Below are 57,671 nucleotides of genomic sequence, written 5' to 3'. Positions count from 1 at the left end.
TTGCTCAACAAACTCATCTTTATTAGGCACTTCTGCAGTTGCAGCCTTACCTTCAAGACAAGCATCAGCCATCGCTGCAGTGTAAAGCTTGATCGCACGAATCGCATCATCGTTACCAGGGATAACGTAGTCAATACCTTCAGGGTTGCTGTTAGTATCAACAACACCAATCACTGGTATACCTAGCTTGTTAGCTTCCTGAATAGCAATGCGCTCATGATCAACATCAACTACAAACAACGCATCAGGCAAACCGCCCATATCTTTAATACCACCGATAGATAGCTCTAGCTTAGCCATCATACGAGTGCGCATTAACGCTTCTTTCTTAGTTAGCTTTTCAAAAGTACCGTCTGTAGCCTGAACACTTAGCTCACGGTAACGACGGATAGAAGCACGGATGGTTTTGTAGTTAGTCAACATACCACCCAACCAACGGTGGCTTACAAAAGGCTGGCCTGCACGCTCGGCCTGCTCTTTGATGCTCTTACCAGCTGAACGCTTGGTACCAACAAAAAGAATTTGTTTTTTCTGAGAAGCCATTTGCTTAACAACGTCTAGGGCTTCATTAAACTTAGGCACAGTGTGCTCTAGGTTAATAATATGAATCTTGTTACGCGCACCAAAGATGAATTGACCCATCTTAGGATTCCAGTAACGAGTTTGGTGACCAAAGTGGACACCTGCAGATAGCATATCGCGCATGCTTACTTGTGGCATAGGATTTACCTTTTAATACATTAGGGTTATTACGTCCGCCTAGCCCTAGAACCCAACCCACATGGGGCACCCAGATTCAGATACAGATAGGCGTGTGATTTAGCCCGAAACATTCGGGGCGCGCTTTATACCACAAAAAACCCAAAAAACCAAAACTCAAGCCAAAGTCATTGCCATCCACCTAACTATAATCGCGGCGCCCACCATCAGGCATATGCTTAAAGCGCTTAATCACCCACCAGTAACGAAGGAGCTGGGGCTCAATCATATCGCCGATCGCCTCATTCACCTTATTAGTATCCGCCTGCAAGTCACCACTGGGGTAATTCTCAAACGCAGGAAAAACTCGACCGCGATAGGTGGAGCCATCTCGATATATGGTAAAAGGCAATACCAGCGCCTTGCCCGAAGAAGCTAAGCGCGGAAGAATCGCTGGGGTACTGGCGGGGACCCCCATAATAGGCGCAAACAAAGAGGCGCTATTACTCACCTCGATATCCGCTGGATACCAAACCATGCCTTTATTTCTAAGCGCACGCATAACACCACGCTGATCAGTCGACGACAGTAGACGGGTGCACAAACGATGGCGGCGCCCCTCCAAAAAGGCATTGACCACGGGGTCTGAATCACGATAAGTGGCAACAACTTCACGCCCCTCGGTACCAAAATACTGGAGAAATATACCGGTCATATCAATGGCGCCCATATGGATAAGCAAAACAATAATACCCTTATCCTGAGCGAGCGCCGCCTGCCAGTGCTCCTCTCCATCCAAACGATAACGCCCCTCTACAAACTTTGCAGGGTCGTTAAACCAAAAGAAGAAGGTTTCCATAAAGGAAATACCCAGCTCAAGACAACACTCTTTTACGGCCGCTTTATAATAAGCATCATCTTTACCCGGCTGAACCAAGCGCAAATTAACCTCAGTAGTTCGACGCGTTTTCTTACTCAAAAGATAAATCAAGCGCCCTACTGCACGCCCCATAGGAAAAACTGTCGAATTAGGCAAGCGCGCCAGCAACCAGAAAAAAGCCAATAAAATAGCCAAAGCCCAATACTTAGGGTGCCAACAACGCTTATTAAATAGAAACATGAGAGTGCTTATCTGCTTAGAACAAGCCTGCCATTTTTAGGCAAAGCCCCATGCCAGTCAATGAGCCCAAGTAACAACAAGGCGGCAAGAATACGATATGAAAGCAAGGTGTACGCCTTCGCATCGGCAAATGCTTACTTATGGTTTAGAATGGCGACATTTATAGGGCTGCACAATCTACCTACGCGGCCAAGATGCATAACTGAGCACAAAGAGAGATTCATGGCTGTCATTATCAAGACCCCAGAAGAGATAGAGCACATGCGTATTGCCGGCCGTATGGCCGCCGAAGTGCTGGAAATGATTGAAGAACACGTAAAGCCTGGCGTCACAACTGCGGAGCTAGACCGCATTTGTCATAACTATATCGTTAATACCCTTAATGCGATTCCCGCACCGCTTAACTACAAAGGCTTTCCTAAGTCTATCTGTACTTCGGTCAATCAGGTGGTGTGTCACGGCATTCCATCTGAAAAGAAGACGCTTAAAGACGGCGACATCATTAATATTGATATCACCGTAATCTATAAAGGCTACCACGGTGACACCAGTAAAATGTTTTACGTCGGCAAAGTCGCGCCCCATGCGGCTCGCCTTTGCAAAGTCACCCAAGAAGCCATGTACAAGGCCATTGCTCTAGTTAAACCAGGAGCCACACTCGGCGACATCGGCCACGCCACACAAAGCCACGCTGAAGCCAATCACTACAGCATCGTACGTGAGTACTGTGGCCACGGCATTGGTAAAGGATTCCATGAAGACCCTCAAGTATTGCATTATGGGCGTAAAGGGACAGGCCTAGAGCTTAAAGAAGGCATGTGCTTTACCATCGAGCCTATGGTTAATGCAGGCAAGCGTCACACCAAGCTTAAAGGCGACCAGTGGACAGTTGAAACTAAAGATGGCCGTCTTTCTGCCCAGTTCGAACACACCCTCGCGGTAACAAAAGACGGAGTCGAAGTGCTTACTGCCCGCAAAGAGGAAAACTTCTAATGCATGTGGATCAGATCCCAGAATACACATGCCAGCCGTTAAGTTTTAATCAAAAACTTTTTCGCCAAAACCTCAAAGAGCAAGCGTTAATCAAAACCTTTAAAGATGCTATTTGCGGTATGAACGCTCACTTTGATATGCGCTTTAAAGAAGGTGACAGCATACGCATCCTGATTGAAGAGCGCGCCACTTTTATTGACATCATTCTGCACTATGCATGGCTCAGCCAAGACTGGGATAACGATGCCTGCTTAATCGCCGTAGGTGGTTACGGCCGCGGCGAACTACACCCCCACAGTGATATAGACCTTCTTATCCTATTTGATAACAACGTGGGCGATAAATACAACGAACAACTGCAAGCATTCGTTACCATGCTCTGGGACATAGGCCTAGAAATAGGCTCTAGCGTGCGCACCTTAAGTGAGTGCCTAACGATCGCTCGTGAAGACATTACCGTAGCCACAAACTTACAAGAATCCCGCCCTTTAGCGGGCAATAGCTCTCTCTGCCTCAAACTGCAAGAAGCCACAGGCCCAAAACATATGTGGCCGATGAAGGAGTTTTTTGCCGCAAAATGGGACGAGCAGATTCAGCGCCATCAAAAACATAACAACACCGAGTGCAACCTAGAGCCCAACATTAAAAATGCCCCAGGCGGTTTGCGTGACCTACAAATGATCAAGTGGGTTGCTAAACGCTACTTCGGTGTTCGTACTTTACGGCAACTGGAAGGCCAAGATTTTTTCACCGAACGTGAATTTGCCATGCTGCGTGGTGCAGAAGAGTTTCTGTGGGCGGTTCGCTTTGGTCTGCACATGGTCAGCGGCCGCGCCGAAGAACGCCTGCTGTTTGAATATCAGCGCGAACTCGCCGCATTATTTGGCTATAAAGATAGTGACAGCAACCTAGCTGTTGAACGCTTTATGCATAAATATTATCGCGTGGTGATTTCTCTTCGCGAGCTCAACGATGTGCTACTTGCCTATCTCGATGAGAAAATTAATGATCGAGATGGAAAACACGAGATCATAGCAATCAATGAGCGCTTTCAGCTACACGACAACTATATCGAAGTTGTGCAGCCACAAGTGTTTGACCAAAACCCAAGTGCTTTATTAGAAATATTTGTATTAATGGGTAAAGACCCTTCCATTAGCGGTATTCGTGGATCAACTATCCGATTGATTCGAGAGAAGCGCATTTTAATTGACGACGCCTTCCGAAAAGACGCCGCTAATCGCGCAATGTTTTTAGCAATATTTTCAATAGATTATGGTCTTGTTACCCAGCTCGGAAGAATGAAGCGCTACGGTGTTCTCGGGCGCTATTTACCTGCCTTTGGAAAAATCACAGGGCAAATGCAGCACGACTTATTTCATCGCTACACCGTTGATGCACACACCTTATTACTTATTAGAAATATTCGACGCTTTACCCAAAAAGAAGAGGAAAAACTTTTTCCTATTGCCGCACATATTATGCGTCATATTGCACGACCAGAGCTTCTTTATATTACCGGCTTATTTCATGATATTGCCAAAGGCCGTGGCGGTGACCACAGCGAGCTAGGTGCGGTTGATGCCACTGAATTCTGCCAAGAGCATGGGCTTTCAGGTAAAGAAACTCGCTTAGTTGCTTGGCTGGTAGAAAAACATCTATTGATGAGTCATATCTCACAGAAAAAGGACATCAGCGACCCCGATGTTATTCGAGACTTTGCACTCTTAGTTGGCGACCAGCGCCGGCTTGACTTCCTCTATGTATTAACTGTTGCCGATATGTGCGCAACCAACCCTGAGGTCTGGAACAACTGGCGAGCAAGCTTGATGCGGCAGCTCTATCTAGAGACTAAGCGTGCACTGAGACGAGGTTTAGAAAACACCGTCGACAAACAAGAGATTATTGAGGAGACTCAAAACCTAGCGCTTGCACGCCTCGCAGATAAAGACATTAGTCGTGCACAAGCTCACGAGCTATGGCGAGACATGGGCGACGAATATTTTATTCGCGAAAGCCATATTGATATCGCCAACCAAACTGAAGCATGGAGCACACACAACAGTCCAAAACCACTTATTTTGGTGAGCGAAACAACCAACGGTCAACTTGCAGGCGCAACTCAAATTTTTATTTGGGCTAAAGACGCTCGCCATGTCTTTATTGCCGCGACAACCTGCCTTGCACAACTTGGTTTAAATATTCAAGATGCCAAAATTTACCAAAGTGCCAATGGCTATACCCTTGATACTTTTTACGTATTAAATGAAAACTTTGACCCTCTTGGTGATGACCCAGAACTAAGCAAAAAAATTCACGACGCCTTGCAAGAGGAATTAGCCTTAGTTGGTGAATATTCCGACATTGTTAAACGTAGAACACCACGCGCGCTTAAACAATTTCCAACACCGACTCGCACGAGTTTAAGCAATGATATTGTCAGCGGCTACACCGTGCTTGAAGTCATCAGCCCCGACCGTCCAGGTTTCTTGGCCACAATTGCACAAGCCTTTATGGAGGAAGAAATCATCGTTCACAACGCTCGCATCTCTACTTTAGGCGAACGAGTTGAGGATATCTTTTTTATTACCGATGTAGCCGGTAATCCGCTAAGTGATGTTGCTCTTTGTGAAGAACTGCAAGATAAAATCTGCCGCCGCCTAGATCGCCAAATCAAAAAAGAACAAGCCCATTAAGATGAATCCAAATTTAGATCTACTCCAGCCCTACCCTTTTGAAAAGCTAAATCAATTAAAGGCAGGCATTACACCAACGCAACAGGGTGAACACATTGCCTTAAGTATTGGCGAACCCAAACACCAACCGCCGCAGTTTGTTTTAGATACATTGGCGAATGAGCTGGGCCGAGTTAGTAACTACGCTGCCACTAAAGGACTTGCAGAACTTCGATCAAGCATAAGCTCTTGGGCCAGCCAGCGCTTCCATTTACAAGGCATGGATAGCGAGCGACAGGTGCTTCCTGTCAATGGTACACGTGAAGCCATTTTTGCTTTTACTCAAGCCTGCATTGATGGCAGTAAAGCCAATGCAAAAGTATTGATGCCAAACCCTTTTTACCAGATCTATGAGGGTGCCGCATTTTTAGCAGGAGCCGAGCCTGTCTTTTTAAATTGCTTAAAAGAAAACGATTTTATCCCCGACTTTGAACAAGTCAGTGAAGAGCAGTGGCAAAACTGCCAACTATTATTTTTGTGCAGCCCAGGAAATCCAACAGGCGCCGTACTCAGCAGCGAGCAACTTCAAAAGCTGATCGCACTGGCGGATGAATACGACTTTATTATCGCCAGTGACGAATGCTATTCCGAACTTTATTTTGATGAAGACAAGGCCCCCACAGGACTACTACAAGCTTGTAGCGAACTAGGTCGGCACGACTTTAATCGCTGCATGGTTTTTCATAGCTTAAGCAAGCGCTCCAACCTTCCCGGTTTACGTTCTGGTTTTATCGCAGGTGATGCCGAGCTAATTTCAAAGTTCTTACTTTATAGAACCTACCACGGCTGTGCGATGCCTGTGCAAACACAACTTGCAAGTGTGGTCGCTTGGCAAGACGAAGAGCACGTTAAAGCAAATCGCCAGCTCTATCGCCAAAAATTTGATGCAGTGGGCAGCATTCTAAATGGCGTACTCGATTTTCAATTACCCGAAGCCAGTTTCTACCTCTGGCCGCGTACACCGATCGATGAGCAAGTGTTTGCTAAAGAGCTATTTGCCCAACAAAACCTCACGGTTTTACCTGGCTCTTATTTAGGCCGACATGCAAACGGACAAAACCCAGGCTCACAGCGTGTACGAATGGCTTTGGTTGCAACGCTAGAAGAGTGCATAGAAGGTGCAGAGCGCATCAAACATTTTGTACAAGGCCTGTAATGACAGAGCAGCGCAATCTTTTAAAGGCCGAGCGTGTCGCTTTTATACTCGACAAACTTGAGCAGTTATATCCAGAAACACCCGTACCACTCGACCATAAGGATACTTACACTCTGCTTGTGGCGGTATTACTTTCTGCCCAGTGCACCGATGAGCGCGTTAATCAGATCACACCGCTATTGTGGCAGCTGGCAGACAACGCTCACGATATGGCTATGCAGGACCTAGAGCGTATTCGTGAAATTATCCGCCCCTGTGGCTTAAGCCCACAAAAAAGTAAAGCGATTAAAGGGCTATCTGAAATACTTGTCGAGAAATACAACGGCGAGGTACCAGCCTCGATGGAAGCCTTGGAAGAGTTGCCCGGTGTCGGCCATAAAACCGCTGGCGTGGTGATGGCGCAAGCTTTTGGCGAACCCAATTTTCCTATCGATACCCATATTCACCGTCTAGCACAGCGCTGGGGCTTAAGTAATGGCAAAAGCGTTGCACAAACCGAAAAAGACCTTAAAAGACTCTTCCCCAAAGACAAGTGGAACAAATTACATCTGCAGATTATTTTCTACGGCCGTGAATATTGCTCCGCACGTGGCTGTAACGGCACCATCTGTGAAATATGTCACACCTGTTACCCAAATAGAAAAAAACCTAAAAAAACACTAAAACCCTAGCGCCAAATAACAACTCAAACAGCCACTCTAGGTTTAAAACTTACAGTTTCAGCGGCGTTAATTTCCCTTCTTGGAATTAGCGTCTAGGCTCCGTTGATCCGTATCAAGCTAGCGCCAGTTTGAACAGCATCCGAGGTCGAGTTTCGATATTCTATGTGTGAAGACTGAAGCACTGACTAGCTCACTTTTTTTAACATGTTTTTAGCATATATCTGCTAAGGTAACTTCGCTAAGGACAGTTGAGCTCAAAGCAATACTCAGCTTCTCTCACTTAAAAAGATGGAATAGGCACTTATGATTGACGAACTTTTTGACCTCAAGGGCAAAGTTGCCCTTGTGACTGGTGGTACTCACGGTATCGGTATGGCTTGCGGTATGCTTCTTGGTAAAGCTGGCGCTAAAGTTGTTATCAACGACATCTTTGAAGACAAACTTGAAGCCTCTAAAGAAGAGTACGCTAAAGAAGGCATCGACGTTTACACCCTAACGTTTAACGTTGCCAAAGAAGAAGAAGTGGATGCGGGCATCTCTCAAATCGAAAAAGAAGTTGGCCCAATTGATATCCTTGTAAACAATGCCGGTATCATCAAGCGCGTACCTATTTTAGATATGCCTACGGAAGAGTTCCGTGAAGTTATTGATATCGACTTGGTTGCACCTTTTATCGTTGCCAAGCGTGTTGCACCAAGCATGATCGAGCGCCGTCAGGGCAAGATCATCAATATGTGTTCAATGATGAGCGTTTACGGTCGTCAAAATGTAAGTGCTTACGCATCTGCTAAAGGTGGTCTAAAGCTTCTTACTCAAAACATGTGTTGTGAGTGGGCTAAATACGGCTTGCAAGTGAATGGTATTGGCCCTGGTTATATCGCGACTGCACAAACTGCACCTATCCGCGTAAACGGCCATCCGTTCAACAACCTTGTTATGACTCGTACTCCTGCTAACCGCTGGGGCGAGCCAGAAGATGTAGGTAAAGCGGCATTGTTCTTAGCCTCTAAAGCTGCAGACTTCGTTAACGGCCAAGTACTTTATGTCGATGGTGGCATCATTGCTAACTTCGGTTACGTTGAAGGTGAAAACACCAACGTTGAATAAACGTTACTGTTGATAAGCCTAAAAGCCACCTACGGGTGGCTTTTTTGTTTCTACATGCGGTTAAGCAAGCTACTTAAGAGCAGCTAGACTAATAACAAGCTCTTGAACATTGCGTGCTTTATGGCTCAACCCCACCCACCATTACCTTATTTTACACTCGTTTTAATAGCGTGTTTTTTTGCTTGCTGTCACTCCTACGCAGCGACTAATAAGGATATTGAAAAACCCGTACGCAAGATCCAAATAGCCATCCAGCTTAGCTATAACTCAGAAAGAGCGCTGTTCTCATCCCTTATCGAGCGCTTTAACCAAAAGCAGCCCCACAGCCAAGCGATAGCCCGATACTATCGAGGGGATATCAGTAACAAAGTGCATAAATGGATAAACCAAAAGCAAGGGCCTGATGTCATTTATTGGTACAGTGGCAAGCATATTGAGCGGCTAGCTGCACGCGATCAGCTCAAGGACCTCAGCGCAGTATGGCAACAATATCAACTTCATAAACTATTCGATCACGCTCATGTTTCTGCGGTGAGCTATCAAGACAAACCTTATGCGGTGCCTGTATCGTATTACAGCTGGGCCTTCTATTATCGGGCTTCAAGCTTCGAGCAGTTCCAACTAAAGCCCATTGATAGCTGGCAAAATCTGATCGACAACTGCAAGAGAATGCAGCAACAAGGGCGCCACCTTATCGCCATGGGCAATAAATCCAGCTGGCCCTTATTGGCCTGGTTCGATTACTTAGATTTGCGTATTAACGGTGCCGATTTCCACAAACAATTACTCAGCGGTCAGGCTAGCTGGCAGGGGCCCGAAACAAAAAAAATACTACAACGCTGGCTCGAACTCATTAACGCAGGCTGCTTCAATTTAAAGGAGCACCGTAACTACAAAGTCAGCAGTACCCTACCTTTTCTCTACCACCGACGTGCAGCAATGATCCTAGCCGGCGGTTACGTTGTCGGCAATCTAACTCCGGCATTAAAATACGACTTCCGCATTAGTGCCTTTCCAACTATAGAAAGTACGCAGCCGACTTACAGCATTGCACCTATCGACTCCTTTGTTGTACCAAGTTACGCCACGCTTGACTCCGAGCTAGCAGAGCTTCTGCAGTACTTAGCTGAAATCGATTTTCAACTGCACCTAAACGAACCCTCCTCGCGCTTGCCTGCAAACCGCTATGCTCGCCTAGAACTCAACAACCCCCTACAAAGCGAAGCCATTGTGATGTTAGAGAACTCGGGCAGCATGCAATTTTTCAGTCGGGAAAGCCATCCCGAGCTCGCTTTAATCATCGCCGATGCCCTACGAGACTTCCTCGATCATAGAAACATCGAAAAATGCCAACAGGCAATGCAAGCGGGCTTCGACAAGTTTAAGCAGCAACAACCTTATTATGGCCTGCCTGGAGAACTGCCCCCGCTGCACGAAGCACAGTAATTTGCTATGCTTGCGGCCTTTTTACACGGGCCTCTCTATGAATACGCTTTACGGCATCCCTAATTGCGACACAGTCAAAAAAGCACGAAACTGGTTAGAGCAGCAAGGCATTGAATACCGCTTTCACGACCTGCGCAAAGACGGCATCAGCCAAAACGACATTCAGGTTTGGTTAGAGGCCTTGGGCCCAAGTACCTTAGTTAATAAACGCAGCACAACCTGGAAGCAACTTAGCGAACAAGAAAAGCTAGCTGCTATGAGCGATAAGGCTGCGCATTTATTAGAAACGCACCCCACCCTAATTAAGCGCCCTGTGCTATCTAGTACAGCGGGTTTGCATGTCGGCTTTAAAGCCGACACTTACAACACAATTTTTAGCTAAGAGGAATTTCTATGTACGCACTCGGTTTTGGTGTCGGCACCCACAATAGTCAAGGCGAATGGCTTGAAGTTTTCTATGCTCAGCCTTTACTTACTCCTTCAGCGACCATAGTTGAGGTCCTTACCAGTGAACTGGCCTATAAAGACGGCAACCAAGCTATCGCGATTGACACAGCTAAGGCTCAAGCTTTGGCCACAGCCTTAAATAGTGCAGGTGAAAGCGCCTTGGCAAGCCAATTAGAAAGCATGGCTAGCAGCACTCGCCCGCTTGTTGTGTGTGCACTTGAAAGTGACGCAGCACCAAGTTCTGTAGCAGAAGTGTATTTGAAGCTTCAGCTATTAAGCCACCGTCTTGTCCTGCCTCACGGCACCAAGCTCGACGGTATGTTTGGTCTATTGCCTAACGTAGCGTGGACCAACGAAGGTGCCATCGCGATTGATGAACTACCTACTCGCCAGCTACAAGCACGTATCGAAGGCCGTACTTTAAGTGTCGACTGCGTTGATAAATTCCCGAAAATGACCGACTACGTTGTACCAACGGGTACGCGTTTGGCCGACACCTCACGTATTCGCCTTGGTGCACACATTGGTGAAGGCACCACGGTTATGCATGAAGGTTTTGTTAACTTCAACGCCGGTACCTTAGGCACCTCTATGGTCGAAGGCCGTATTTCGGCAGGGGTTGTTGTTGGTAAAGGCTCCGACCTAGGCGGTGGCTGTTCAACCATGGGCACCTTAAGCGGCGGCGGCAACATTGTTATTTCTGTTGGCGAAGAGAGCCTTATCGGTGCCAACGCAGGCATCGGTATTCCTCTCGGCGACCGCTGTATCGTAGAAAGCGGCCTCTATGTGACTGCCGGAACTAAGATTGCTCTGCTCGACGATCAGCGCAATGTCGTTGAGCACGTTAAAGGCCGTGATCTGGCCGGCAAGCATGACTTACTGTTCCGTCGTAACTCGATGACCGGCACCGTTGAATGTCTAAGCAATAAGAGCGCAATTGCTCTGAACGATGAGCTTCATAGTAATAACTAAGCTGACATCGGCACAACTCAGCAATGTGTGAAACTGCCAACATGAAGTGGGAGGGAGACTCTCTCCCACTCCATACTTAGCCCTGAGCTGCGTTAATATCACAGCTCACCTTAATCAAAAGTAATAAGTATTCATGAGTGAATTAAGCCCTACCCTAGAGCTCGCCAGTGAGCTAATCCGCCGCCAGAGTGTTACCCCCGAAGATGAAGGTTGTCAGGCATTGATGTGTGAGCGCCTTGAGGCCATCGGTTTTAAGGTTGAACATTTGCGCTTCGATGACGTTGATAACTTCTGGGCCGTACGCGGGGATGGGGGGCCAATTTTTGCATTTGCTGGGCATACCGATGTAGTGCCAACCGGTGACGAGAGCGAGTGGAAACACAAGCCCTTTGATCCTGTTATTGACGACGGCATACTCTACGGTCGCGGTGCGGCCGACATGAAAGGCAGCCTTGCAGCGATGGTCACAGCCTGTGAGGAGTTTGTTGCCAAACACCCCAATCACAATGGTCGCATTGCCTTTTTGATTACCAGCGATGAGGAAGGGGTTGCGATTAATGGCACCGTTAAAGTTGTTGATTGGCTTGAAACGCAAAATGAAAAAATCACCTGGTGCTTAGTCGGTGAGCCCTCATCGACTAATGAAGTGGGTGATGTGATTAAAAATGGCCGTCGTGGCTCCCTTGGCTGCTGGATGACTGTTAAAGGCAAGCAAGGTCATGTTGCCTACCCTCACTTGGCCGCCAACCCTATTCATAAGCTTGCACCGGCACTGGCTGAAATGGCGGCTGAAACCTGGGATGAAGGCAATGACTTTTTCCCAGCGACCAGTTTTCAGGTCAGTAATATGAACAGCGGCACCGGTGCCACCAATGTGATTCCGGGTACAGTCGACCTAATTTTTAACTTTCGTTTTTCTACCGAGTTAACAGAAGCCCAACTGCGCGAACGCAGCGAAGCAATATTTGATAAACACGGTCTCGATTACGACTGCAAGTGGATCCTAAGCGGGCACCCATTCTTAACCGCTGAAGGTAAACTGGTTGAAGCTGCGGTAACAGCGATTAAAAACCAGTGTGGTATCGAGACCGAACTGAGCACCGCAGGCGGTACTTCCGATGGCCGTTTTATTGCGCCGACAGGGGCTCAAGTACTTGAGCTAGGCCCAGTCAACGCAACGATTCATCAAGTGAATGAATGTGTGAAAGCTGAAGATTTGGATAAACTCAGCTTAACTTACACACAGATTCTCGAGGAACTGTTGGCATGAGTGAGTTCACCCATCTTAATGAGCGCGGCGAAGCACACATGGTCGACATCAGCGACAAGGCACCCAGTAAGCGCATTGCCGTCGCGACCAGCACCATAGAACTTGGCAATGAGGCCTTTACTCTATTGATGGAAGGCAAGCATAAAAAAGGCGACGTCTTTGCTGTTGCTCGCATTGCAGGAATTCAAGCGGCCAAACGCTGCAGCGACCTGATTCCTTTATGCCATCCACTTATGCTTAGCAAGGTCAGTGTCGATTTCGAAAAAGACGCAGAAACACAAACAATTACCGCCATTGCTCGCTGTGAGCTTGAAGGTAAAACAGGGGTTGAAATGGAAGCCCTTACAGCCGCCTCTGTTGCAACTTTAACCATCTACGATATGTGCAAAGCTGTCGACAAAGGTATGCGCATTGTTGCCACAGAGCTGCAAGAAAAACACGGCGGTAAAAGCGGCCAGTGGTTGCGTAAATAACCAAGCCTTCACCCCCAAGGACACGTATGAATATCACTATTTTGTACTTTGCCAAACTTGCTGAAAAATTTGGTACAGGCGAAGAAAAGTTAAGCTTAGATACGGACAGCCTCAATGTGAGCGAGCTGGTTGCTCTATTAAGTGAGCGTGGTGATATCTGGCAAGAGCTGCTTAACGACAAAGGCACACGCTGCGCCGTCGATCAAAGCATTGCCCAAACAGAGCAAAGCATATATAGCGGCGCAGAAGTCGCCTTTTTTCCACCTGTTACTGGCGGCTAAAAAGACCCTATGATTCAAGTTCAACGCGAAGACTTTAACCTTCAAAGCGAATATCAAAAGCTGCAACAAAGTAATGTGACTGGCGCTGTGACTATGTTTTGCGGCTTAGTCCGTGACTTTCGCAGCGCCAACGGAAAAAGTGAGCTTTTTGAGTTACAGCACTACCCCGGCATGACCGAGAAGGTACTCGAGAGAATTGAAGCTCAAGCGCATAAACGCTGGGAACTACTCGATAGCCGTATCATCCACCGTGTAGGCCCACTTGCCGTTGACGAACAAATTGTCTTTATTGGCGTCAGCAGTAAACATCGCGCCGATGCCTTTGCTGCGTGTGAGTTTTTAATCGACTTATTAAAAACAGAAGCGCCATTCTGGAAAAAAGAAGGTGGGCAGTGGGTAGAAGCGCGTGACTCTGATGCCCAACGTGCCACTCGCTGGATGAGCGATGAATAGAGCTGACAACAACAGCTCAACAGGTATTCAGCGTCTTAAACAGTTGCTGATCAAGCACTATACAGCACCTCAAATAGCTATTTTCAAAAGTTGGCGTGACGGTTTTATTTATTTTTCCGTTGGCATGATCTGTATTTACATGGCCAACACCTATGTACAAAACCCTCTGTATCAAGAACTTGTCGCCCTGCTCGGTCTTCTCTTAGCTGGCTTAGGTTTTATTATCGCTATGCGTGCTTACTTGCACTTATTAATAAGCCGCCTCTTACGGTTTTTTCGCCGTTAAATTCACCGCCCTAATTTGCCAGCACATTAAGTTCGGAACCTTGTTGAAGATTGCTGATCTATAGTTATGTAACTGGTGAGATAAAAGGGAGCCGTTATGAACATTAAAGATCTTGTGAACTTGTGGCAAAATAGCGCAAAAGGACAGTTCACCGAAGAAAGCTATACCGTTAATTTAACAATAGAAGACGCAGCAAAAGTATCGGCGCTTATGGAGATGTATCCACGCCGCAATAAAGACCAGCTTATTAGTGAGCTCCTTTCAGCAGCCTTATCTGAACTCGAGGGAAGCTTCCCCTATGTCGCAGGTAAAGAAGTGGCAATGTTAGATGAGCTTGGCGACCCGATCTATAAAGACACCGGTCCAACGCCTGCATTTCATGCTCTAACCCAAAAACACCTACAACAAGCCGCCAATAATTAAACGGCCTTGTGTGACTTGGCGTGCTGCCACAAGGCGTCAAGTTCATCATCGCTGCACGATGAAAAAGACTGCCCCGATATCAGCATCAGCTCTTCCATGGCTTTAATCCGAGCTTCAAATTTATGGTTCGAAACACGTAAGCTCTGTTCTGCATTTAAATCAAGTTTACGAGCAAGATTGACGACACTAAACAACACATCACCAAGCTCATCTTGAATAGCTTCAGGCTCTCGAGCGCCAGCTAATTCAGACTCCAACTCTTGCAACTCTACGTAAATATTCTTTAACGCGGCTTGCTCCGTGCGAAAATCCATGCCTGCTTTGGCAACACGCTTTTGCAGTTTTTGTGCACGAGGTAATGACGGTAAAGCTTTAGGCACGTCATCTAGCAGTGCTTGCTGGCCTTTTTGCGCACGCTCTTGCTCTTTAATTTGATCCCAACGTTCGCTAATGATCTTTGCTTCTTTATCATCACCTGGGCGGCGCTCACTGCTTAAGGTGCCATTGGGAAATACATGCGGGTGACGGCGAATCAATTTCTGCGTGAGTACATCAACAACGGCATTAAAGTTAAAATGCTTTTGTTCGCTAGCAAGCTGGCTATAAAAAATCACTTGAAATAAAAGGTCGCCAAGCTCTTCTTTTAAATGGGCAATATCGTCACGCTCGATCGCATCAACGACCTCGTAGGCCTCTTCTAAGGTACTTGCTGTTATAGAACGAAAATCCTGCTCTAAATCCCAAGGGCAACCGGTCTGTGGCTTACGCAGACGCTGCATCAAGTAGACAAGGTCATTAATATCGTAACTCACGCTAATCCTTTCGCCGTACAGACCAAACATTGGGTAGCTGGCTGACTTTAGCCAAGATACGAGACAAGCCCTGTAAATCACTCACCTCAATAGTAAGAATCATATCCACGGTATGCTTTTTCTTATTTGAAAAAGTCTGCATCGCACTGACATTAATGCGTTCTCTATCGAGTAAAGTAGTAATGTCTCGCAACAAACCATGACGGTCAAAGGCCTCTATTTCAATAAGAGCCGAATAAGTTTCTTTAGGCGCTTCAGCCCAATCCACAGCAATGACTCTTTCGGGCTCTTCTTGTAAGTGGCGTAATAAATTTGAGCAGTCTTGCCGATGAATAGAAACACCACGGCCCAAGGTGATATAACCTGAAATACGCTCTCCCGGCACAGGTTTACAACACTGAGCAATATAAGACAGTAAATTACCCACACCGTCGATATAGATATCGGCACCACTGTTAGTGTCACTCGCCTTACCAACAATGCTGACAACAGGCTCTTGCTGCTTATCTCGATTGAGCATGCGATGCGCCGCATCAATCACTTTCTCAACACCAAGATCAGCCACGCCTACAGCCGCGTATAAATCATCTAAGCCTTTTAAGTTGAGAGATTTAGCAAGCGCATCAAAATCAAAATTTTCTAGCGCTAAACGCTTAAATTCATGATCTAACAAGGAGCGGCCATCAGCAATATTCTGATCGCGGTCTTGCTGCTTAAACCAATGCTGTAAACGGTTTCTAGCCTTTGATGTGGTGATATAACCTAGATGGCTATTGAGCCAATCTCGGCTTGGGTTTTCACGATTTGCCGTTAGGATTTCAACTTGGTCAGCCGTATTTAAGCTGTGATTAAGCGGTACTATACGGCCATTTACTTTGGCTCCACGACAGCGTAAACCCACATCGGTATGAATGCGAAATGCAAAGTCGACCGCCGTCGCCCTGGGAGGTAAATCAATCACATGCCCCTCAGGAGTAAAAACATAAATTCGGTCTTGTTCAATGCCTTTGGGCAACTGATCTTCCCAAGCAACGCCAATATCGCTCTCTTGCCATTCAATAACTTGGCGCAACCACGCTATCTTTTGCTCATAGCCTGCTTCACTGTCTTCGTCGTCGGTCTTTTTATAGCGCCAATGAGAGCAAACCCCGTATTCCGCCTCATCGTGCATAGTATGGGTGCGGATTTGAATCTCTAGAACTCGGTTTTCTGGGCCGTGTACAGCCGTGTGCAAGGAGCGATATCCGTTGTCTTTAGTGTTGGCAATGTAGTCGTCCATCTCATGAGGGATATGCCTCCATAAGGCATGCACGATACCTAGAGCACCGTAACAATCACGCTCCGTATTCACCAACACTCGAACAGCGCGAATGTCATAAATCTCAGCAAAGCTGACATTCTTGCGCTTCATTTTTCGCCAAATGCTATAAATGTGCTTTGGCCTACCCGAGACATCAGCTTCAATGCCGTCTTCAGCCAACTTACTTCTTATAAGCTCGACCACACGCTCGATATAGCCTTCGCGATCTAAGCGCTTTTCGTCGAGCAGTTTAGCGATGTATTTATAATCAAAAGGCTGCAAGTAACGAAAAGCAAGGTCTTCTAACTCCCACTTTATCTGTCCAATACCTAAGCGGTGAGCTAAAGGCGCATAAATATCACTGACTTCTCGCGCAACTTTTTTCCGGCGCTCAGCATCAGCATTCTTAACCGAGCGCATGGCACAGGTTCGCTCAACTAACTTGATTAAAGCGATACGAACATCATCAACAATAGCGACTAACAATTTTCTAAGCTTATCTGCCTGCTCATCTCTATCACGGCCAAAGACCTGGTCTTGAGAATGGCTAGATAAGCCCGTGATCGCAGCCATTCGGCGCACGCCATTAATCAGGGTAATAACGCCTTCACCAAACTGCTCTAAGACCAGTTGCTCATCAACTTTTGCCTCACGCACACTTCGATAGAGAATGGAAGCCACCATGGCTTCACCATCAAGGTGCATATCGGCCAATAACTCAGCCATGTGTAAACCGGCTAAAAAGGAGGTGTTGCCTTCTCCCCAACTGGTTTCAGGGTCACCCTCGTTGACCTCACAGGCTTTGGCAAACTCACAGGCTTTAACAAGTAATGGCGCATCTTTTTCCGGCTGCACGGAACCGGCAATCACAAGCTGCTCTTGCACCCAACTATGAATATCAATGTCGTCAGCAGACTGAAGGCTATTTTGTTTTACTTTAACCATATTTTTATTATTCCCTGTCCTTTATAGGGCGAGGCTTAGTATCAATTAAAAAGCCCAGACGAAAGGTAGCGATCACCTCGGTCACATACAATAGCGACAATCACCGCATTCGAAACTTGCTGAGCAACACTCAAGGCAGTAGCAACCGCGGCCCCAGAACTCACACCACAAAAGATACCTTCTTTACGAGCCAGATCACGCATTGTTTGCTCTGCTAGGTGCTGACTGACAAGACTGACCTCATCGATATGTTCATCACTGAAGATGTCTGGCATATAGGCTTCTGGCCAGCGCCGAATACCCGGAATACTTGCTCCCTCATCAGGCTGTAAGCCAATAATGCGTATATTTGGGTTTTGCTCTTTTAAATAACGTGAACAACCGACAATAGTGCCTGTTGTCCCCATAGAGCTAACAAAATGAGTGATGCGACCTTCACTTTGCTGCCAAATTTCAGGCCCTGTCCCTTCATAATGAGCAAGAGGGTTGTCACTATTGCCAAATTGGTTCAATACTCGACCTTTACCTTCAGCTTGCATTTGCAAAGCTAGGTCTCGGGCCCCTTCCATACCCTCTTCTTTACTAACAAGGATAAGTTCAGCACCATAGGCTTTCATCGAAGCTTTTCGCTCCTCGGTAGCATTGTCAGGCATGATAAGCGTCATCGCATAGCCTTTAACCGCTGCAGCCATCGCTAACGCAATACCGGTATTGCCACTGGTGGCCTCAATCAAACTATCACCGGGTGTAATATCACCACGAGACTCAGCGCGTGCAATCATCGACATTGCAGGCCGGTCTTTAACTGAACCTGCGGGGTTATTCCCCTCAAGCTTCAAGAGCACATCATTGTTTTCCGTACCCGGCAAGCGCTGTAAACGCACTAAGGGCGTATTACCAACACAGTCTTCAATGCTTACAAAAGAGCTAGACACGGCCAAACCTCTAATTAAAGTCGAGTATTTTAGCCTTAGGCCCAAGCTCAAGCCAGCTCTATAGGTCTAAAACTGGCTCAAGCAGTAAAAGCGCGCTAAATTAGCGCTTTGCAGTGAGATTTCGGAGTAATAGTTATGGCCCAAACCCGCGAGGCCACCCTAGACCAGCCCTTATGGCAGTTAAGCAGTACCGCCATCGGCATGGTATTGGTTATTAGCTTTGGTATTGCCAGCCTGTTCTTCTTACTCCACCAGCAACGCTTAGACACCATGTTAGCGCGCAGCGTACAGCTTAATGACCTATTGCTGAGCCCCACCCAGCAAGCGCCCAAAAATGATGCCGAGCTAATTGCCAACCTAGAACAAAAAGCGCATACCTTATTAACCATTGATGATTTCCTATCATTAACCTTGGTTGATGCACGGGGGAAAAAACTTTTTGAGCGCGGACTCCCAATCCACGGCAAAGACATTGGTCTTCGCTATCGAACAGAAAGCTCATGGCAACATGATGAGCAACTACACCTAAGTAGACCTTGGTACCTAATGAAGGGCCAAAACACATGGCTTATCACCACGATAGACAAAACGTCGTTATCACTGCTAAACCTACAATACCTTTTTGCCACCAGCTTAATTGGCCTTGGTGTTATCTTGTTTTCCATCCTATTTTGGAGAAAATTAAATAGAGATATTTTTTCTCCTCTCACCCGTCTGTCGGATGAGTTATTTCAGAAAAACAGAAGCCGAGAAATATCACCGTTAGCTCTGTCCAATAGCGGCATATTTGCCCCACTTTTACACCAACTTAATGCCAATATCACAATCCAAATTGAAAAAGAAATGGAACTGCGCAAAAGCGTTGAAAACGCTGGCGCAGAGCTAAGAGAGACTCTCGAAACGGTTGAAGTACAAAATATTGATTTAGATATCGCTAGAAAAAATGCGGTTGAAATGAATCGGCTCAAATCCGAATTCCTAAAGAAAACCAGCCAAGATTTACGTACACCACTAAGTGGCATACTAGGATTTTCAGAGCTACTACAAAAGACGGCGCTTACTCCGGAACAAAAAGATTATATAAATACCATCGACGAAAGCACCAAAGGCATGCTGACGATTGTCAGTGATATTCATGATTTCTCGCGACTTGAAAGCGGAAAACTTCAGGTTGAAAGTAAAGTAGTTGATCTACGCCACAATATTGAAGAGACCCTGCAACTACAAGCACCATTCTCCTTAGAGCGAGAGATAAAACTCTATAGCCACATTGATCAACGTATTCCCACTAATGTGCTGAGTGACCCCTTGCGTATTCAGCAAGTGCTATCTAATTTAGTTAGTAATGCAATTAAATTTGAACACGCAAGTTATGTAGAAATTGTTGCAGAGCTGCAAAAGCAACACGCGTCTAAAATAGACATCAATATCTACGTTAATACCGATGGTGAATTGCCTGAAGAGTTAAGCCGATGGAGCACCAGCCCTAGCGCGAGTAGTCATGACCCTCGATTTTATTCTGGTGCACGTATAGGTCTCTCTATTGCAAAAGGTATCGCGGAACACATGCAAGGGAAGATCCATATTAATGAGCAAGCAGAGCATAGCGGCTTCCGCTTTGCCCTCAGTTTAAAACTCGATGGTACCGCAGTAAGCCCCAATAAAATAGCAGCGCCTGGTTATCAAGTTCATGCCTTGGTATTTACCACTGGAGATCGAGCCTACAAAGAACTTACATCTAGGCTTACCGAACTAGGTATTAATAATCGACGAGCAAACGTATTTGCCGATATCCTCACACAAGCAAAACGCTTGCGTGATGAAGCCCTCAAGCACGCGCGCTACATCCCTCTGGCCGTGATAGAAGCACAAACATCCTTAAGAGCCTTAGATAAAATTTTACTTGCTCAAACGGTAAAGAACTTAAGAGATGAATTAGAAATACCAACCGTTGTCATGTCACCAATGGGACAACACGAAAACGTACAAAAAATTCTAGGTGACTGTGACGCCTTTATCGCTCAACATCCACTGCAAACCGCTCGCCTTCGCCGAGGTTTATTAGACCAACTCGGCATCGTAAGTACCAACAATGAAAAAGGCTTTAGTAAAACGGCGTCTGCAAACCAGATGAAGATCTTAGTCGTCGATGATACGCCTGCGAATACAAAAGTTGCATGTGCACTCTTAGAAAGCTTTAACGCAGAAGTTGAAGTAGCTGTAGATGGGAAAAGCGCCATCGATCGCTGTTTATCCCAGTGTTATGACTTAGTATTTATGGATATCCAGCTACCCGACTTAGATGGCTTTGAAACCACCATGCGTATCCGTCGCGATGAAAACAGCGATCGACGAACTCCGATTGTTGCACTAACCGCTCACGATATAAGAGAAGAGCGCAGCAAGTTGTTACTAGCAGGCATGGACGACTTCATTAGCAAACCACTAACAGAGAAATCCATAGGCCTTGTGATCGATCGCTGGGTCATTAGTAATAAAAACAAACGCATCAATGAAAAACCTAAGACGACTAAACATAGTACTCAAAATAAAAAAACTGTCGCCACTATAGACAAAACAACAAGCAGCCCCGTCAACATTGGTGAGAGCTTAGAGCTAACTAAAAATGACGCCCAACTGGCTTTTGACATGATTAAGATGCTCATAGAAAGCATCCAACAAGAGCAGCCTCTTATGGAAAAAGCCTCCAGAGAAGGCCGCTACGATGAGCTTTACGAACTAGTACACAGACTGCATGGTGCCTGTTGTTATTGTGGTGTACCCGAACTTAAAGCCGCCGTTAAATGTGTTGATACCCAGCTAAAACAAACTGAACTGTGTGATGCAAACGACCTAAAAAAGATGTACCAAAAAATGAAGGAGCTTGTTAGCTGGTCGTCTGAACATGATTTGGAAGTGCTTTTTTCACTGGAATAAACAAAATTATTCAGCAACAGCTATAAAGCAAAGCCAGTAAAAACAGGTGCCACTACGTACTCAGTTAAACAAATAACTCACGAGCTTTTAGCGGTTCCGAGCCGATTAGCATTGGCAGGGCTAAGCGACTTAAACGCTTTGCCGCTGATAGGCTACGTGAACTCCATTGCTGCTCGGCAATGGCATGTAAGACCTCGCCATGGAATAGCGTAGGGTTGGTACTGTTTTGCTCATGTAAAGCGCAAGGTATAAAGCCGAAGCCAAGCCGAAAAGTATAAAACGCTGTACAGCTATTAATGACTTTGCTGCCATTAGCGCAACTCAGTAGCTCTACAGCGAAACCCAGCTCCCTTAATAGGCTGAACTCAAAACGCCGAAGTAAAACCTGCAGCAGTGCTGCATCAGCATGAGAGCCTTCTAATTTTTTTATTGTTTCTTCATAGGCTTCGAATATTGATTGCACAGCTTGGCCGACAGGTAAGGCTCTAGCGAGCAATTCATTAAGGTACAAGGCGCAAAACAGAGCATGGCCCTGCAGCCTAGGTGTCGAATCTTGAATCTCGGCCGCTCGTAAATTTTTAAGACCCTGAGTTTTTCCACTCACATGACATAAAAAGGGAATAAAAGGCTCTAAAGCAGGCCAACGCTTACTAGGCCTAGCAACAGCGTCAAGGCAGCCTTCATCGTATGAAAAGAGTCGTACAAGCTTTTTGCTATCGGTATAAGGCTTTAGGTGCAGAACATAAGCACGCTGAAGATTTGCCCCAGCCATGCTTAATCGTCAAAACCTAGACTTCTAAGTGCGCGATCATCATCAGACCAACCCGTTTTAACTTTCACCCAAATATTCAGCATAACTTGGCAGTCAATAAGGTTTTCAATGTCTCTGCGAGCATCAATACCCACCTGCTTAATACGACTGCCTTTTTCACCAATAACAATGCGCTTCTGACCTTCACGCTCAACAAGTATCACAGCACTAATGGTTACCAAACCACTTTTTTCTTCAAATTGCTCAATTTCAACCGTGCTTTGATAAGGCAGTTCCGCGCCGGTTAAACGAATGACTTTTTCTCGTACAATTTCAGCGGCTAAGAAACGCAAACTGCGATCAGTAACCTGATCTTCTGGATAAATTAATTCTTCTGACTCGGGAACAAATGATTTCAGTACATCTAACAAGGCTGATAAATTTTCATCACGCAAAGCAGAAATAGGCATGATTTCCGCCTTGGGAAGCAATTCATTGAGCCTCTGCACATGGGGCAAAAGTTTGGCACTATCACTAAGCTGATCAATCTTATTAATTGCCAATATCAGTGGAATAGGAGTATTTTGTAGCTGTTTTGCTACAGCTTCATCCTCAGCGGTAAAAGTATCTTTATCAACAACAAAAACAATAACATCAACATCAACCAGGGCCGAACCTGCTGTTCTATTCATATAGCGATTAATGGCGCTATCTTGCCCTTGGTGCATGCCTGGCGTATCAACAAAAATGAGCTGACTATCATCATCGCTACGAATACCAACAATATTATGTCTTGTTGTCTGGCGTTTTTTAGACGTGATACTGATCTTTTGTTCTAGTAAATGATTTAGTAAGGTCGACTTACCAACATTCGGACGCCCTACAATCGAGACGTAGCCGGCTCTTAATTTAGTTTCCACTCACTTCCTCATCAAAGTATTGCAGTGCTAATTCGGCTGCTTTTTTTTCTGCTTGGCGCTTACTACTGGCAATAGCGCAAAACACCTGCTCAACATTCACTAAACGGCACTCAACTTCATACATACGAGCATGGTTCTCTCCGCTTTCGTTAAGCACTCGGTAAGCGGGCAAGGCCAATGACTTTTCTTGCATAAGTTCCTGCAAACAAGTTTTAGGATCTTTTCCTGCTTTTTTAAGATCAAGCCCCGCTAGACGGCTTTCATACCACTCAAGCACCTTGTTCTGGCAACAGAACATATCTTGGTCCAAGTAAATGGCCCCGATAAGTGCTTCAACCGTATCTGCAAGAATAGAGTCGCGCCGAAAGCCGCCACTTTTCATCTCGCCAGTGCCTAATAACACAACATCACCTAACTGCTTTTCTCTAGCAATTTCGGCAAGGGTTTCCCCCTTAACAAGGTGAGCGCGAAGCCGGCTTAAATCCCCCTCTTTGGCATCGGGGAACTGATGAAAGAGCGCTTCGGCGATGGTGAGATTTAATAAAGAATCACCTAGAAACTCAAGGCGCTCATTATTTTTAGGGCCAACACTGCGGTGGGAAAGCGCAAGCTCTAGCAAGCGCTTATCTTTGAACTCGTAAGCTAGGCGCTTCTCGAGCAGATAAATATCAGTCTTGCTTAAGGGGGTTGCCTTCTTCATCAATTAAGTATTCACAACATGCTTGAGGATTAGATGAATCGATTTGGTTTTTAAAACTCATCACCACATCAATATTTAAAAAAATGGGCACCCTAGTTTCATAGATATGATTCACTAAGGTCTTGTCCTTACTGCGTACAATTTCCATATCTTTAGGGCTGTGATCTCTGACACCGTTAATGCTAAAAAATGAGGCTAATTGCGCACGGATTTTATCCTTACTCATTTCATGAATATTAGGGTTATTACTTAACATCGAGTTCATGGCCGAACGCACGCCCATATTATCAAGGTAGGCTGGCCCCATTTTGAAAACCAAGGTTAAGAAAAAGCCGACCAAAGCGACAACTAAAATAAGCCCTGACGTGCTCATACCACGTTGATAAATAAACATATTCTCTCCTTCACACTAACTTGCAGGCCAGCTATACAAGCCTACTTTGACTAAGAGTATAGCGAAGCAACTAAAGTGTGGATCAGCCTTAGATAGCACCCGCTCGACCAAAGCTTGGCAAGCTAAAGAAACTATCCCAGTGCATCCACTTAGCAACAGCTTTACCTACGATTAGATCTTCAGATACATACAACCACTCACGGCTATCACGTGAATTATCGCGGTTGTCTCCCATCATAAAATACTGGCCAGCAGGCACCGTCCAACTACCCTCTCGACTCAAGCTGCCCGGTATACTGCACTTACGAGCCTCAAAGCTCTTATCTCCAATTTGCTCTTGATAGATCAAATTAGTAGCTCGAGCGTTAAAGCACCATTCACCAGGCTTACTGTACTCTTCTCGAAGCAAGGTTTCTGGCACAAGCTCACCATTAATAAACAAACGATTATTTGTATAACGAATATGATCGCCAGGTAAGCCTATAACACGCTTAATAAAATAGCGCTTATCACCTGGGTGTAAAAACACCATTACGTCACCGCGCTTAGGGTCATTGATATCAATCACTTTAGTGCGAATGACAGGTAAACGAATACCATAGCTGTACTTGTTAACAACAATAAAGTCACCCACTTCAAGTACGGGTAACATAGACTCAGATGGAATTTGAAAAGGCTCAAATAAGAATGAGCGCACCACAAATACAAGAGCTAAGACAGGGAAAAATGACTTACTGTACTCAATAAGCAGAGGATCTTTAGAAGCAGCTTCTACAGCTGTGGTATAGGCTTGACCGTCTTTCTTTTCGGCTTTGGTCAAGGCACTAAATTGCGCCTCGACATCAGCTAAGGCTTGCAAACGCGGCTTGCGAAAAAGAAAAAAATCGACCAAACAACCAATACCTGAAGCAAAGGTTGCAAGAAATAAAATCAGAGGCAGATTGATGTCCATATATTAAGGTGCCTTTAGCTATCTGTTTTAAGCACAGCAAGAAAAGCATCTTGTGGTATTTCTACCTTGCCTACTTGCTTCATACGTTTTTTACCTGCTTTTTGCTTCTCTAGCAGCTTTTTCTTACGGCTTACGTCGCCACCATAACACTTGGCGGTTACGTTCTTACGCAGGGCTTTTACTGTTGAACGAGCTACAATTTGGCCACCAATAGCGGCTTGAATTGCTACATCAAACATCTGCCTAGGAATAAGTTCTTTCATTTTTTCAACTAGGGCGCGACCTTTATAGTGAGCGTTATCACGGTGAACAATAACGGCCAGAGCATCAACTCGTTCAGAGTTAATCAAGATATCAAGACGCACCAGCTTGGCAGCTTGGAATCGAGCAAAGCTGTAATCGAGAGAGGCAAAACCACGACTCACCGATTTGAGCCTATCAAAAAAGTCCATCACCACTTCGTTCATTGGCAACTCATAATGAACGGCAACCTGACCACCAATATACTGCATATCGACTTGCACACCACGGCGCTCAACACACAAAGTAATTACTGAGCCAAGATAGTCTTGAGGAACCAGAATATTAACATCGGCAACCGGCTCACGCATTTCTTGGATAGAACCAAGCTCAGGTAGTTTAGAAGGGTTATCAACATAAACCTCTTCACCATCATTGGTTAGCACTTGGAAAACAACCGTTGGCGCAGTAGTAATAAGATCGAGATCATACTCTCGCTCCAAGCGCTCTTGGATGATCTCCATGTGCAACATGCCAAGGAAACCACAACGAAAACCAAAGCCTAAGGCATCCGAACTTTCAGGCTCATAAAATAAAGAGGCATCGTTTAGGGTGAGTTTTTGCAAAGCATCACGAAAACCTTCGTAGTCATCCGAACTGACCGGGAAGAGCCCCGCATAAACTTGAGGTTTAACTTTCTGAAAACCAGGCAGCGCTTCTACATCAGGGTTAGCAGCATGCACCAAAGTATCACCGACAGGCGCGCCGTGAATATCTTTAATACCGGCAACAACAAAACCAACCTCACCTGCTCGCAAGACTCCAGTATCTTCACGCTTTGGCGTAAAAACACCAACAATATCAACGACATGAGCCTTGCCAATGGACTTAGATACGATTTTCTCGCCCTTTTTCAACTCGCCCTGAGTAACACGCACTAATGACACAACACCTAAGTAATTATCAAACCAAGAATCGATAATTAATGCTTGCATAGGGGCGTCATAATCACCTTCAGGTGAAGGGATTTCAGCAACGAGACGCTCTAGAACATCCTCGATACCTAAACCCGTTTTGGCACTACAAGTCACGGCATCCATGGCATCAATGCCAATGATTTCTTCGATCTCTTGGCTCACACGCTCAGGTTCAGCCTGTGGTAAATCGATCTTGTTAAGTACAGGAATGACCTCAAGGTCTTGCTCAATAGCAGTATAACAATTCGCCACCGATTGCGCCTCAACGCCCTGTGCAGCATCGACAACAAGCAAAGCACCTTCACAAGCAGCCAGTGAGCGGCTTACCTCATAACTAAAATCAACATGCCCTGGGGTATCAATAAAGTTCAGCTGATAGGCCTTGCCATCACGAGCTTTATACTCAAGCGTGACGCTCTGAGCCTTAATGGTAATACCACGTTCACGCTCAATATCCATAGAGTCGAGCACTTGAGCTTCCATCTCGCGCGCAGTTAAACCACCACAGTATTGAATGAAACGATCAGCAAGTGTCGACTTACCGTGATCGATGTGGGCAATGATGGAAAAGTTACGTATATGACTGAGATCTGACACTACTAAGTTCTACTTGAATTGGGCAAAAATAAGGATATAGCTGACACCACATGGTGCGCCTGAATGCCGCGAAGTCTACATGATTTAAGGGGGGCAAGCTATCGAAGCTGCAGACAACTGAGACTAAAGCACAACCGGATGAAAAAGAGGGTTGGATCTATTGCGGCGCGCATGGGCCCGAACCAGTAATCCACCAACGGCTAAGCCAAACAAAGCACCAACAAGACTCAGCCACTCAGAAGCAAAAACAAACTGAAACACACCGGCCCCGAAAAGCAGCGCAAGCAAGGGAACAAGGTAAGCCAACAAGGTTGCCGTTAATAAAGCATGCTCAGCAATACCTATATCTACCTGTTCTCCGACACGGAAAATACGTGTCGGCGGCTCAGAAAAATACGCCTTGACCGAGGTCATATTGGGCATTAACGCTTCACCCAGAAGCTTCTGCCCACAACCACTGCGAGCCGAGCATTGGGCGCAAGCACTCTGTTGCAGTGTCTCAACCCATAAACCATCATCTTCGACCGCCAGCACACGGCCATTTTCGGTTAGCACAATAGCCCTTAGCGCTGAGCCTCAGCTTGAGACTGCTGCAGCATACGATGTAACTGAGCGCGAAGCTCCGGGTTTTGCATTAGGTATTCATGAAGCGCTGCGCGAGTTTGAATTTGGATGTGATCCGCAGGTAATTCAGAGCCATAAGATACAGCCCCGTAGGCAGGCGAACCATAAGCAGGTGAACCATACGATGTGGTGTCTGCGCCAGCGCTTACTGTACGAGCTTGTAGAGGAGGTAATTCAAAACCACTAGGCACAGCCGCACCATTGGAATTCACCGCACCGGAAGCCAAAGCGGCAGAAGCTTCCTGCTCACTACCTTGCCAATAGTTACTACCAAATAAAAATGCAAAAGTAACACATGCAGCAACTGCAACTTTACCAGCCCATTGCTGCCAACGCGATTGTGGAGCGACAACAACCGGGGCCTCATCATGTTTAATGGCATCTCGTACACCATCTAACAACGAGCGCTCAGTAAAGCACTCCTGTTTTTGTAGAGTTTGACGGATCACACCGTAGCGCTGCCATGTATTGACAACCTCATCATCGACCTCTGCGCCTTTTAATATACGACGCAAGTCTAATTCACTGTGTTCATCATCCAGCAAGGCCGAGAGGGACTCCCTGACAGATTCATGGGGGCTATTGTGTGTATCGCTCATACATAGACCTATATACTCTACAAGCTAATTCGCTTACAGCCACATTCTCTGCAGACGTTGCAGCAACAGGGGCTTCGGTTAACGACCTGGCGTATTTAATCAAGCCAGTTATCTCTTAAAGGGTCAGACTAAGAATTTTTCCTAGAGTTCCCTAAAATTCACATTTAATTCACATATTCAGCAATATGTTTTTCTATAGCATCTCGAGCCCTGAAGATACGTGAACGAACGGTACCAACAGGACAGCTCATTACGTCTGCAATTTCTTCGTAACTCAAGCCATCAAGCTCACGTAAACTCACCGCTGCTCTCAATTCCTCTGGCAGCGCTTTAATTGCCGTAAACACAGCCTGCTCAAGCTGATCCCTAGCGATTTGTTGCTCTGGAGAGGCGTTATCATGTAAGACATCGCCCCCCGAATACGCCTCAGCCTCGCCAGCGTCAACATCACTTGCAGGGGGGCGGCGCCCACGACTAACCAAGTAATTTTTTGCTGTGTTAATCGCAATACGATAGATCCAAGTATAAAAGGCGCTATCCCCACGAAAATTTCCAATCGCACGATAGGCTTTAATAAACGCTTCTTGCGCGACGTCATGCGCTTCCGATGCATCGGAAACATAACGTCCCACAATACTCAAAACTTTGTGCTGATATTTAAGTACCAATAAGTCAAAGGCTCGCTTATCGCCCTGTTGAACTTTGGCGACGAGGTCTTTATCAGATGCTTGTACAGCTTGCGCTGTCATTGACCGCTCCATGCCCAGAGAGTAAAAGGCCGCATTGTGCCAGTTGTGAGACACGAAAGGAATGCGTGAAACACAATAGGACTTAAGACCCATTTATTATCATGCAATTTTTGACGCCAAACAGGCTACAAAGTTCAAATATAGCGGCCATAGGAGCAAAGGCTTACGTGACAGGCTATAATCGCGACTTTGTTCTTCTATACCAAGGAAACCGTCTTGAACTTTGATGTACTTGTTATTGGCAGTGGTGCCGCAGGCTTAAGTTTAGCGCTCAGCTTGCCCAAACACCTTTCTATTGCGGTTCTAAGTAAGGGCGAGATCAAAGAAGGCTCCACTTGGTACGCTCAAGGCGGTATTGCCGCCGTACTTGATGATCAAGACAGTATCGAAGCTCATGTTGAAGATACTCTGGCTGCAGGCGGCGGGCTTTGCCACCGTGACGCCGTTGAGTTTACAGTCAAAAATAGTAAAGCCGCTATTGAGTGGCTTATCGACCTCGGTGTTGATTTTACCAAAGAAGAACAAGGCTACCACCTAACTAGAGAAGGTGGGCACAGTCACCGCCGTATTATCCACAGCGCTGACGCCACAGGTAAAGCCGTACACCGCTCTTTAGGTAGCGCCGCTTTGGCAGCAGAGAACATAAGTATCTTTGCTAACCATGTCGCACTCGATCTTTGCAAAGAAGCAAGCGCTGACACACAACGCTACCGCTGTAGTGGCGCCTATGTCTTTAACAGAGAAAAAGATTGTGTAGAGCGCTTTAGCGCTAAGACCGTCGTGCTTGCAACCGGTGGAGCCAGCAAAGTTTACCTTTATACCTCCAATCCCGACGGCGCCAGCGGTGATGGCATCGCAATGGCTTGGCGAGCAGGGTGTCGAGTAGCCAATATGGAATTTAATCAGTTCCACCCTACCTGCCTTTACCACCCCAAAGCCAAATCCTACCTTGTTACAGAAGCTTTGCGCGGCGAAGGTGCAAAGTTACGCCTGCCAGATGGCAGTCGTTTTATGCATAACTTCCATGAGCTTGCCGAGCTGGCTCCTCGCGATGTTGTCGCTCGAGCCATCGACCACGAGATGAAGCGTCTTGGAAGCGACTGCGTTTACCTAGATATCAGCCACAAACCTCGTGAGTTTCTTGAGCAGCACTTTCCAACAGCCATGAAGCGCTGTGCTCAATTTGGTATTGATATCGCCAACGAAGGCATCCCTGTCGTACCTGCGGCACACTACACCTGCGGCGGAATCATGGTTGATGACCAAGGCCGCACCGACCTAGACGGCCTTTACGCGATTGGTGAGTGCTCATTTACAGGCTTGCACGGGGCCAATCGTATGGCCAGCAACTCCCTGCTTGAATGCATTGTCTATGCACATTCTGCCGCACTGGATATCACCAGCTGCATTGATGAGCTTCCCGAGCCGCAAGAAGCCGCGCCCTGGGATGATAGCCAGGTGACAGATTCAGATGAAGACGTGGTTATCTCACACAACTGGGATGAGCTACGCCGTTTTATGTGGGACTATGTAGGCATAGTACGTACTCACAAACGACTTGAGCGTGCAACTCACCGAATTAAACTACTGCAAAAAGAAATTGAGGAATACTACAGCCACTACAAAGTCAGCAATGACCTGATTGAGCTGCGTAACTTAGCCGTGGTAGCCGAATTAATTATTCGTTCTGCAAGCCAGCGAAAAGAAAGCCGAGGCCTGCACTATTCACTCGACTACCCCAGCGCCTCCGCTATTGCTCAAGACACGATTTTAATGCCGAGCAACTTCTCCGGTCAGCGCCAAATTGTAGCTATAGACTAATAAGATCTTAACCTACTTCTAAGACGACAAACATGAAGGGGGAGATTAAGTGGTCTCTCCCCTTATACCAGTGTGACTTAAGATAATATCAACGATACGCTTATGATCTGCATCTTCAGGCACATCTTTACCAAGAAACCAAGCAAACAACTCTGTATCTTCGCACTCTAAAAGATTGTCAAAGCGCAGCTGTTCGGCCTCATCTAAAGTGCTATAAACATTTTCAACAAAGGGCAGTAGAACCAAGTCCAGCTCCAACATACCTCTACGGCTGGCCCAGCGTAAGCGGTGAAGATCCATAATCGTAACTCTTTTCAAGGAGGCGGGATTATAGCCAAGGCTTGGCAGTTTCCCTAGCCCTCAGTAAGCTATAGCACCACGCCAAGCAAAGAACTCTTATGCAAAGTCAGCAAAAACAGCCCTCTCTTACCTACAGCCCACTGCCACAGTACCAAATTGTGCGTTTTAGCGGCCCCGATGCCGCGAGCTTCTTACAGGGCCAACTTAGCGCAGACGTAGTAAAACTCAGTGAACAAGGCAGCTTTGCAGCGCACTGCAATGTCAAAGGTCGCATGATTAGCAGTTTTTATATCAAGCGCATAAACAATGACTACCTGATACGAGTTCATCGCGAGATCAGTGATATTGCCATTGCCGCGCTAAAAAAATACATGCTTTTTTCAAAAGTCACACTCAGCGTGGAAACTGAACTGAACTGCATCGCCTTTAAAGGTGAGCAGCTTCAAGAACGACTAGAGCGCGAGCTAGAACTTACGAGCGAGTGCTGGCATATGCTCAACGAAGAATGCGCTGAACTCTGGATTGACAAGAGCGCTGAGCAACAACTGGTAAATAAGCTACAAGCTCAAACGGAAGATACCGAATTTTGGCCCCTTGTATTACTGCAAGAAGGTTTAGCAGAGCTGAGAGAAGGCCAAAGTGAAGAATTCCTGCCCCAAGAGCTGAACTACGATCTAATCGGCGCCGTTAACTTTAAGAAAGGCTGCTACACCGGACAAGAAGTGATTGCCCGCCTTCACTACCGTGGCCAACTTAAAAAACATCTACGCCTTGCAAGCTGCGCCCCAAGCAAACTGCAAAATAAAGCCGCGCTAATAGATAAGGACAGAAAAAAAGTCGGAGCTAGCGTTCAATCATATACAACTAAAGAGCGCACTTGGCTGCTCTGTTTATGCAATGACAGCAGCTATGAAAGCAATGACATCAGCATAGAATCATGTGACAAAGGCCTGCAAAAAGTCCAATGGCATCAGCTGCCCTATGCTATACCTTAAGCTAAGCAAGTGAGCGAAGGCTCCCTGCTGTTTGCCAATAATAACCACTCAGGGAGACTTAAATGAACGCACTCGCAGACAAGGTTGCGCAGGAAATTATAGAGCTGATCGATAGCGACAAACTCGTTCTGCCCACCATGCCAGAAATGGCACTTAAGGTGCGTGAAGTATCTGAAGACAGTAACGCATCGATCATGGACCTAGGTAAAGTGATAGGCCACGATGCTGCGCTCACAGCTCGCATTATTAAAGTCGCTAACAGCCCACTATTTCGAGCCCCACGTGAAATTGAAGATCTGAACATGGCGCTTTCTCGTTTAGGCATGGAAAGCACGGCCAATCTTGCAACGGGTCTAGCGATGGAGCAAATGTTCCAAGCAACCTCCGACCATATTGATAAAAGAATGCGAGATGTTTGGGCCTCATCCAGTGAAATTGCTGGCATCTGCCATGTTCTATGTAAGCACTACACCAAATTAAGGCCCGACCAAGCCACACTTGCAGGCCTTGTTTTCCAAATAGGTATATTGCCGATACTCTCTTACGCAGAAGAAAACCCTGCACTATTACGCGACAGTATTAATCTAGATATGGTGATTAATGCCATTCACCCCATCATTGGAGTAAAAATTCTAAGCTCTTGGGAATTTCCTCAAGAATTACGCATGGTGCCAATTGATCATTTAGATTTTGAAAAAGAAAAAAGCAGCCCCGACTACGCCGACATTGTCACCGTTGCCATGTTGCAACTTTGGGCCGGCAGTAGCCGAGTAGCCAGCATTGACTACTCCAGCGTCAAAGCTTTTTCACGTCTGGGCCTAGACTACGATATCGAAGATACGGAAGCTGAAGATTTAAGCGAAGAAATGGAAGCCGCTATGCAGCTATTCTCTTAAACTTAAAATGGCCAAAGCCACATCGATTATTCTGGCAGAGCCCAATTTATTGGGCTCAAACCTTTTTCCTGCAAATAATTATTTGCAACAACAAAATGGTCATTACCAATAAAACCTCGATGAGCCGATAGCGGTGAGGGGTGTGGTGACTTAAGCACCAAGTTACGAGCGGCATCAATCACCCGCCCCTTCTTCTGCGCGTAAGCCCCCCAGAGTAAATAAACTACATTATTACGCTTAGCGTTTAAGGCAGCGACAACTGCATCTGTAAACTGCTCCCAACCTTTACGCTGGTGCGAACCTGCATTTGCCCGCTCAACCGTTAGGGTTGCATTTAACAACAAGACCCCTTGATCAGCCCAGCTCTGCAAACAACCATGACTAGGAATAGCCAAATTTAAACTACGCTGCTGCTCTTTAAAGATGTTCTGCAAGGAAGGTGGTGTAGCAATACCACGGGGGACAGAAAAAGAAAGGCCATGTGCCTGCCCCGGCCCGTGATAAGGATCCTGACCAAGAATAACCAGCTTCACTCTATCAAAAGGCGTACTATTTAAAGCGTTAAAAATATCACTACCGGAGGGGTAAATGTTTTTCCCTTTTGCTTTCTCCTGCTGTAAAAACTGACGCAAAGCTTGCATATAGGGCAAATCGAACTCTTGCCCTATTTCGTTTAACCAACTTTGCTCAAGCTTTACAGGTCGATTCGTCATTATTCCGGACGCATTGCCGGAAACAAAAGCACATCGCGGATCGATGGGCTATCTGTCAACATCATCACTAGGCGGTCAATACCAATACCTTGACCAGCAGTAGGAGGCATACCATATTCAAGTGCACGAACATAATCCGCATCGTAGTGCATTGCCTCGTCATCGCCGGCATCTTTTTCAGCCACCTGAGCCTGAAAGCGTTCAGCTTGATCTTCCGCATCATTAAGTTCAGAAAAGCCATTAGCAATTTCACGACCTCCAACAAAAAACTCAAAGCGATCAGTAACAAATGGATTTTCATCACTACGACGAGCAAGAGGCGAAACTTCGGTTGGGTATTTAGTAATAAACGTCGGCTGCTCTAAACGATGCTCTACGGTTTTTTCAAATATTTCAATTTGAATCTTACCCAAGCCGTAAATATCTTTTAAAGGAATACCTAAATTCGCAGCAACAGAGCGAGCCGATTCAATGTTATCGATATCGGACGCACTTAAATTCGGATTGAAATGTAAAATAGAGTCGAACACACTTAAACGCTGAAATGGCTTATTAAAGTCATACTCAACTGTTTCACCTTCAGCTTTAGTCGCTACAACCGTCGTATTGCCAAGCACATTTTCAGCAAGCTTGCGCAGCATATCCTCGGTCAAATCCATTAAATCATTGTAATCGGCATAGGCCTGATAGAACTCAAGCATTGTGAACTCAGGATTATGACGAGTCGATAAACCTTCATTTCGGAAGTTACGATTGATCTCATAAACACGATCAAAGCCACCCACAACCAAACGTTTTAAATACAACTCAGGAGCGATACGCAAGTACATATCAATATCAAGCGCATTATGATGAGTAACAAATGGACGGGCAGTCGCCCCACCAGGAATAGCCTGTAACATCGGGGTTTCAACTTCTAGAAAGTCACGACCATTTAAATACTCACGAATAAACTGCACTATTTTACTGCGCAGCACAAACGTTGCACGCACTTCAGGGTTTGCAATTAAATCAACATAGCGCTGACGATAACGTGTTTCTTGATCGCTCAAGCCATGATGCTTGTCGGGCAGAGGACGCAAAGCCTTAGTCAGCAGGACATACTCTTCTAAATTGACATAAAGATCACCTTTACCGCTTTTATGCAGTGCACCTTTAACGCCAATAATGTCCCCCAAATCTAAAGACTTAGCAAACGGACGAGCAGGCTTAGTCACGTACAACTGAATACGTCCGCTGGCATCTTGCAGCTCTATAAATGCGCCACGATTACGAATAACACGTCCGGCAACACTAACGAGATTATTAGCCTCTTCTAGCTCAGCTTTTTCGGCTTTACCGTAGTTATCTTGCAAATCCTGCGCTTTATTTTCTGGGCGAAAATCATTTGGGAAGGCAGTGCCGCCATTTTCTTTGGCAGTTTCGCGTATGACACCTAGCTTTTCACGGCGCTCAACAATTAATTTATTTTCATCTTGCGCAACAATTTGTTCGCTCATTTTAGATAATTTCCGCTTCAACAATTCAATTAATTCGGCATTTAGCCGCCGCATCTATAGACGCTACTTACAAGCCCGCTTTTAAACTTGCCTCAATAAACTCGTCCAACTTTCCATCGAGCACCGCTTGGCAATTACTCGTTTGTACATTGGTACGTAAATCTTTAATTCTCTGATCATCCAATACATAAGAACGGATCTGGCTACCCCAGCCGATATCCGCTTTTGAATCTTCCATCGCTTGTTTTTCAGCACTGCGCTTTAACATTTCCTGCTCATAAACACGTGCCCGTAACATTTTCCAGGCACGATCACGGTTAGCATGCTGAGAGCGCTCACTCTGACACTGAACAACAATGCCAGACTCCAAGTGCGTCAAGCGTACTGCAGAGTCTGTTTTGTTAACGTGCTGACCACCGGCGCCGCTTGCACGGTAAGTATCTTCTCGTACATCCGCCTTACTAATATCGATTTCAATATCATCGTCAATTTCAGGAGAGGCAAAAACGGAACAAAACGAGGTATGGCGACGATTGCCAGAGTCAAAAGGCGACTTACGCACGAGCCGGTGCACACCAGTTTCTGTGCGTAACCAACCAAAGGCATATTCACCCTCAAAGCGAATTGTTGCACTTTTAATGCCTGCTACATCACCGGCAGAGGCCTCTTCTAATGTGGTTTTAAAGCCCTTGTCTTCACCCCAGCGTAAATACATACGCAATACCATCTCAGCCCAGTCTTGAGCCTCAGTGCCGCCCGAACCGGACTGTATATCTAGATAAGCATTGTTAGCATCCATCTCGCCACTGAACATGCGACGAAACTCGAGCTTAGCCAAGTGCTGCTCTAAAGCCTGGGTTTCAGCCTCAACCTCAGCAACAGCATCTTCATCCGCCTCTTCTACGGCCATTTCAAGCAAATCACGGCAGTCAGCCACACCCTGATCAAGATCGTCAATGGTTTTCACGACGACCTCGAGGGCACTTCGCTCTTTACCTAAGGCCTGAGCTCGCTCAGGTTCATTCCAAACATCAGGCTCTGCCAGTTCAAGCTCAACCTCAGCTAAACGCTCTTGCTTTAGAGCGTAGTCAAAGATACCCCCGAAGCGTGTCTGTGCGTTGTTGGAGGTCAGTTAAGTGATTTAAAAGCGGGTTAATTTCCATTGATATTACTGCTAGTACTAACGAATGCGCGCATTTTACATGAGCACCGCAAGCAACACTATAGACGTGAATACTTACGCCAAAATATGCTGCCAAACTGTACAGCCTGAACTGCCAGAACTAGGCTTAATACATCAAGGAAGCTAACGAGTATAACCATGGACGCAGTTGCTACGGTGCTAAGCATCGATGACAGTCCCAGCAATCAAAAACTGATTGAAAAGGTACTAAGCCCTCACTACATAGTTGAAAAGGCCATGTCAGGGGCCGAAGGCATGAATCTACTTCAGCAAATAAAGCCTCAGCTTATCCTCTTAGACGTTGACCTTCCCGGGAAAAACGGTTTTGAACTATGCCGAGACATCCGTAACGTCGAGGCATTCCAGAGCACGCCCATCGTATTTTTCAGCTGCCTAAATCAACCCGAAGATGAATTAGAGGCCTATAAAGCGGGCGCCAACGACTATATAAGTAAGCCCTGCAAACTCGAACTACTATTAGCAAAAATTCAAAACGCCATTAAGCAACAGCTAGCCTCTAACGATGCAAAAGCATCCTTCCACAACCAACCAGGCAATGTTATGGCCGAAGCTTTCGAGCAACTACTGCACAGCCAAACCGAAACAGACTGCGCACAAGCTGTATTTAACGCCATTCAGAGCCAAAACTATGACTGCGCTCTCAGACTTGAAGGCAAGGAATACTGTACTTTTAACTCTAGTGGTCAACTAAGCGCACTAGATGATGCCCTTTTAAGCCAAGAGCAAATAAGCAGTGCGCTTGGGCGCTCACAAATTCGGCTAGCTTCCGAACCATTAAGCTTAATAGTCAAAGGGCTTGATCCACTGAGCACCCAGCAACGATATGAACTTAAAGAGCAATTGCTCAAACTTATTCAACTAAGTAGCAACCGATGCAACCAAATAAGAAATACCTATTAATTACAAAGACTTACAGGAAGTTGTTGACAAACCACTTAAGAAAACTAAACTAAACAAATGATAGCAATAACACTCGGCCAAAAATAATGGAATATTTACACGCTGATCACGATGAATGGTTCGATATGTGGGCGGAGCTCGCGGACAACCCAATGAACCTAGGTGATGCCCAGTGCTCATTTATGGGAGCAACTTGGGAATATATGGGATCAACAAGCGACCACCATCACTTTCGCCACAGCAAGCACCCTGCCAGCGGCGAAGTGGAATACTTATATATAGAGCGTCGCCGAAAAGTACTTGGCTGGGTTTAAGATCGCATACACGCGTTGATCACTCATGCAACTGCAAGTGGTCAACGATCAACTGCACCGATCGGCGCCCCCTAAACTCGTTAACATCAAGCTTGTAGGCCAAGCGAACCAAGATCTGCTCTTGATTAGGCCAAAGCTCTAAGTCTACGTTAAAGGCAATGGCGTCAAGTAACAATGAACTCGACTCCTCTGGTGTTAACATCATTTTCAAATGCTTCGCGCCAACAATACGCTGCTCAACCAGTTTAAAAACCCCGTCAAAAACAGGCTCTGGAAATGCCTGCCCCCAAGGCCCTGAGTCACGAATAGCCTCAGCGTGCAACAAACTTAACTGCTCAGACTGCAACGCCCCATCACTCCAAATTACCGGCTCTTTTAACTCATCAGTTAAGATCTGAGCAACAGCAACATCAAAGGCAACTGAAAACTCATCAAACCTTGCAGCCGGTAGGCTAAGCCCTGCAGCCATCGCGTGTCCACCAAACTTACTCAGTAGCCCCGGAGTACTCGTCGCAACTCGGTCGAGCACATCACGCAAATGCACTCCCGCAATACTTCTACCAGACCCCTTAAGCTCACCATCGCCTGTATCGGCAAAAGCAATAACAGGCCGATGCAGGCGGTCTTTAATTCTCGACGCAACAATACCCACAACACCCTGATGCCAATCATCACGACACAAACATACGGCATTACGACCTTGCCCATCCTCCGCCAATGCCTGCAAATCACGAATAGCATCCAACTGCATACTCGCCTCAATTGCCCTGCGCTCACGATTTAAAGCATCAAGCTCCGTCGCTATGTTTAAGCACTCAGGCCAATCATCACTTAATAAACAAGCAATACCCACGCTCATGTCATCTAAACGCCCTGCAGCATTCAAACGAGGCCCTATAGCAAAGCCAAAATCTGAAGCACTCAGTTTTTCAGGACTGCGCGAAGCAACTTTTAATAAAGCTACAATGCCTGGGCAACACAAACCTGCACGAATTCTCTCAATACCTTGAGCCACCAAAATACGATTGTTGTAATCAAGCGGCACAACATCCGCGACCGTGCCCAATGCGACCAAATCTAAAAATTGAGCTAGATTCGGCTCAAGCAGCCCCTGCTCATTGAACCAATTTATTTCTCTAAGCCTCGCCCTGAGCGCCAGCATGACATAAAAAATTACGCCAACACCGGCAAGATTTTTACTTGGAAATTCACAACCACGCTGATTCGGATTCACAATCGCATCCGCCTCCGGAACTTGCTCACCAGGTAAGTGGTGATCCGTAATAAGCACCTTTATACCAGCCTGTCTTGCGACTGCGACACCATCGATACTGGCAATGCCGTTATCAACCGTAATTAAAAGATCCGGTTTTTCTTGCTCTGCAAGCGCAACTATTTCAGGTGTAAGCCCATAACCATATTCAAAACGATTAGGCACAATAAAGTTCACATGTGCAGCGCCCAAGGCGCGCAAACTTCGCAAAGCAACTGCAATACTTGTTGCACCGTCGGCATCAAAATCGCCAACAACTAAAATCCGCTGCCCCTGCTTAAATGCGGCCTCAAGTAAAGCAACGGCTTCACTCATGCCTTTCATTAGTAAAGGAGAGCTTAACTTTTTTAAAGAGTAATCAAGCTCCTCACCATTCTCACCTCTTGCATGCAGAAGGGCCGCTATTAAACTTTGCGCATTAGAGCGCTGCGACTCGGGAATAAGCGACAAAAAGTCAGATCGCGTACGAATTATTTTATTAGCCATAAAGACACATAAAGTCTGTTTGAGATAAGAAGAGAAAAAGCCACATAGAACTAAAGCATAAGGCAAAAAAAACGGGCCTCTTGGCCCGTCTTAACAATATACCCGAGGCTACTTAAGCTCGACAATTACTTGCAACAAAGTCGCGCACCACTTGGGCGTCGTGATCAAGAATTTCACACTTCTCTTCTCGATCAAACAAATCACTCATATGGTGAGGCAAGGCTGGATCTTCTTTTTGACCAGCTTTTTTCACCGCCTCTGGGAATTTAGCAGGGTGAGCCGTTGCCAAACAAATCATAGGCACATCGTTATTGCGACGTGTTTTACGTGCAGCCTCAACACCAATGGCCGTATGCGGATCAACTAGGTACTCACAGTTCTCAAAAACATCGCGAATAACATCAATCATCTCATCATCACCTAAGCGATAAGAGCTAAACAATTCACGAGCCTTACTTAACTGGGCCTCACCTAGAGTCATTGAACCAGACTTAAAGTCTTCCATCAGCTCAGCAATCTTTGCCCCATCACGATCATAAAGTTCAAACAGCATACGCTCAAAATTACTCGACATCATAATGTCCATACTTGGACTTAAGGTGTGCTCAAGCGCTTTTTTACTGTGGTCATTATTACTAATGCAGCGGTGTAAAATATCGTTGCTATTAGTCGCTATTACCAACTGATCAACAGGCAAGCCCATACGCTTAGCGATATAACCGGCAAAAATATCACCAAAATTACCTGTCGGCACAGAAAAGCTAACCTTGCGTGCAGGAGAACCAACTGACAAGCCAGCATAAAAGTAATAGACAATTTGCGCCATAATTCGAGCCCAGTTAATAGAATTAACTGCAGCAAGCTGACGGCCTTCAGGCAGGAAACTTTGATCTGCAAAGCTGGCTTTTACCAAGTTCTGACAATCATCAAAATTACCTTTCATGGCAATGTTATGTACGTTATTTTCAATAACGGTGGTCATCTGGCGACGCTGTACATCCGACACACGCTGATATGGATGTAAAATAAAGATATCCACATTGTCACAGTGGCGACAACCTTCAATGGCAGCAGAGCCGGTATCACCAGAAGTAGCCCCCATAATGACAACTTTCTGATCGCGCTTTTTAAGCACGTAATCAAGTAAATTACCTAAGAACTGTAAAGCCACATCTTTAAATGCCAAGGTAGGACCTTGGAACAATTCAAGAATCCACTCGTTATGCCCAGTCTGCACCATAGGCACAATAGCCTGATGTCGGAAAGTCGAATATGAACGATCAATTAAATCTTTTAAATCGGCTTCTGGAATAGAGCCTGCCACAAACGAGCTCATTACTTTTAATGCAAGCTCTTGATAACTAAGGCCGGCCCAAGAAGCAATCTCTTCTTGGCTAAACTCAGGAATTGTTTCCGGCACATATAAACCGCCATCACTGGCTAAACCGGTAAGAACAACATCTTCAAATTCAAGTGCGGGAGCTTGGCCGCGAGTACTTACGTATTTCATTTTTCTACCTTCGCCTATCTTACTTCAGCGACTCAACACGGATTCGAGTTAATGGACCTGCAACCGTCGACAAGTTTTCTATTTCAGCTGCGGCAGCAATCATATTCTTCTCTTGAACTCGGCTAGTTAACATGATCACCGGCACAGAGTTCTCACCTTCTGCAGGTTCTTTTTGAATTAAGGCTTCAATACTAATACCCGCATCACTCAATATTTGAGCAATTTTCGAAAGAGCACCCGGCTCATCAACCACGGGCAGGCGTAAATAAAATGCCGTCTCCGCCTCTTCAATAGGCAGGATTTCAAAATCTTTAAGTGCAGTATCATCAAAACCAAGAGAGGGAGTCATACCTTCAATGCCAGCACCAGATGCAAGCTGGCGAGCAACACGAACCACATCAGAAACCACCGCCGAAGCCGTTGGTAAAGCACCGGCACCGGCACCATAAAATAAGGTTGGGCCAACTGCATTGCCTTTAACTAAGACCGAGTTCATTACTCCGTCGACATTAGCAATTAAACGACTTTCAGGAATAAGAGTTGGATGTACACGCAACTCAATACCTTTTCCTTCAACATATTTTGCAATGCCAAGGTGCTTAATGCGATAGCCCAATTCATTGGCGTACTCAACATCAGCAGGTTCAATCTTACTGATTCCTTCACAGAAAACTTTGTCATACTGCAATGGCATGCCATAAGCCAAAGAAGCCAAAATCACCAGCTTGTGGGCCGCATCAATACCTTCAACATCAAAAGTAGGATCGGCTTCAGCATAACCAAGCTCTTGCGCCTCAGCCAATACATCGGCGAAGTCTCGACCTTTGTCACGCATTTCAGTCAGAATGAAATTACCCGTTCCATTAATGATGCCGGCTAACCATTCAATTTTGTTGGCTGACAAACCATCACGTAAAGCGCTGATAATAGGAATACCACCAGCAACAGCAGCTTCATAGCTGATGCTCACATTGTGACGTGCAGCTTCGGCAAACAATTCATTACCAAATTCAGCAATAAGTGCTTTATTAGCTGTCACAACGTGTTTACCGTTTTGAACAGCCTTAAGCACAAGATCTTTAGCGACAGTTGTGCCACCAATTAACTCAACAACAACATCAATATCTTTATCTTCAACAACAGAGAAAATATCGCGGCTTACTGTTGTCTCAGACAAGTTACACTCTGGGTTGTCACGACGAGCACCGACATGAGTAATAGCTATTTCACAGCGAGCGCGAGCGTTAATTTCAGTGCTGTTGTCTTTAAGTACGTTAAAAGTACCGCCACCGACAGTACCTAGGCCGCAAATACCGATATTGATGCGTTTCAAAGGAAATTCCTCGACAATTACAAAGCGCCCGCAAAGACCTAAAAACAAGGCCAACACGGGCAGAATAGAAGGCGCTCACCTTACTCAGCAGGTCGCCTCGTGTCAATCCACGAAGGGTCCATACGCCATATAGACTGGGGCCTTAAAGGCCTACTTGGCTAACTTCGCCAACTGTTCAGCAGGCTGATAGCCGGGTAGCAATGTACCATCGCTTAATATAATTGCTGGAGTACCACTTACACCCAACTTATTACCAAGGGCGAACTGGCTAGCCACCGCATCACTATCACAAGTAAGCATCGCCACAGAGCGCTGGTTTTTCAGCTCATTCATTGCTTGCTGAGGATCTTTAGCACACCAAGCCGCTTGCATCTTGTTATAAGAAGCCTGCCCAATACCGCTGCGCGGGTACGCCAAATAATGCACATTAACACCCAACTCATTTAAGCGAGGCACTTCTTGGTGAAGCTTGCGACAATAACCACAGTCCACATCTGTAAACACATAAATGTCTTTAGCGCCCTTCTGCTTCGAATTAAAGCTGATCATTTCACCTTCTGAAATCGTAGCTATAGCCGCCGCGCGCTCAGGTTTAAGCTTTTTCTCACGAATATTAACCAGCGCAGCGCCATCCAACTCATAGATAGTACCGTCTATAAGATAAGATCCATCGGCCGTCGTATATAGAGAACTGCCACCAGCCAAGTTTACTTCATATAAGCCAGGCACCTCTGTCGCACTCACACCCTGAACCGGGATATCAGGCCTAAACTCTCTCAACTTGCTAGACACCTGCTTCTCAATTTCTTTTAGACTTGGCTTTTGCTGCTCAGCAAAAACACTTACAGCACTCGTACTTAATAGAGCTACAGCACAAGCTGTTTTAACTAATGACTTAAACAACATAATTTATCTCTTTATATAAACTTGGCGCAGTGTATACCAAAGCATGCCCACCTAAGGTGATGCTCTTCATGCAACTGCTTTAAACGCTCCCGCGACACAGGCATAAGTGTGCTATGAACAGAGAACTATGCCCCAATAGCATTAACAGTGCTAGCGGCACCAACACCACAGCCTACTGAAGGCACATAAACAATGGCGCAAAGTATGAGGCAATTAAGACAGCAAAACCCCAACCTATAAAGCCCACGGTAAAATACAGATAAGGACAGAGCTCTTACTGATTACACAAGCCATTCATTTGCTCAGCCTGATTGGACCCACAATCTGTAAACAAAGTTCCGACGAACTTAAGCCTCAGACACAGCCCCCAACAATTACTTTGTCGCGCAGCCATAGCACATCCTTACGGAGGTTTTAGGTACAAAAAACCTACCATAAATACGGAGGCTGCACTGCAACATAAAAACGGAGAAAGACTCTTACTCCCATTTTGCAGACATAAAAAAAGCGCTCATAAAGAGCGCTTTTTTCGCAGTCAACTTAAACTTAGTTAAGCTTCTCTTTAATACGAGCAGCCTTACCAGTAAGTTCACGCATGTAGTAGATTTTCGCTTGGCGAACATCACCACGACGCTTAACAGTAATGCTCTCAATTTGCTTACTGTGAGTCTGGAAAGTACGCTCAACACCAACGCCGTTAGAAATCTTACGAACAGTGAATGAAGAGTTAAGACCACGATTTTTCTTGGCCAATACAAAACCTTCAAACGCCTGAAGACGCTCGCGGTTACCTTCTTTTACTTTGACCTGCACAACAACAGTGTCACCAGTGCTGAATGAAGGCACGTCAGCTTTTAACTGTTCCTTTTCCAGCTCTTGGATAATCAAGTTCTTAGAACTCATGACTAGCTCCTAGTTTAGGGTTTAGCACTGTGTTTTAGCGCTAGCAATTAAATATCAAATTTCATTTTTAAACGCATCAAGCAAAGCCTTTTGTTCTTGGCTAAGCTCAAGCGCATCGAGCAAATCAGGCCGACGCAATAACGTACGCCCCAAACTTTGCTGCAATCGCCACTGGCGAATTCGCTTATGGTTACCAGACAGCAATACCGCCGGAACCTCTCGCCCACGAAATACTTCAGGCCGAGTATAGTGAGGACAATCGAGCAAGCCATCCTCAAACGAGTCTTGCTCTGCACTTTGTATATCACCCAAAGCGCCAGGTAATTTACGGATCAGGGCATCTAATACAACCATTGCTGGAAGCTCTCCACCACTGAGCACATAGTCACCTATGGACCACTCCTCATCGACAAACTCTTCAATAAAGCGCTCATCGACTCCCTCATAGCGACCACAGATCACTATAAGATTTGTTCGTTTCGTCAACTGGTCAGCACCTTTAGCATCAAATTTTTGCCCCTGAGGGCTCATATAAATGATGTGGGCTTCATCCCTAGAGCAAACAAGCCACTCGAGTGATGCCTCTACCGCTTTAACAAGCGGGTCAACGCGCATCAACATACCAGGACCTCCACCGTAAGGGCGGTCATCCACAGTCTGATGCTTATCCGTCGTGAAATCACGTGGATTGATACAGTTCAAATGCAACAAACCATCGCTTATTGCTCGACTGCTTATGCCCCAAGCACTGAGCGCTTCGAACATTTCAGGAAACAGACTTAGAACAGCAACTTTAGTTGGTTTAACTAAAACAGGCTGAGCTAGACTCTCTTCCTCAGTCATCCCGCCCCCATCGCACAATAATACGACGAGCTTCGAGATCGATTTCTTTTACAAAAACATCAGGCACATAAGGCACCAAACGTTCAGTATCATCAATACTTTGAGCGTCTGCCTGTATAACAAGTACATCATTCGCACCTGTTTCAAGCAGCTCTTTCACGACACCAAAATCAAGCAATTGTTCACTATCTTCCTGCTCGCTTAGTACGCGCAGACCGATCAATTCATGCCAGTAAAACTCGCCGTCATCTAAGTCAGCGAACTGGTCTTGCTCTACAAATATGTCATGAAGCTTAAAAGCTTCGGCAGCAGTTCTATCGTCAACACCAACCAAGCGGACTATCCATCCACCTTTGTGGGGCTGAGCGCGCTCAACCTCAAGCGTTCGCCACTGTCCTTTGCTTTTTATCCGCCAAGGACTGTAATCAAACAGATTCTCAGGCGGTTCAGTGAATGAGCTAACCTTGACCCAGCCTTTAATGCCATGAACGCCACTAATGCGCCCAACGCAGCTAGAGAGTTTTGCCTCACCCACTCAAATAAACTTAAGCAGCAGCTTGAGCTGCGTCTTTGATCAACTTTTTAACGCGATCAGAGACTTGTGCACCCTGGCCTACCCAGTATGCAATACGCTCGTCATTTAAACGTAGACGCTCTTCTTGACCACGGGCAACCGGGTTGAAGAAACCTAGACGCTCAATATAGCGACCGTTACGAGCTTTACGGCTATCAGTTACGTTAACGTGATAGAAAGGACGTTTCTTTGAACCGCCAAGGGCCAATCTAATGGTAACCATTTATACAAATTCCTGATTTAACTTCAGTAGTCTTTTTTATTTACAGCCCAGACCCTTAGTCCGGGCGGACCACCCTGCGAAAGGCGGCGTATTCTAATGTAAAGCTATGTGCCTGTATAGGCCCATTTGCTTTTTTTCTGAACAAAGCGTTCAAGCGGCTAACAATTACTGAGGAAAACCTCCCCCCATAGGAGGCATTCCACCGGGAGGCATTCCGCCGCCACCGCCCATCATACCGCCTAGGCCACGCATCATCTTAGCCATGCCGCCGCCTTTCATTTTTTTCATCATCTTAGCCATTTGCTTATGCTGCTTGAGCAAACGGTTTAAATCTTGAATCTGAGTACCAGAACCCGCTGTAATACGACGCTTACGGGACCCTGTTAGGATATCTGGATTGCGACGCTCAGCAGGCGTCATACTGTTGATAATGGCTTCCATTTGCTTAAATTGGCTGCCAACATTCGCCTGTTCAGCCATTTGCGCCATATTGCCCATACCGGGAAGTTTTTCTAGCATGGCACCCATGCCGCCCATATTGGCCATCTGCTGAAATTGATCTCGCAGATCTTCCAGGTCGAACTTCTGACCTTTTTGAACCTTCTTAACAAGCTTCTCGGCCTTTACCTTATCGATCTTCTGCTCTGCCTCTTCAATCAGAGTCAGTACATCACCCATACCTAAGATACGAGACGCTATACGGTCAGGATGGAAAGGCTCAAGCGCCTCGGTTTTTTCACCAGAGCCCAAGAACTTAATGGGTTTACCTGTTACATGACGAACACTTAGAGCTGCACCACCACGGGCATCACCATCAATCTTAGTTAGCACAACCCCAGTCAAAGGCAAGGCTTCGTTAAAGGCCTTAGCCGTGTTCACCGCGTCCTGACCAATCATCGCATCGATAACAAACAGGGTTTCAATAGGATTCAAGGCTTTATGCAAGTCTTGAATCTCTTTCATCAGCTCGTCATCAATATGCAAACGACCTGCGGTATCCACCAAGAGCACGTCGGCACCCACTTTTTTCGCCTGAATCAAAGCGGCATTAGCAATATCAACCGGCTTCTGGCTCGCATCCGATGGAAAAAACTCAACCTCAACTTCAGCGGCTAATGTCTCAAGTTGCTTGATTGCAGCAGGGCGATAGACATCCGCACTGACCACCATGACTTTCTTCTTTTGCTTCTCTCTCAAGAAACGAGCAAGCTTAGCTACAGTGGTAGTCTTACCTGCCCCCTGCAAACCGGCCATCATCACAATCGCAGGCGGCTGCTGAGCAAGGTTTAGGGTTTCGTTCGCCTCGCCCATTAGGGCGACCAACTCAGACTCAACAACCTTTAAGAACTGCTGACCAGGGTTTAGCGCGCGACTAACCTCCTGCCCTACCGCACGCTTGCGAACGTGCGTGGTAAACTCTTTCACCACAGGCAAGGCAACATCCGCCTCCAATAGTGCTTTACGCACCTCACGCAGAGTCTCTTGCACGTTGTCGTGCGTAATACGAGCCTGGCCACTGATTTTTTTCAGTGCCTTATTAAGGCGATCCGATAAGTTGTCAAACATGAGCAATAACTGCCTATTAAAAGCCGGTTGGTGTCGATGCTCGCAGTATAGAACTTGCGACACACAAACAAAGGCGCGCAGTATATAAGCTTGCCAAGCTACAGTGAAGCACCTACTCTTTGCGATTTGCTCAACAAAGCAAGCAAAATCATCATAGATATGATCAAAAGACACAGGGAAAAGCCATGATGACCGCTCTCACCATTGCGTGCTACGTAGCCGCCTGGGGACTTTTACTGCAAAAAATGCGCAGTAAACTCGAGCCAGGAGCCCCCTTCTACGCCCTTTTGTTTTTGGGTTTAGCCTTTCATCTTGTGGCAGCCTGGCGCGAAATAGACAGTGAACTAGGTGTCCAGCTCGGCGTTTTCCAAATCGCATCAGCACTGTGCGTATTAATGAACATATTGGTTGCCCTGAGCTCTATTCGCCTACCACTGAGTAAAATATTTGTATTATTGCTACCACTGGGTAGTGGCTCAGCCTTAGCCGCAGCCTTTATTTATACCGGCACCCCCCTAGATGCAAACCTAGGTTTAGGCCTGCTCAGCCATATATTACTCTCTATTGTGGCATACAGCCTCTTAACGATCGCAACCCTACAAGCCCTGCTTTTAAGCTATCAGCAAAGTCAGCTAAAAGCCCATCACGCCAGCAACGTTATGGGCGTCTTCCCACCACTGCAGACAATGGAAAGCTTGATGTTTGACTTGGTCAGGGCCGGTTTTGCCTTACTGAGCTTAAGCATTGCAACAGGGGCTTTATTTTTTGACGACCTCTTTGCGCAACAGCTAAGCCACAAAGCACTCTTTTCGATCATTAGCTGGTTTATCTACGCTACCTTGCTCTTTGGCAGACACTTTCTCGGTTGGCGTGGAAAAATTGCAATCCGCTGGCTAATCGCAGGCTTTGTCATGCTAATGCTGGCCTATTTTGGCAGTAAGTTTGTTATTGAAGTGCTACTTAACTAGCACTTCATCATGTTAACACCTGTCAAACTTGCGCAAGCTCGCCCTTTACGCGAAGATTAAGACTATCTCTTTTGTAGGACGCCTTCTTGGACAACCTTTCTTACGAACTGCTGTTCGTTATTCTTATCGCCCTTATTCTTTGTTCAGCATTTTTTTCCAGCTCCGAAACGGGCATGGTCTCGCTCAACCGCTATCGCCTGCGCCACCTTGTTAATAAAAAACACAGCGGTGCAACTCGGGCCAGTAAATTGCTTGAACGAACAGACCGCCTTATTGGCGTTATTCTTATCGGCAACAATCTAGTCAACATCTTTGCCGCCATAGTCGCCGGAGCTATCGCTAAAAAGTTTTTTGGTGACTGGGAGGTTGGCAACCTAGTAATCATGCCAATGGCCCTAACCTTAACTATTTTGATTTTTGCAGAGGTTACCCCCAAGACAATTGCAGCGGTTTACCCAGAAAAAATAGCCTTCCCCGCAAGCTTTATTCTGCGCCCACTACTAACTATTTTGCACCCATTTGTGCTGTTGGTTAACGCTATATCTAACGCCATCTCAAGACTCTTTGGCATGGATCCAAGCAATAACAGCTTGGCAGACCACCTCCACCCTGAAGAGCTGCGCACCGTGGTGGATGAGGCCGGCGAACTGCTTAATGACCATCACCAAGGCATGCTACTCAATGTACTGGATCTTGAGAAATCAAGCGTTGATGACATTCTGGTTCCACGCAACGAAATCCTAGGCATAGATTTAGAAGCCCCTATAGAAGAGACCCTAGCCCTAATTCAAGACAGCGAATACACCATACTTCCGGTCTACAAAGGCGACATTAACGATGTCATCGGTGTCCTTCACCTACGCAATATCAGCCGCGTTTTACGTGATGGCCGTGAAGAGCTCAGTACCCGCGCCATACTCAAGCACCTAACAAAACCCTACTTTATTCCAGAGTCAACGCCACTATCACGCCAGCTACTTAACTTCCAAAAAAATAAAGCCCGTATAGCCCTAGTCGTTGACGAATATGGCGATTTGCAAGGACTTGTCACGCTGTCTGATCTACTTGAAGAGATTGTTGGTGACTTTGTTACCGATGCTGCAGAAGAGCAAGAAGAACCTATAAGCCTAGTTGGCAATGGTTGGTTCCGTATAGACGCCTCGGAACTGCTGCGAGACATCAATCGAGAGCTTGGCTGGAAGCTACCGACCAACGGCCCCAAAACACTCAACGGCTTAATCACTGAATTTTTAGAGAACATTCCCGAAGCCATCGTAAGTTTTGAGATTGGTAATTACCGCTTTCAAATTGACGAACTGAGTGACACACGTATTGAAAAAGCCCTCGTTTATGAAAAAAGCCCAAGCACACAAAACCCCGCCAGCTAGAAACGGGATAAGCTTAAATACAAACTAAAAGTGACGCCGCTCCACCGCATGGTGCTGACGGCGTACCTGCCCGCCGTAGTAAGTATTCACAAAATCAACCAGTACTCGCGCAGTAAACCCCCAAACGGTGTAGCCCTGACACAAATAAGCCGGCGCCCAATACTCCTGCCCAGCAAGCTTAAAAATATCGGTATGACTACGCCTATCTTCGACAAATAAAGATAAAGGCGCCCAAAAAGAAGAGGCAATTTCATCGGCATTCAACTGCAAATTGGGCTCCCCCACCAACTCAACCACAAAAGGCACAACACAAGCTCCGGCTCTTGTCGCTTGCATACTCAGTTCTGAACGATAGCGCAACTGGTGCTCTGCAAGCCCAACCTCCTCCTCACTTTCACGCAAAGCGGTGCGATACAAACTACTGTCGCTGCAATCCCGCTTTCCACCAGGAAACGCGACCTCACCTGCATGCTCTCGCAAATGCTGAGCGCGCTGGGTTAGCAAAATGCACTCACAAGAATCTATATGCGCAAGCACTAACAGAACAGCCGCATCAGCTTGCTCACGCCTTATATTTATATTCATTTATGCCCACTTACCCCCTTGCCCCACCATAAAGAGCCTGCTTCTTACTGGCAGAGAAAACAGCAAAACGTAACTACGCCTCGAATTCACCATGAATACCTTACGCAAGCTTTTGATAAGCAAGCTTATTCCCACATCGTATAACTATAGTGCTACACACAAGCTTTTGGCTTGGGTAGCATAGATTCAAACAAACGCTAAAACTTTTCTTCATAAGCAATACCAAATATAGGAGATAAGCTACTAACGCCAGAGGGCTGGCGCTATTTAGTTGGAGCAGAACACCATGAAGTCTAAATTACCCAGCCATCAAGAATTGGCAAAACTTGCGCAAAATGACCCAGAAGCGCTTGAGCAGATCAGACAACAACATATTGAGGAACTGATCAACAACGCCCCGGCAGAGTATCAGCGCCGCCTGAGAGGCCTGCAGTTCCAAGTGGATGCCAAACGTCAAACCCATAATAACCCTATGGGCGCCTGCATCGAAATTTCACGCATGATGATGGAAAGCCTTCAAGGGCTACAACAAGCTTTAGAGGGTACAAGCACGATAGAAAGCGAACCGGCGGCCACTGTATTAAGTTTTAATCGCCAACGCAGCCTAGCTTAAAGCCCTAAACCTAATATCGTTCAAGGCGACAAACATCATAAGCGGGCTCTTCATACGGATGAGCCCGCTTTAAAGCATCAACCACAGACTGTATCTTTTGCTCCTCACAAAGCAACTCAACACGCCACTCGTCAACTTGATGCAGGGCATGTAACTCCCCAAGATGAGGCTGGCTACCTGGTAACGGCCGAAACTGGCCAAGCCCCTTAGTCTGCCAACAACACTCAGCGTAATTGCCTAGCTTGCCTGCACCGGCATCAAACATCGCCTGCTTTACAGATTCCAATTGCTGCTCCGGAATAAATACCACTAACTTATACATCTAAACACCTAAAAACTTGCCTCATGAGTTACTATAGAACCCCTTATTCAATCGGTACCCATTAAGCCACTATGCGCCTTTTTGTAGATCAATTAACCAACCTCGACTTCAGCTTTCTAGACGCCCAGCGAGGCCTTGTTGGAGAAACTTGGCTTGCCAGCATAGAGCTTGAAGGCGAACTTGATGCACAAGGCATGGTGTGCGACTTTGGCACGGTAAAAAAGCTCATCAGAAACTGGCTCGATAATACCCTCGATCACAAATTGCTTGTACCAACTAATAGCAGCGCCCTCGGCAAACTTATTGACGGCGAGCTACAAAGCTTTGAGTGGAACTACAAACGAGGCCGACTACTCACGAAAGCCCCAGCAAGCGCACATGCTTTATTGCCCGTTCCGGCTATTAATCCAGAATATGTAGCTCAGTGGTGCTTAGCAGAGCTAAAACCCATGTTCCCAAGCTCGGTAATCAAACTGCAGCTACGCTTCGAAGTAGAACAAATAAATGGGCCCTTTTATCACTACAGCCACGGTCTAAAAAAACATTTAGGAAACTGCCAGCGCATTGCACACGGCCACCGCTCCAAGATAGAAATCTGGCGCAATGGCGAGCCCGCCACAGATCTAATGCAAGCTTGGGCTAGACGCTGGAAAGACATTTACATTGGCACCCAAGAAGACTGCAGCCAAGACCCACTTATTGCCGAAAACTATTTATTTCAGTATCAAGCCCAGCACGGCCCATTTCGCCTATCCCTACCAAAATCGCAATGCTATTTAATGGATACCGAATCGACCGTTGAATTAATTGCTAGCCACTTACAACAGCAATTACAACTAGCGGATAAAAACAGCAGCTACAAGGTCAAGGCGTACGAAGGCATTGCCAAAGGCGCGATTGCCGACTAAAACTCAAGATCAGCGCCAAACTGCAAATATAGAACAAGTAAAAACAACAAAGCCGACACCCCCTGCCAAAACAGCACGGGGTTTCGCTCAATAAGCGGCGCTCGCTCCTGACTAAGAAACACCTTATTTGGGTGGCGCAGGTCGCGAATAAACTCGCTAATAACCTCATAACGCTTTTCGGGGTTAGGGTTTAACGCCTTCCTTAAGGTAAAGTCCACCCACGCTGGCGTCTCGCGCTCATCATCAAGCACACTTCTATAAACAAGCCTACGCTGAGCTGCTCGGGTACGGGTTTTAGCGACATCTGCACCGTAAGGTAATCTGCCGGAGAGCATCTGATAAGCAATCACAGCAAGCGAAAACTGATCAGAAAGAGAGGTTCCAAACTCCCCGATGAAGTACTCTGGCGCCGTATATTGAGCCGTCCCCAATATATCCGAGCGGGTAATGGATGATGACCTATCCTCCAACCCCGCCACCCAAGTTGAGCCGAAGTCGATTATTTTTACTGTACCACCGTAATCGATCATTATGTTATCTGGCCGTAAATCTTGGTGAAGCATTTCCAAGCGATGAAAGGCTCGAAGCCCCTTAGCTATCTGCTCAACAATTTCCCTCACTTGCTCCAAGCTTGGCCGAGGGTTGTCAATCATCCATTGCGTCAGGGTTTGTCCCTCTATGTACTCTGTCGCTATATAAAAATGCGTCTTTGGCCTATCAACTTCACATGGCTTAAGTACATTCGCACTATTAATTCTTCGTGCCACCCACTCTTCAAATAAAAATCGCTCGAGAAACTCTTGATTATTTTGCTGCTCAACAGACGGGACCTTGATAACAACTTGCTTGCCCGAATTACCATCAAGAGCAAGATACACATTACTGCGCGGGCTTCGATATAACGCTCTAGCCACAGTAAAGCCGTCAAGCTCATCGCGGCCCTGCAGTACAGCAGGGAAAGGAAGCTCACAAAGAGAATGATACATTTCACCAACTTCAGGGTTGGGCACCGCCTCCACACGCGCAATGAGGCAGCTCAAGTTATCATCGCTGCCATTATCGTACGCGCGCTGAACGATCCTCTCTGCAGCACTATTGAGGTCATCACCGTATTCGTTACAAATAGCTGCGAGATCATCATCGGATAAGAACTCATAAATACCGTCTGTAACTAGCACAAAGGTACTACCGGCCTTTATGGCTACCTGTAGGTAGTCAAGGTCGAGTATCTGCCCCATGCCTAGAGCTCTTTGAAGATAATGTTTATCCTCATCAACGTGAACACGGTGCTCCTTGGTTAAGCACTCTAAAGAGTCGCCATGCAACTCATATACTCTTGAATCACCCGCATGAAAAACATGAGCCGTTGTGGATTTGATGATTAACCCACTAAACGTACAGACATAACCTTTATTCAAATTGTAACGATAACTACTGCGGCGCGATTGAGAGTAGAGCCAAGAATTAACCGCATTTAACACGCACTGCCCAGACTTCTTAACACTCCACGGTTCTGGAGTACTGTAATAGTCCTCAAAAAAACTGGTGATGGCGGTTTGACTAGCCTCTTGGCTAACCTCACTACTACTAATACCATCCGCTAAGGCAACAGCAACCCCTTTACTGTTTATTAGGGCTTGGTTAGGTATTTGAATTCCAAGAAAGTCTTGATTGACAGGCTTTCGCCCCTTATCACTACATTGACCCGAACGGACTGTTAAGATTTGACTCATGCGAAGCGCTACTTTTTAGTATTTATACTACCGCTAAAACCAACAACCCCAAAGGCACAAGTACCTTTGGGGTTGTATGAGATCAACACAAACTAATGTGAAATCAAAAAATTAAGCCGTTACTTTGCTACCAACAGCTTTTGGAGTACGAGCCTTTCCTTCACGAACATGAGTAAGATATAGAGGAAGACCGACTAATAAGAAACCACCCACAAGGTTACCAAGAGCCGTTGGGATTTCATTCCAAAGGAAGTAATCCATTAGATTAAAGTCACCACCCATGATCATAGAGAATGGGAACAAAAACATATTAACAATTGAGTGCTCAAAAACCATGTAGAAGAACAGCATGATCGGCATCCACATTGCGAAAATCTTACTAATCGCTGATGTAGAAATCATAGCTAACACAACACCCATAGACACCATCCAGTTACAAAGCATGCCGCGAATGAAGATAGTAAACCAACCAAGTACACCCTGCTCTTTATAACCTAGCGTCCTCGACTCACCAATCGCCGCAACTTTATCAGCTACAGCTCCACCATCTATCTGATAGCCGTAAGTAAGAATAAACGACGCAAAAAACGCCGTCATTAAAGCCCCTGCGAAGTTCCCAAGGAAAACCAGCCCCCAATTCCGAAGCAAACCTTTCATATCACAACCTGGGCGCTTATCAATAAGTGCCAGCGGCACCAGAGTAAACACGCCAGTCAAAAGATCGAACTTCATCAAATAAAGCATGATAAAACCGACCGGGAAGAGAACCGCTCCGAGCACCGGATTACCCGTTTTAGTAATGACGGTAATAGCAAAAAAAGCGGCAAGACCGAGAATAGCACCGGCCATCATGGCTCGGATAAAAGTATCTCTAGTTGACATAAAGATTTTTTGTTCACCGGCGTCGACCATTTTTTTGGCAAACTCGGCTGGTTCAAGATAAGACATCTCGTAGATTCCCCCAAAGGTAAATTTTATTTCTGACAATTGGGATAGAGCAAGGGAGATGCCAACTTCCTCAAACCAAGGATAAGCCCTATTCTTTTAGAGGGAATATAAAAAAGGGGGGCTTACAAGCCAAACAAAAGCACAACTTAAGTGCATGGCGCGAATTGCATCCCCATAAAAAGGCGAAAGGCAAGCTCAGCTGTACACATAACAGACAGGGCATCATCACACTGATGCACCTTAAGCCCCACTTTGGGGAAGTGCTTAGAGACTAAAGCACAATACCTGTGCTCCCCCTCTATTTACGATTCAAAGGTGACTTAAAAGCTTAACCCCAAGGAAATAATTTAAGGGTGGCCTCGAGAGAAAATAGCGAACCGAAGAATGGTGACCATACAGAAAACGTATTAACTAACGAGGGTTAACTTACACAGGCTTTCGCCTTGCCTTAATCAGTAGAGATGAGCCCGCCTTGAAGCTTCTCTTACATGCATATACAAAAAAACCGCCACAGGGGCGGTTTTTTTGTATATGGCGGAGAGGGAGGGATTCGAACCCTCGATGCCTTACGACATACACACTTTCCAGGCGTGCTCCTTCGGCCACTCGGACACCTCTCCAACGCTTCCAAAACTCTCAAGCCCTGAAAGGCGGCACACTCTACACAAAGCCCTTATTAAAGGCAATCTCTAAGGGCTAGATTCGCAAGCTTGCAACTTATGAACCATAATCTTTTATACCATCTGCTTCTTTAACGTAGGTCTAAGCTAAGCGTGCTAACGTCTTCTAACTTTCTACTACTTGTTTCAGCTGAGATTGCTTTATTGCTACTAGTCTTATGCCTACTACTAGTTATGCAAAACCGCTCTCTACGCAAACTAGTACACCAACTTAGAGCTAAAGCCCAAGATTTACTTCAGGACTTAAAAACAACTAAAGCAGCAAACAACCAACAACAAGATAGTGGCTTAAGCTTTCAAGAACACATAGACAAACAACTTAAGTTCACCAAGCAGCGCCATCAAACTCTAGACCCAAGCCAAGATATAGCTCTAGATCTCGCCCCAGAAACCCCCTTACCTAGACGCTCTGCCGCACTTCGCAACGCCATGCTATTAGCAGAAAAAGAAGCCATGGCCGACGCCGAAAAGCAGCCAGACTGGCAGAGCCTTGGCGCTCGCTACGAACAAATTTTTAGCTTTAATGAAGATTTTGCAACGGATACATTAGCAGCACCCAATAATGAAGAGTTAGAGCAACTACAAAGTGAGCTAGAAAACGCTCGTAAACGTGTCAATAATTTAGAGAAGTTCAAAAAACTCTACTTTGACCTAGAAGAACAATGGAACAACAGTAAGACCGAAGCCCAGAGTCACTTTGAAAACCTTAGCAACATGGCGTCAAAGCTGGACGCCCCTCAAGAGTTTGAACAAGCACTTGGAGACTACCACTCAAGCTATGCTGACATGGCTAAGCTTATCGAGGGTGGAATTAACGGCAACAATATCGTACAAGTCGTTGGTAATGATGCAGAATCCAAACGTGAGATAGCCAAATTAAGAGAGGTAGCGGCAGACCAGCATAGAATTATTGAAAGCCTTCAGTCTCAACTGCAAAATGCCAATACAGAACAAGAGCGAGCCGAAGTCGTCGATAGCCTACAAGAGCAGTTAGCCAAGCAAACTCGCTTTATTCAAGAATCTGAGACCTGCATCCAGCTATTAGAGGACGAGCTAACAACCGCCAACGCCGAAGTTGAGCAGTTACGAGCTCGCGTTAATACACTGCCCAATATTAAAACTGAGTTACTTGAAACCCGCTCTCAACACGATGAAATGGAGATCAAACTACAAGCTGCATTACATCAAAATAGAAAGCTCAAAGTCCGCCTTCAGCAGGTGGCGGAGGGCGAACCTAGCAATGGTAGCGCCGAAGAAAATAACAAGCTCAGAAAAGAGCTTAATGACTGGGAAAGCCGCTATAACGAACTCGAAGAAAAATTCTTAGATTTAAAATTGCAACAATAAGCTCAGAGTCAATTAAGACTAAAGTGTCGAATTTTTTTCCAGTTTCAGGCACACTAGCGCCCGGCATCACCAACTAACGCTGCACGAGGATCCCAAATGGCTGGGGCCACTAACAATAATAAAAAACCAAGACCCGTAACCCTACGGCGCAATATTGTACGCACACTGCTACTTGTCACAGTGATTGTCATGAGCCTTGCTCGCCTCATTGAACTGCCAGTCAGCCCTACAGCCCTTATCCTAATAGGCTGCGCTTCACTATATACCTTTCTCAGCGAGCAGTGGCTAAAACGCTACAAAAGCCAAAAAGAAGAAACCGTCTACTTTAATCAGCTGCTTATGCTCGACGCACTCTTTTTAGCAGCCCTTAGCAGTTTCTTCTTTGCCAGCTACACTATTACCGCTCTACTGCTACTGATCATTAGCTTTCAAGCCCTTTTAGTTGGCGGCCAACAACTTAGCCTTAGTAGCAGCGGTCTCTTCTTACTTGGAAGCGGCTCTTTAGGCTTTATCTTTCATATTGACTGGCACCTAGAATTAAGCCCATTTGTAGCCCTGCCTTTGTTTATAGGCCTTGGCGGCTCTCTGTTACTCTGGGCTAACCAAATACGCTCCTCTCTCGAGAGGCTAAACCTCAGTTCACACAAACTCTACAGCGACCTTGTTTTACACAAAGTGCGCACCTATAAACTCAGCCGATATGTATCACCACCCGTGTGGAGCGCTTTAAACCAAGGTCGTGATACCGCATTAAAAACCGAACGAAAACACCTATCTATTTTCTTTTCCGATATTGAGGGCTTCTCTTCTCTTTCTGAAGAGCTTGAAGCCGAAAACCTCACCGAACTGCTTAATAGCTACCTGACCGAGATGGTCAAAATAGCCGCCAAATACAACGGCACCATCGATAAGTTTATGGGTGACGGCCTTATGGTTATGTTTGGTGACACTAAGAGCCACGGCAT

At 46.1% G+C, this 57,671-nt stretch carries 57 protein-coding genes and 1 tRNA gene (2 of these 58 only partly in view); 26 read left to right on the top strand and 32 right to left on the bottom strand.

The window, feature by feature from the left end; translation table 11 throughout:
• On the bottom strand, window positions 1-720 hold the 5' portion of the coding sequence (gene rpsB, locus AB1S55_RS09245; protein ID WP_370981523.1) for a 30S ribosomal protein S2. 12 nt of this gene lie to the left of the window's left edge; the window shows 720 of its 732 coding nt (coding positions 1-720); it begins with the start codon at window positions 718-720; its stop codon lies off the left edge, out of view.
• 181 nt (window positions 721-901) lie between these two features.
• Entirely contained in the window at window positions 902-1,819 is a 918-nt protein-coding gene (locus AB1S55_RS09240) for a lysophospholipid acyltransferase family protein (RefSeq protein WP_370981522.1), read from the bottom strand.
• A gap of 222 nt (window positions 1,820-2,041) precedes the next feature.
• On the opposite strand from AB1S55_RS09240, the gene map reads away from it, so the two are divergent.
• From map to AB1S55_RS09170, 14 genes are all read left to right on the top strand, one after another.
• Window positions 2,042-2,812, top strand: coding sequence for a type I methionyl aminopeptidase (gene map / locus AB1S55_RS09235; RefSeq protein WP_370981521.1), 771 nt, complete (start codon window positions 2,042-2,044; stop codon window positions 2,810-2,812).
• A complete protein-coding gene (locus AB1S55_RS09230; protein ID WP_370981520.1) occupies window positions 2,812-5,508 on the top strand; it encodes a [protein-PII] uridylyltransferase in 2,697 nt (898 codons plus the stop codon). The genes map and AB1S55_RS09230 overlap by 1 nt, the downstream gene beginning before the upstream one ends.
• Window position 5,509: 1 nt before the next feature.
• The gene (dapC, locus tag AB1S55_RS09225; RefSeq protein WP_370981519.1) at window positions 5,510-6,703 is read left to right on the top strand and encodes a succinyldiaminopimelate transaminase; all 1,194 of its coding nucleotides are present in this window, start codon (window positions 5,510-5,512) and stop codon (window positions 6,701-6,703) included.
• The gene (nth, locus tag AB1S55_RS09220) at window positions 6,703-7,374 is read left to right on the top strand and encodes an endonuclease III (RefSeq protein ID WP_370981518.1); all 672 of its coding nucleotides are present in this window, start codon (window positions 6,703-6,705) and stop codon (window positions 7,372-7,374) included. Before dapC ends, nth begins: the two co-directional genes overlap by 1 nt.
• Window positions 7,375-7,668: 294 nt before the next feature.
• On the top strand, window positions 7,669-8,472 hold the full coding sequence (locus AB1S55_RS09215) for a gluconate 5-dehydrogenase (protein WP_370981517.1): 804 nt from the start codon (window positions 7,669-7,671) through the stop codon (window positions 8,470-8,472).
• Window positions 8,473-8,592: 120 nt separating this feature from the next.
• Entirely contained in the window at window positions 8,593-9,918 is a 1,326-nt protein-coding gene (locus AB1S55_RS09210) for an ABC transporter substrate-binding protein (protein WP_370981516.1), read from the top strand.
• 37 nt (window positions 9,919-9,955) lie between these two features.
• A complete protein-coding gene (locus tag AB1S55_RS09205; RefSeq protein WP_370981515.1) occupies window positions 9,956-10,300 on the top strand; it encodes an arsenate reductase in 345 nt (114 codons plus the stop codon).
• Between the two features lie 11 nt (window positions 10,301-10,311).
• Window positions 10,312-11,337, top strand: coding sequence for a 2,3,4,5-tetrahydropyridine-2,6-dicarboxylate N-succinyltransferase (gene dapD / locus AB1S55_RS09200; protein WP_370981514.1), 1,026 nt, complete (start codon window positions 10,312-10,314; stop codon window positions 11,335-11,337).
• 133 nt (window positions 11,338-11,470) lie between these two features.
• Window positions 11,471-12,607: a succinyl-diaminopimelate desuccinylase gene (gene dapE, locus AB1S55_RS09195; protein ID WP_370981513.1), complete on the top strand. Its 1,137-nt coding sequence runs from the start codon at window positions 11,471-11,473 to the stop codon at window positions 12,605-12,607.
• Window positions 12,604-13,080, top strand: coding sequence for a cyclic pyranopterin monophosphate synthase MoaC (gene moaC, locus AB1S55_RS09190; protein WP_370981512.1), 477 nt, complete (start codon window positions 12,604-12,606; stop codon window positions 13,078-13,080). The genes dapE and moaC overlap by 4 nt, the downstream gene beginning before the upstream one ends.
• A gap of 26 nt (window positions 13,081-13,106) precedes the next feature.
• Window positions 13,107-13,361 carry a molybdopterin converting factor subunit 1 gene (gene moaD, locus AB1S55_RS09185; protein WP_370981511.1) on the top strand — a complete coding sequence of 85 codons (255 nt, stop codon included), beginning with the start codon at window positions 13,107-13,109 and terminating at the stop codon, window positions 13,359-13,361.
• A 9-nt stretch (window positions 13,362-13,370) separates the two neighbouring features.
• Window positions 13,371-13,814: a molybdenum cofactor biosynthesis protein MoaE gene (locus AB1S55_RS09180; protein WP_370981510.1), complete on the top strand. Its 444-nt coding sequence runs from the start codon at window positions 13,371-13,373 to the stop codon at window positions 13,812-13,814.
• Window positions 13,807-14,100, top strand: coding sequence for a hypothetical protein (locus tag AB1S55_RS09175; RefSeq protein WP_370981509.1), 294 nt, complete (start codon window positions 13,807-13,809; stop codon window positions 14,098-14,100). Before AB1S55_RS09180 ends, AB1S55_RS09175 begins: the two co-directional genes overlap by 8 nt.
• Before the next feature lie 96 nt (window positions 14,101-14,196).
• Window positions 14,197-14,523 (top strand): type 1 pili tip component, encoded by a 327-nt coding sequence (locus AB1S55_RS09170; RefSeq protein WP_370981508.1) that lies wholly within the window; start codon window positions 14,197-14,199, stop codon window positions 14,521-14,523.
• Here the strand turns inward: AB1S55_RS09170 and mazG are convergent.
• Genes mazG through cysM form a run of 3 tightly spaced genes read right to left on the bottom strand, consistent with a single transcriptional unit; the run spans window position 14,520 to window position 18,515 of the window.
• Window positions 14,520-15,335, bottom strand: a complete 816-nt coding sequence (gene mazG, locus AB1S55_RS09165) for a nucleoside triphosphate pyrophosphohydrolase (RefSeq protein ID WP_370981507.1) — start codon at window positions 15,333-15,335, stop codon at window positions 14,520-14,522. The genes AB1S55_RS09170 and mazG overlap by 4 nt on opposite strands.
• Before the next feature lies 1 nt (window position 15,336).
• On the bottom strand, window positions 15,337-17,580 hold the full coding sequence (gene relA, locus AB1S55_RS09160; protein ID WP_370981506.1) for a GTP diphosphokinase: 2,244 nt from the start codon (window positions 17,578-17,580) through the stop codon (window positions 15,337-15,339).
• A 41-nt stretch (window positions 17,581-17,621) separates the two neighbouring features.
• Window positions 17,622-18,515: a cysteine synthase CysM gene (gene cysM, locus AB1S55_RS09155; RefSeq protein WP_370981505.1), complete on the bottom strand. Its 894-nt coding sequence runs from the start codon at window positions 18,513-18,515 to the stop codon at window positions 17,622-17,624.
• A 135-nt stretch (window positions 18,516-18,650) separates the two neighbouring features.
• Between cysM and AB1S55_RS09150 the strand changes: the two genes are divergently transcribed.
• Window positions 18,651-21,452, top strand: a complete 2,802-nt coding sequence (locus AB1S55_RS09150; protein WP_370981504.1) for a response regulator — start codon at window positions 18,651-18,653, stop codon at window positions 21,450-21,452.
• A gap of 64 nt (window positions 21,453-21,516) precedes the next feature.
• Here the strand turns inward: AB1S55_RS09150 and recO are convergent, their stop codons facing one another.
• The 9 genes from recO to rpoE form a co-directional block, all read right to left on the bottom strand.
• Window positions 21,517-22,224 (bottom strand): DNA repair protein RecO, encoded by a 708-nt coding sequence (recO, locus tag AB1S55_RS09145; protein ID WP_370981503.1) that lies wholly within the window; start codon window positions 22,222-22,224, stop codon window positions 21,517-21,519.
• 2 nt (window positions 22,225-22,226) lie between these two features.
• Entirely contained in the window at window positions 22,227-23,123 is an 897-nt protein-coding gene (era, locus tag AB1S55_RS09140) for a GTPase Era (RefSeq protein ID WP_370981502.1), read from the bottom strand.
• Window positions 23,113-23,823 (bottom strand): ribonuclease III, encoded by a 711-nt coding sequence (rnc, locus tag AB1S55_RS09135; RefSeq protein WP_370981501.1) that lies wholly within the window; start codon window positions 23,821-23,823, stop codon window positions 23,113-23,115. Before rnc ends, era begins: the two co-directional genes overlap by 11 nt.
• A complete protein-coding gene (locus AB1S55_RS09130; protein WP_370981500.1) occupies window positions 23,792-24,217 on the bottom strand; it encodes a DUF4845 domain-containing protein in 426 nt (141 codons plus the stop codon). The genes rnc and AB1S55_RS09130 overlap by 32 nt, the downstream gene beginning before the upstream one ends.
• A gap of 88 nt (window positions 24,218-24,305) precedes the next feature.
• Window positions 24,306-25,169: a signal peptidase I gene (gene lepB / locus AB1S55_RS09125; protein WP_370981499.1), complete on the bottom strand. Its 864-nt coding sequence runs from the start codon at window positions 25,167-25,169 to the stop codon at window positions 24,306-24,308.
• Window positions 25,170-25,183: 14 nt separating this feature from the next.
• Window positions 25,184-26,983: a translation elongation factor 4 gene (gene lepA, locus AB1S55_RS09120; protein ID WP_370981498.1), complete on the bottom strand. Its 1,800-nt coding sequence runs from the start codon at window positions 26,981-26,983 to the stop codon at window positions 25,184-25,186.
• 123 nt (window positions 26,984-27,106) lie between these two features.
• On the bottom strand, window positions 27,107-27,538 hold the full coding sequence (locus AB1S55_RS09115; RefSeq protein ID WP_370981497.1) for a SoxR reducing system RseC family protein: 432 nt from the start codon (window positions 27,536-27,538) through the stop codon (window positions 27,107-27,109).
• Between the two features lie 8 nt (window positions 27,539-27,546).
• Window positions 27,547-28,206, bottom strand: a complete 660-nt coding sequence (locus AB1S55_RS09110) for a sigma-E factor negative regulatory protein (protein ID WP_370981496.1) — start codon at window positions 28,204-28,206, stop codon at window positions 27,547-27,549.
• A 164-nt stretch (window positions 28,207-28,370) separates the two neighbouring features.
• The gene (gene rpoE, locus AB1S55_RS09105; RefSeq protein WP_370981495.1) at window positions 28,371-28,955 is read right to left on the bottom strand and encodes an RNA polymerase sigma factor RpoE; all 585 of its coding nucleotides are present in this window, start codon (window positions 28,953-28,955) and stop codon (window positions 28,371-28,373) included.
• Between the two features lie 216 nt (window positions 28,956-29,171).
• Here rpoE and nadB point away from each other — a divergent pair, with 216 nt between their 5' ends.
• Window positions 29,172-30,776, top strand: coding sequence for an L-aspartate oxidase (gene nadB / locus AB1S55_RS09100; protein ID WP_370981494.1), 1,605 nt, complete (start codon window positions 29,172-29,174; stop codon window positions 30,774-30,776).
• 45 nt (window positions 30,777-30,821) lie between these two features.
• Here nadB and AB1S55_RS09095 read toward each other — a convergent pair whose 3' ends face one another.
• On the bottom strand, window positions 30,822-31,076 hold the full coding sequence (locus AB1S55_RS09095) for a succinate dehydrogenase assembly factor 2 (RefSeq protein ID WP_370981493.1): 255 nt from the start codon (window positions 31,074-31,076) through the stop codon (window positions 30,822-30,824).
• Window positions 31,077-31,174: 98 nt separating this feature from the next.
• Between AB1S55_RS09095 and AB1S55_RS09090 the strand changes: the two genes are divergently transcribed.
• A complete protein-coding gene (locus tag AB1S55_RS09090; protein WP_370981492.1) occupies window positions 31,175-32,071 on the top strand; it encodes a folate-binding protein YgfZ in 897 nt (298 codons plus the stop codon).
• A gap of 62 nt (window positions 32,072-32,133) precedes the next feature.
• The gene (locus tag AB1S55_RS09085) at window positions 32,134-32,967 is read left to right on the top strand and encodes an HDOD domain-containing protein (RefSeq protein ID WP_370981491.1); all 834 of its coding nucleotides are present in this window, start codon (window positions 32,134-32,136) and stop codon (window positions 32,965-32,967) included.
• A 26-nt stretch (window positions 32,968-32,993) separates the two neighbouring features.
• Here AB1S55_RS09085 and ung read toward each other — a convergent pair whose 3' ends face one another.
• The 3 genes from ung to prfB form a co-directional block, all read right to left on the bottom strand.
• On the bottom strand, window positions 32,994-33,680 hold the full coding sequence (ung, locus tag AB1S55_RS09080) for a uracil-DNA glycosylase (protein ID WP_370981490.1): 687 nt from the start codon (window positions 33,678-33,680) through the stop codon (window positions 32,994-32,996).
• On the bottom strand, window positions 33,680-35,179 hold the full coding sequence (gene lysS, locus AB1S55_RS09075; RefSeq protein ID WP_370981489.1) for a lysine--tRNA ligase: 1,500 nt from the start codon (window positions 35,177-35,179) through the stop codon (window positions 33,680-33,682). Before lysS ends, ung begins: the two co-directional genes overlap by 1 nt.
• Before the next feature lie 67 nt (window positions 35,180-35,246).
• Window positions 35,247-36,342, bottom strand: a protein-coding gene (gene prfB / locus AB1S55_RS09070; RefSeq protein ID WP_370981488.1) for a peptide chain release factor 2 whose coding sequence is annotated in 2 segments (ribosomal slippage) — window positions 35,247-36,269 and window positions 36,271-36,342 — 1,095 coding nt in all. Because the reading frame shifts where the segments join, the coding sequence is not laid out codon by codon here.
• Between the two features lie 158 nt (window positions 36,343-36,500).
• Between prfB and AB1S55_RS09065 the strand changes: the two genes are divergently transcribed.
• Entirely contained in the window at window positions 36,501-37,283 is a 783-nt protein-coding gene (locus tag AB1S55_RS09065) for a PleD family two-component system response regulator (RefSeq protein ID WP_370981487.1), read from the top strand.
• An 86-nt stretch (window positions 37,284-37,369) separates the two neighbouring features.
• Complete coding sequence (locus tag AB1S55_RS09060; RefSeq protein ID WP_370981486.1) at window positions 37,370-37,597, top strand: 4-diphosphocytidyl-2C-methyl-D-erythritol kinase; 228 nt, start codon at window positions 37,370-37,372, stop codon at window positions 37,595-37,597.
• 19 nt (window positions 37,598-37,616) lie between these two features.
• Here the strand turns inward: AB1S55_RS09060 and recJ are convergent, their stop codons facing one another.
• The 9 genes from recJ to ffh all read right to left on the bottom strand — a co-directional run bounded on the left by recJ (window position 37,617) and on the right by ffh (window position 47,214).
• On the bottom strand, window positions 37,617-39,356 hold the full coding sequence (gene recJ / locus AB1S55_RS09055) for a single-stranded-DNA-specific exonuclease RecJ (protein WP_370981485.1): 1,740 nt from the start codon (window positions 39,354-39,356) through the stop codon (window positions 37,617-37,619).
• 112 nt (window positions 39,357-39,468) lie between these two features.
• Entirely contained in the window at window positions 39,469-40,866 is a 1,398-nt protein-coding gene (gene thrC, locus AB1S55_RS09050; protein ID WP_370981484.1) for a threonine synthase, read from the bottom strand.
• A gap of 19 nt (window positions 40,867-40,885) precedes the next feature.
• Entirely contained in the window at window positions 40,886-42,199 is a 1,314-nt protein-coding gene (locus tag AB1S55_RS09045; protein WP_370981483.1) for a homoserine dehydrogenase, read from the bottom strand.
• Window positions 42,200-42,349: 150 nt separating this feature from the next.
• Entirely contained in the window at window positions 42,350-43,105 is a 756-nt protein-coding gene (locus AB1S55_RS09040; protein WP_370981482.1) for a DsbC family protein, read from the bottom strand.
• A 546-nt stretch (window positions 43,106-43,651) separates the two neighbouring features.
• Complete coding sequence (gene rplS, locus AB1S55_RS09035) at window positions 43,652-44,008, bottom strand: 50S ribosomal protein L19 (protein ID WP_370981481.1); 357 nt, start codon at window positions 44,006-44,008, stop codon at window positions 43,652-43,654.
• Between the two features lie 54 nt (window positions 44,009-44,062).
• Complete coding sequence (trmD, locus tag AB1S55_RS09030; protein WP_370981480.1) at window positions 44,063-44,851, bottom strand: tRNA (guanosine(37)-N1)-methyltransferase TrmD; 789 nt, start codon at window positions 44,849-44,851, stop codon at window positions 44,063-44,065.
• A complete protein-coding gene (rimM, locus tag AB1S55_RS09025; RefSeq protein WP_370981479.1) occupies window positions 44,844-45,386 on the bottom strand; it encodes a ribosome maturation factor RimM in 543 nt (180 codons plus the stop codon). The genes trmD and rimM overlap by 8 nt, the downstream gene beginning before the upstream one ends.
• A gap of 10 nt (window positions 45,387-45,396) precedes the next feature.
• Window positions 45,397-45,648 carry a 30S ribosomal protein S16 gene (gene rpsP, locus AB1S55_RS09020; RefSeq protein ID WP_370981478.1) on the bottom strand — a complete coding sequence of 84 codons (252 nt, stop codon included), beginning with the start codon at window positions 45,646-45,648 and terminating at the stop codon, window positions 45,397-45,399.
• Window positions 45,649-45,813: 165 nt separating this feature from the next.
• The gene (gene ffh / locus AB1S55_RS09015) at window positions 45,814-47,214 is read right to left on the bottom strand and encodes a signal recognition particle protein (protein ID WP_370981477.1); all 1,401 of its coding nucleotides are present in this window, start codon (window positions 47,212-47,214) and stop codon (window positions 45,814-45,816) included.
• A 185-nt stretch (window positions 47,215-47,399) separates the two neighbouring features.
• Between ffh and AB1S55_RS09010 the strand changes: the two genes are divergently transcribed.
• Together AB1S55_RS09010 and AB1S55_RS09005 are read left to right on the top strand one after the other, a co-directional pair.
• Complete coding sequence (locus AB1S55_RS09010) at window positions 47,400-48,182, top strand: inner membrane protein YpjD (protein ID WP_370981476.1); 783 nt, start codon at window positions 47,400-47,402, stop codon at window positions 48,180-48,182.
• 86 nt (window positions 48,183-48,268) lie between these two features.
• Entirely contained in the window at window positions 48,269-49,570 is a 1,302-nt protein-coding gene (locus AB1S55_RS09005; protein ID WP_370981475.1) for an HlyC/CorC family transporter, read from the top strand.
• Window positions 49,571-49,594: 24 nt separating this feature from the next.
• Here AB1S55_RS09005 and AB1S55_RS09000 read toward each other — a convergent pair whose 3' ends face one another.
• Complete coding sequence (locus AB1S55_RS09000) at window positions 49,595-50,155, bottom strand: CoA pyrophosphatase (protein ID WP_370981474.1); 561 nt, start codon at window positions 50,153-50,155, stop codon at window positions 49,595-49,597.
• A gap of 286 nt (window positions 50,156-50,441) precedes the next feature.
• On the opposite strand from AB1S55_RS09000, the gene AB1S55_RS08995 reads away from it, so the two are divergent.
• The gene (locus AB1S55_RS08995; RefSeq protein ID WP_370981473.1) at window positions 50,442-50,768 is read left to right on the top strand and encodes a DUF3135 domain-containing protein; all 327 of its coding nucleotides are present in this window, start codon (window positions 50,442-50,444) and stop codon (window positions 50,766-50,768) included.
• Window positions 50,769-50,778: 10 nt separating this feature from the next.
• Here AB1S55_RS08995 and AB1S55_RS08990 read toward each other — a convergent pair whose 3' ends face one another.
• Entirely contained in the window at window positions 50,779-51,090 is a 312-nt protein-coding gene (locus AB1S55_RS08990; RefSeq protein ID WP_370981472.1) for an NGG1p interacting factor NIF3, read from the bottom strand.
• A gap of 71 nt (window positions 51,091-51,161) precedes the next feature.
• Between AB1S55_RS08990 and AB1S55_RS08985 the strand changes: the two genes are divergently transcribed.
• A complete protein-coding gene (locus AB1S55_RS08985; protein ID WP_370981471.1) occupies window positions 51,162-51,998 on the top strand; it encodes a 6-pyruvoyl tetrahydropterin synthase family protein in 837 nt (278 codons plus the stop codon).
• Here AB1S55_RS08985 and AB1S55_RS08980 read toward each other — a convergent pair.
• The 3 genes from AB1S55_RS08980 to AB1S55_RS08970 all read right to left on the bottom strand — a co-directional run bounded on the left by AB1S55_RS08980 (window position 51,995) and on the right by AB1S55_RS08970 (window position 55,299).
• Window positions 51,995-53,731, bottom strand: a complete 1,737-nt coding sequence (locus AB1S55_RS08980; protein WP_370981470.1) for a protein kinase — start codon at window positions 53,729-53,731, stop codon at window positions 51,995-51,997. The two genes, AB1S55_RS08985 and AB1S55_RS08980, sit on opposite strands and share 4 nt — an antisense overlap.
• A gap of 111 nt (window positions 53,732-53,842) precedes the next feature.
• A complete protein-coding gene (locus AB1S55_RS08975) occupies window positions 53,843-54,679 on the bottom strand; it encodes a formate/nitrite transporter family protein (RefSeq protein WP_370981469.1) in 837 nt (278 codons plus the stop codon).
• Window positions 54,680-55,211: 532 nt separating this feature from the next.
• Window positions 55,212-55,299: transfer RNA gene (locus tag AB1S55_RS08970), tRNA-Ser, on the bottom strand.
• A 153-nt stretch (window positions 55,300-55,452) separates the two neighbouring features.
• On the opposite strand from AB1S55_RS08970, the gene AB1S55_RS08965 reads away from it, so the two are divergent.
• Window positions 55,453-56,706 carry a hypothetical protein gene (locus AB1S55_RS08965; RefSeq protein WP_370981468.1) on the top strand — a complete coding sequence of 418 codons (1,254 nt, stop codon included), beginning with the start codon at window positions 55,453-55,455 and terminating at the stop codon, window positions 56,704-56,706.
• Between the two features lie 96 nt (window positions 56,707-56,802).
• A protein-coding gene (locus AB1S55_RS08960) for an adenylate/guanylate cyclase domain-containing protein (RefSeq protein WP_370981467.1) crosses the window boundary here: on the top strand, window positions 56,803-57,671 show its 5' portion. 529 nt of this gene lie beyond the right edge of the window; 869 of the gene's 1,398 nt are visible here — the first part of the coding sequence; its start codon is at window positions 56,803-56,805; the stop codon falls past the right edge of the window.

The organism is Agaribacterium sp. ZY112, from assembly GCF_041346925.1.
Taxonomy (GTDB): Bacteria; Pseudomonadota; Gammaproteobacteria; order Pseudomonadales; family Cellvibrionaceae; genus Agaribacterium.
This window is presented reverse-complemented; position numbering and strand designations above follow the sequence as displayed.

Excerpts from the sequence above, each read along its gene's own strand:
- AB1S55_RS09240 (WP_370981522.1), bottom strand. The coding sequence starts at position 1,819 with ATGTTTCTATTTAATAAGCGTTGTTGGCACCCTAAGTATTGGGCTTTG.
- map (WP_370981521.1), top strand. The coding sequence starts at position 2,042 with ATGGCTGTCATTATCAAGACCCCAGAAGAGATAGAGCACATGCGTATT.
- AB1S55_RS09230 (WP_370981520.1), top strand. The coding sequence starts at position 2,812 with ATGCATGTGGATCAGATCCCAGAATACACATGCCAGCCGTTAAGTTTT.
- dapC (WP_370981519.1), top strand. The coding sequence starts at position 5,510 with ATGAATCCAAATTTAGATCTACTCCAGCCCTACCCTTTTGAAAAGCTA.
- nth (WP_370981518.1), top strand. The coding sequence starts at position 6,703 with ATGACAGAGCAGCGCAATCTTTTAAAGGCCGAGCGTGTCGCTTTTATA.
- AB1S55_RS09215 (WP_370981517.1), top strand. The coding sequence starts at position 7,669 with ATGATTGACGAACTTTTTGACCTCAAGGGCAAAGTTGCCCTTGTGACT.
- AB1S55_RS09210 (WP_370981516.1), top strand. The coding sequence starts at position 8,593 with ATGGCTCAACCCCACCCACCATTACCTTATTTTACACTCGTTTTAATA.
- AB1S55_RS09205 (WP_370981515.1), top strand. The coding sequence starts at position 9,956 with ATGAATACGCTTTACGGCATCCCTAATTGCGACACAGTCAAAAAAGCA.
- dapD (WP_370981514.1), top strand. The coding sequence starts at position 10,312 with ATGTACGCACTCGGTTTTGGTGTCGGCACCCACAATAGTCAAGGCGAA.
- dapE (WP_370981513.1), top strand. The coding sequence starts at position 11,471 with ATGAGTGAATTAAGCCCTACCCTAGAGCTCGCCAGTGAGCTAATCCGC.
- moaC (WP_370981512.1), top strand. The coding sequence starts at position 12,604 with ATGAGTGAGTTCACCCATCTTAATGAGCGCGGCGAAGCACACATGGTC.
- moaD (WP_370981511.1), top strand. The coding sequence starts at position 13,107 with ATGAATATCACTATTTTGTACTTTGCCAAACTTGCTGAAAAATTTGGT.
- AB1S55_RS09180 (WP_370981510.1), top strand. The coding sequence starts at position 13,371 with ATGATTCAAGTTCAACGCGAAGACTTTAACCTTCAAAGCGAATATCAA.
- AB1S55_RS09175 (WP_370981509.1), top strand. The coding sequence starts at position 13,807 with ATGAATAGAGCTGACAACAACAGCTCAACAGGTATTCAGCGTCTTAAA.
- AB1S55_RS09170 (WP_370981508.1), top strand. The coding sequence starts at position 14,197 with ATGAACATTAAAGATCTTGTGAACTTGTGGCAAAATAGCGCAAAAGGA.
- relA (WP_370981506.1), bottom strand. The coding sequence starts at position 17,580 with ATGGTTAAAGTAAAACAAAATAGCCTTCAGTCTGCTGACGACATTGAT.
- AB1S55_RS09150 (WP_370981504.1), top strand. The coding sequence starts at position 18,651 with ATGGCCCAAACCCGCGAGGCCACCCTAGACCAGCCCTTATGGCAGTTA.
- recO (WP_370981503.1), bottom strand. The coding sequence starts at position 22,224 with ATGGCTGGGGCAAATCTTCAGCGTGCTTATGTTCTGCACCTAAAGCCT.
- rnc (WP_370981501.1), bottom strand. The coding sequence starts at position 23,823 with ATGAAGAAGGCAACCCCCTTAAGCAAGACTGATATTTATCTGCTCGAG.
- AB1S55_RS09130 (WP_370981500.1), bottom strand. The coding sequence starts at position 24,217 with ATGTTTATTTATCAACGTGGTATGAGCACGTCAGGGCTTATTTTAGTT.
- lepB (WP_370981499.1), bottom strand. The coding sequence starts at position 25,169 with ATGGACATCAATCTGCCTCTGATTTTATTTCTTGCAACCTTTGCTTCA.
- AB1S55_RS09110 (WP_370981496.1), bottom strand. The coding sequence starts at position 28,206 with ATGAGCGATACACACAATAGCCCCCATGAATCTGTCAGGGAGTCCCTC.
- rpoE (WP_370981495.1), bottom strand. The coding sequence starts at position 28,955 with ATGACAGCGCAAGCTGTACAAGCATCTGATAAAGACCTCGTCGCCAAA.
- AB1S55_RS09095 (WP_370981493.1), bottom strand. The coding sequence starts at position 31,076 with ATGGATCTTCACCGCTTACGCTGGGCCAGCCGTAGAGGTATGTTGGAG.
- AB1S55_RS09090 (WP_370981492.1), top strand. The coding sequence starts at position 31,175 with ATGCAAAGTCAGCAAAAACAGCCCTCTCTTACCTACAGCCCACTGCCA.
- AB1S55_RS09085 (WP_370981491.1), top strand. The coding sequence starts at position 32,134 with ATGAACGCACTCGCAGACAAGGTTGCGCAGGAAATTATAGAGCTGATC.
- ung (WP_370981490.1), bottom strand. The coding sequence starts at position 33,680 with ATGACGAATCGACCTGTAAAGCTTGAGCAAAGTTGGTTAAACGAAATA.
- lysS (WP_370981489.1), bottom strand. The coding sequence starts at position 35,179 with ATGAGCGAACAAATTGTTGCGCAAGATGAAAATAAATTAATTGTTGAG.
- AB1S55_RS09065 (WP_370981487.1), top strand. The coding sequence starts at position 36,501 with ATGGACGCAGTTGCTACGGTGCTAAGCATCGATGACAGTCCCAGCAAT.
- AB1S55_RS09060 (WP_370981486.1), top strand. The coding sequence starts at position 37,370 with ATGGAATATTTACACGCTGATCACGATGAATGGTTCGATATGTGGGCG.
- recJ (WP_370981485.1), bottom strand. The coding sequence starts at position 39,356 with ATGGCTAATAAAATAATTCGTACGCGATCTGACTTTTTGTCGCTTATT.
- thrC (WP_370981484.1), bottom strand. The coding sequence starts at position 40,866 with ATGAAATACGTAAGTACTCGCGGCCAAGCTCCCGCACTTGAATTTGAA.
- AB1S55_RS09040 (WP_370981482.1), bottom strand. The coding sequence starts at position 43,105 with ATGTTGTTTAAGTCATTAGTTAAAACAGCTTGTGCTGTAGCTCTATTA.
- rplS (WP_370981481.1), bottom strand. The coding sequence starts at position 44,008 with ATGAGTTCTAAGAACTTGATTATCCAAGAGCTGGAAAAGGAACAGTTA.
- trmD (WP_370981480.1), bottom strand. The coding sequence starts at position 44,851 with ATGACTGAGGAAGAGAGTCTAGCTCAGCCTGTTTTAGTTAAACCAACT.
- rpsP (WP_370981478.1), bottom strand. The coding sequence starts at position 45,648 with ATGGTTACCATTAGATTGGCCCTTGGCGGTTCAAAGAAACGTCCTTTC.
- ffh (WP_370981477.1), bottom strand. The coding sequence starts at position 47,214 with ATGTTTGACAACTTATCGGATCGCCTTAATAAGGCACTGAAAAAAATC.
- AB1S55_RS09010 (WP_370981476.1), top strand. The coding sequence starts at position 47,400 with ATGATGACCGCTCTCACCATTGCGTGCTACGTAGCCGCCTGGGGACTT.
- AB1S55_RS09000 (WP_370981474.1), bottom strand. The coding sequence starts at position 50,155 with ATGAATATAAATATAAGGCGTGAGCAAGCTGATGCGGCTGTTCTGTTA.
- AB1S55_RS08995 (WP_370981473.1), top strand. The coding sequence starts at position 50,442 with ATGAAGTCTAAATTACCCAGCCATCAAGAATTGGCAAAACTTGCGCAA.
- AB1S55_RS08990 (WP_370981472.1), bottom strand. The coding sequence starts at position 51,090 with ATGTATAAGTTAGTGGTATTTATTCCGGAGCAGCAATTGGAATCTGTA.
- AB1S55_RS08985 (WP_370981471.1), top strand. The coding sequence starts at position 51,162 with ATGCGCCTTTTTGTAGATCAATTAACCAACCTCGACTTCAGCTTTCTA.
- AB1S55_RS08980 (WP_370981470.1), bottom strand. The coding sequence starts at position 53,731 with ATGAGTCAAATCTTAACAGTCCGTTCGGGTCAATGTAGTGATAAGGGG.
- AB1S55_RS08975 (WP_370981469.1), bottom strand. The coding sequence starts at position 54,679 with ATGTCTTATCTTGAACCAGCCGAGTTTGCCAAAAAAATGGTCGACGCC.